Consider the following 57,671-nt stretch of genomic DNA (forward strand, 5'->3'; position numbering starts at 1 on the left):
GGCTCCCAGTAGACGACTGGGTTGATAGGCCGGATATGGAAGCCCTGTGAGGGGTGGAGTTGACCGGTACTAATAGGCCGAGGGCTTGTCCTCAGTTGCTCGCGTCCACTGTGTTGTTCTGAAACAACGACCCCCGCCATTGATGGCGGTGCGGCCGACAGTTTCATAGTGTTTCGGTGGTCATAGCGTGAGGGAAACGCCCGGTTACATTCCGAACCCGGAAGCTAAGCCTCACAGCGCCGATGGTACTGCAGGGGGGACCCTGTGGGAGAGTAGGACGCCGCCGAACAATTCTTCTGAGAAGCCCCTGCCGGGGAAACCGGCAGGGGCTTTTCGCGTTTCTGCCGCGCTTTCAGGAACCGGACGGGTAGAACTGGCGGGCCCAGTGCCGGTAGATGCCGACGGAATGGTCCCCGGCGGCGAGCCGCGGCACCGGCTCGTAGCGCTTGTGGTTCCAGATCGGCACGTCCTGCTGGATGACCCTGGCGGTCATCCGCAGCGTCGACCGGGCGACGAGCCTGGTCACCGCCGCCCGGGTCGCCGGCAGGCTCGGGCCGGGTACGCGGCGCGGGTCGGTGACCTCGCAGGCCGTCGCGACCCGCAGGACGGTCCGCCAGGGGCCGGTCGGGGTGGGCAGGCCCCAGAGGTGGACCGCGAGGCCGAAGCGCGGCAGTTCGAGTTGGGTCAGGGTGAAGCCCAGCCCCGCCATCAGCGTCGACTTCTCCCAGGAGAGCCCGCCGAAGAGGGGGATCCGGCCGGCGTGGGAGCGCAGGTTCGTCCGGAGGAACGGTCCGTCGGGCAAGGGCGGCGTCAGTTGACGCACGGCCAGGCGGTGGAGCGTGCCCAGGTGCCGGTAGTCGGCGACGTTCTCCATGACCTCCTGGGGGTGGGTGTCCACCTCCACGGCCCAGTGCGCCGTGGGCCGTACCTCCGGGCCGGGGACGGCGGGCAGCTCCCAGGACGGCGGGCCGGCGTCGGGGCCGTGCCAGACGTAGAGGAAGCCGTTGCGTTCGAGGACGGGGAAGTGGTCCAGCCGGGTGCGCAGCGGTACTCCGTCCGGATCGCTGACGCAGGCGCCGTCGGTGCCGAAGGCGAAGCGGTGGAAAGGGCAGACCAGGGTGTCGCCCTCGACGGTGCTCCCGTAGCCGAGGTGGGCCCCCATGTGGGGGCAGTAGGGGCGGGTGGCGCGGACGTCGCCGGTGCGGGTGCGGTAGAGGACGACGTCCTCGTCCGCGAACCTGCGAGTCAGTACGGCGCCCCGGGAGAGCTCGCGGGAGAGGGCGAGGCAGAACCAGCCGCTGGGCGTCGGGAGCGGGGCCGCCTCCCCGGCCGGCGCGGTCCGTGGAGATCGGGCGGTTCGGCGCGCGCCGGATGGGGGCGCGCCGTCTGTGGTTGTCATGGCCGATACGGTACGTAGACGACTTTCGCCCGCCGTGCAGACGCCGGTGCGACACCGGCGACGGTCACTCCTACGCCGAGGTCCCCGGCAGGTCAGAGGCGGCCGGCGGCCTTGAGGGCGAGGTAGGTGTCGGCCAGGGCGGGGGCGACCGAGGTGGGCGGGGCGTCGATGACGGTGACGCCGGCGCGGGTGAGGCGGTCGGCGGTGAGGCGGCGGTCGGCGCGGGTCTGTTCGGCGGCCGCGGCGCCGTAGACGGCCTCCACGGTGCCGCGCCCGGCCGCGAGTTCGTCCAGGTGGGGGTCGGAGACGGAGGCGAGGACGACCTCGTGCCGCTTGGTGAGCAGGGGGATCAGGGGGAGCAGGCCGTCCTCGACCGGGGCCGTGTCGAGGCCGGTGAGCAGGACGATCAGCGAGCGGTGCGGTGCCATCTTCAGCGCGGTGGCGACCAGCGAGCGCATGTCGGTCTCGTGGAGGGCGGGCTCCAGGACGGCCATCGCGTTGGTGAAGGCCGGGAGGATCTCGTTCGGGGAGCGGCCGGCCACCGAGACCCGCTTGCGCAGGTCGTGGGCGAGCAGGTCGACCCGGTCGCCGGCCCTGGTGGCGAGGGCGGTGAGCAGCAGCGCGGCGTCGAGGGAGGAGTCCAGGCGGGGGGCGTCGCCGACCCGGCCGGCCGAGGTGCGGCCGGTGTCCAGGACGACGAGGATGTGCCGGTCGCGCTCGGGGCGCCAGGTGCGGACGGCGACGGTGTTCCGGCGGGCGCTGGCCCGCCAGTCGATGGAGCGGACGTCGTCGCCGGGCAGGTACTCCCGCAGCGAGTCGAATTCGGTGCCCTGGCCGCGGGTCAGGACGGAGGTCCGGCCGTCGAGTTCGCGCAGCCGGGCGAGCCGGGAGGGCAGGTGCTTGCGGCTGGCGAACGGGGGCAGGGCGCGGACGGTCCAGGGGACGAGGTGCGAGCCCTGACGGCCGGCCAGGCCGAGCGGGCCGAGGGAACGGAGCGTCACCTTGTGGGCGTGGTGGTCGCCGCGCCGGGTCGGGGTGAGGACGGTGGTGACGCGGCGTCGCTCGTGGCCGGGCACCCGCAGGGGGTGCCGGGAGGCGGCGGTCTCGGTGCCGGGCCGCCAGGCGGACGGGGCCCAGGCGTCGCGGATCCGGGCGCGCAGGGGTCGTCCGGCGGGGTTGGTGACGGTCAGTTCGACGGCGGCGGGCTCGCCGAGCCGCACCGTGGTGTCGCCGCTCCGGGTGATCCGCAGGCTGCGGACGGGGGCGGCGAGCACCAGGTCGACGACGACGCCCAGCAGGACCGCGCCGGTGACGGCGCCGATCCCGGACCAGGAGGGCAGCAGCAGGCCCGTGACGAGGGCGCCGAGCGCGGCGAGCAGGGCGGTTCGCCCGGTGAGGGCCATGCGGTGCGTTCCTTCGTCGGGGCCGGGGGTGGGCCGGCCGGAGGGGCGAGCGGGCGGGGCCGGCTCAGCGCGGGGCGGGTGTCTGGGCGAGCACGGCCTGGATGACGGAGTCGGCGGTGACGCCCTCCATCTCGGCCTCCGCGCGCAGGGCGACGCGGTGCCGCAGGGTGGGCAGGGCGAGCGCCTTGACGTCGTCGGGGGTGACGTAGTCGCGGCCGGCCAGCCAGGCCCAGGCGCGGGAGGCGCCGAGCAGTGCGGTGGCGCCGCGCGGGGAGACGCCGATGGAGAGCGAGGGCGACTGCCGGGTGGCCCGGCAGAGGTCGACGATGTAGGCGAGGATCTCGGGGGAGACGGTCAGCCTGGCGATCTGCTCGCGGGCGGCCGCGATGTGCTCGGGGCCGGCGACCGGGCGGACGCCGGCGGCGGTGAGGTCGCGCGGGTCGAAGCCGGCGGCGTGCCGGGCGAGGACCTGGAACTCCTGGTCGCGGTCGGGCAGCGGGAGGATCAGCTTCAGCAGGAAGCGGTCGAGCTGGGCCTCGGGCAGCGGGTAGGTGCCCTCGTACTCGACGGGGTTCTGGGTCGCGGCGACCAGGAACGGCACCGGCAGGGCGCGCGGTTCGCCGTCGACGGTGACCTGCCGCTCCTCCATGGCCTCCAGCAGGGCGGCCTGGGTCTTCGGCGGGGTGCGGTTGATCTCGTCGGCCAGCAGCAGGTTGGTGAAGACCGGGCCGGGCTGGAAGGAGAACTCGGCGGTGCGGGCGTCGTAGACCAGCGAGCCGGTGACGTCGCCGGGCATCAGGTCGGGGGTGAACTGGATGCGCTTGGTCTCCAGGCTGAGCGCGGTGGAGAGGGTGCGGATCAGCAGGGTCTTGGCCACGCCGGGGACGCCTTCGAGCAGCACGTGGCCGCCGCAGAGCAGGGCGACGACCAGGCCGGTGACGGCGGCGTCCTGGCCGACGACGGCCTTGGCGATCTCGGCGCGCAGGGCGGTCAGCGCCTCGCGCGGGTCGCCGGAGGCGGCGGTGCCGGAGCCCGGGGCGGGGACGGTGGTGCCGGGGGTGGCGGGTGCCGTGCCGGGGGTGATGCGGAGCTGGGCGGTGGCCTTCTCGGTCACGGCTTCCGTACCTGCCTTTCGAGGGCGTCGAGGTCGTCGGCGAGCCGCAGCAGCGCGGCGTCGTCGGTCGGGGGCGGGCCGTACAGGAGGGCCCGTACGTCCCCGGCGGACCGCTCGGGGAGGCGGTCGGCGACGGCCGCGCAGAGCGCGGTGGGGTCGGGCGCGCCGGCCACGGGCGGGACGCCCAGGGCCGGGGCGAGGCGGTGCGCGGTGGCGCGGCGCAGGGCGTCGGCGGCGCGGCCGCGGGCCTTGGCGCGGCGGTAGAGGCGGGCGCGGCCCTCGGTGGTCTCGGAGGCGCGGACCACCACGGGCAGGTTCTCGCTGACCACCGGGCCGAGCCGGCGGGCGCGCCAGAGCGCGGCCAGCGCGACGGCGACGGCCAGCTGGTAGCCGGCCCAGGTCCAGCCCTCGGGGATGAAGTCCTGGAAGCTCTTCTGCCCGCCCTCGGCGACCGGGGCGGTGTAGTCGGGCAGGTGCCAGGTGATGTGCGGCTGGGCGCCGAGCAGGCCGAGCCCGAGGGCGGCGTTGCCGTCCTTCTTGAGCAGTTCGTTGCTGAGGAACTCGCCGCTGCCGAGGACCACGACGTCGGCGGCGCGCCCGGTGGCGGTGGTGGGGCCGGTCACCAGCGGGTAGCCGTGGCCGCGCTGGTAGCAGCCCTCGCCGCGGCTGCCGGCGGTGTAGAGCAGGCCGCCGACATGGGCGCTGCCGGCCCGGACGGCCTCCGGCAGGGAGCAGCCGGGGTCGGTGCTGCGGACGCGGGCGTAGGGGAGGCCGCCGTTCTCGTCGGACATCCGGATGCCGGGGGCGAGCGCGCTGAGCGCGGCGGGGCCGGGGGCGATCAGGACCAGCCGGGTGTGCCGGGCGGCGGCGACGGCGGTCAGCTGCTCGGGGGTGAGCAGGTCGGGTTCGGGCAGCACGAGGGTGTCGGCGCCGGTGGGGCGGCCGGTGGGGTCGGTGGTGAGGTCGACCTTGAGGCCCTCGCGCTGGAGGAGGGCGACCACGGCGTGGCTGCCGGTGGCCTCGTAGGAGCGCGGGTCCAGCGGGGGGTACTGGCGCTCGTCGTTGGCGGCGGCCAGCACGACGGCGGCGAGCAGGACGAGCACGGCGGTGAGCAGGTACCAGCGGGCGCGCCGCCACAGGCCGCGGCCGGTGGGGGCGAGGCTGGTGTCCGCCGGGGCGGGTGCTGGCGCGGGCGTGGGCGGGTGCGGGGCCGTCGGCGGGGCGGGGGTGGCGCTGGTCATGCGGCTCCTCCGGCGGCCGGGGCGAGGACCGGGCGGGCGCGTTCGAGGGTCCGGTCGAGGTCGCGCAGCAGCTGGTAGGCGGCCTGGTCGGCGGTGCGCTCGCCGTAGGCGATGTCGTCGAAGGCGCGGGCGGCGGCGGTGAGCGCGGCGGCGTGCTCGGGCAGCGCGCGGCCGGCCTCGGCGGCGGCCTCGTCGGCGGTGCGGCCGGGGCGGGGGTCGAGCAGGGTGCGTTCCTCCAGGCCGCGGACCAGGGCGCGCATCTGCTCGCGGACGGCCTCCGCCCACTGGCCGGCGGCGGCGTGCCGTTCGGCGTCGGCCCGGTGCTCGGCGGCGCTGCGCGGGCCGGTGCCGCCGAAGACGCCGAGGTCGGTGCGGGCGGCCCGCTTGGGTGCGCCGAGGCGCCACCACAGGGCGGCGCCGATCAGCAGGGCGACCACCAGGAAGAGGATCAGGCCGGTGGTGCCGCTGGTGCCGGCGCCGGCGAGCGCGCCGAGCGCGTCGTCGATCCGCTCCATGATCCAGTCGACGACCCGTTCCTGGATGCTCGGATCGTGGCGGTGGTAGTCGGCCTTGACCAGCTCGTCGCGGGCCGCGTCACGGGCCGGGTCGCGCGGGGTCGTGACCGGGGCGCCGCCCGCGAGCACGACGATCTCCCCCCAGGTCGGCATCGGGCTCAGAGCCTTGCCGGGCCGGGGCCGGCCTGGCCGCCCCAGCCGGTGCCGCCGTGCTCGGGCAGGCCGGCGGCGCGGGCGAGTTCGATGTCGAGGGCCTCGCGGCGGATCCGCTGGTCGACGTAGAGCAGCACGCCGATGGTGGCGGTGAAGGGGAGCGTGATCGTGGAGGAGAGGACGCCGCCGATCGCGACGGCGATCAGCATGGCGGCGGGCAGGGTGGCGGTGTCGCCGGCGTCGATCTGGCTGGTGAAGTCGTCCCAGCCGAGGACCATGCCGACGACCGTGAACGGGGTGCTGATCACGCTGGCGACGACCCAGGAGATGGCGATGCTGAGCAGGTTGATGCCGAAGATCCGCCACCAGGAGCGGCGGACCAGGCGGCGGGAGCGGGAGAGGGCGGCGATGACGCCCTGCTTCTCCAGCATCAGGGCGGGAGCGGACAGGCTGAGCTGGGTCCAGACCCAGGCGTAGACGGCCAGGGCGAGGGCGCCGCCGCCGAGGAAGAGCAGGACGGCGATCGCCTCGTCGTCGGCACCGGCCAGCAGGTAGCTGATCGCCGGGGTGAGGGCCAGCAGGACGAGGCCGCCGAGGATCAGGCCGGTCAGCAGGGTGAGGCCGACGACCTGCAGCAGCCGGGGCCGGGCGTCCCGCCAGGCCTCCCGGAGCGTGACGGTCTGCCCGAGGATGGCGCGGCTGACCACCATGGTCAGCAGGGCCGAGGCGATCACGGTGAGCAGCGCCGAGATCGGCAGGCTGATCAGGGAGGTCAGGGCCGGGGTGAGCTCGCCGGTGTCGCCCTGGACGGCGAGCTGGGCGCCGAGCGCGATGCCCTGCTGGATCACCGCGACGCCGAGGGAGAGGCCGAGGGCGACCCGCCAGTGCTTGCGCACGGTGGAGACGGCGCCGTCGAGGATCTCGCCGAGGCCGAGCGGGCGCAGCGGGATGACGCCGGGCTTGGGGCTGGGCGGCGCGCCCCAGCCGTACGGGGCGCCGGGCGGCCCGAAGGGGGGCTGCCCGCCGTACGGGGGCTGCGGTGCTCCGGGGGCGGTGCCCCAGGCGGGCGCGGCGGTGTGGGGCGGTGCCGACTGGCCGGGCACGGCGGCGGGCGCTTCGGCCGGGGGCCGGGCACCGTCGCGGGGCGGCTCGGACGAGCCGGGCGAGGCCCAGCCCGGGGTGTCGGTCATCACTGCTCCTCGGAGGGCGTCAGGGTTTCGCGGACCGGGTGGATCTTCACGCGGGCGCAGCGCCCATCGTGCCATGGTGCTCGGACGCGCCCCAGCGGGATCCGGTTGCTGAACGACAACGGCCGCCCCGTGGACGGTCGGTGGGTGTTCCCGGGGCCTGCGGGGGAGGATCGGCCAGGTTCTTTCGCCCGGTATGGCCGGAATTCGCCGGGCTGCCAGTTGGCCGTTCTGGAGCAATGGGACTGCTGTGCGGCAGGTCACAATCCGGTAATGAGAAGATGGACCCATGAAGGGACGCGTCCTCGTCGTTGATGACGACTCCGCACTGGCCGAGATGCTCGGCATCGTGCTGCGTGGTGAGGGTTTTGAGCCGTTTTTCGTCGCCGACGGGGACAAGGCGCTAGCCGCGTTCCGGGAGGCCAAGCCCGACCTGGTCCTGCTCGACCTGATGCTGCCGGGCCGTGACGGGATCGACGTCTGCCGGCAGATCCGGGCGGAGTCCGGGATCCCGATCGTCATGCTGACCGCCAAGACCGACACGGTGGACGTCGTGGTGGGTCTGGAGTCGGGTGCCGACGACTACGTCACCAAGCCGTTCAAGCCCAAGGAACTGGTGGCCCGGGTCCGTGCCCGGCTGCGCCGTGCCGAGGAGCCGACTCCGGAGCAGCTGACCATCGGCGATCTGGTGATCGACGTGGCCGGCCACTCGGTGAAGCGGGACGGGCGGGGCATCCCGCTGACCCCCCTGGAGTTCGACCTGCTGGTCGCGCTGGCCCGCAAGCCCTGGCAGGTGTTCACCCGCGAGGTGCTGCTGGAGCAGGTCTGGGGCTACCGGCACGCGGCGGACACCCGGTTGGTGAACGTCCATGTGCAGCGCCTGCGTTCCAAGATCGAGAAGGACCCGGAGCGCCCCGAGATCGTGGTGACCGTCCGCGGCGTCGGCTACAAGGCCGGGCCCAGCTGACGTGAGCGAGCAGTCCGACGAGACCCCGGCGGGTGCCGCGACCGACGGGGGCGGCGGCGCCGTGCGCGGGGACGTGCTGAGTTCGACCGTGCGCAGCCGCCGCCGGCACGGGCCGGCGGCGCTGTTCGCGCTGGTGAGCCGTCAGCTGCGCCGTCCCGTGCACCGGGTGGTGGCGCTGTACCGGCGCTCGATCCAGCTGCGGGTGGTGGCGGCGACGCTGCTGCTGTCGGTCCTGGTGGTGCTGGTGCTGGGTGTCGTCGTGGTGGCGCAGGTGCGCACCGGGCTGCTGGACACCAAGCGGGCTGCGGCGCGCGACCAGGCGGTCGCGGGCTTCCAGACCGAGCTCAAGAAGATCGACGAGGCGAAGGACCTGCGGGTGCGGACCGGCGCGGCCGCCGACCCGACCGCCGAGGAGCCCGGGACCTGGCTGCTGCGGCAGGTCGGCGAGCTGGCGGCCAGCGGGCAGAACGTCTTCTCGGTGATCGCGATGCTGCCGGGCACCGGCCAGGTGGTGCAGCCGGACCGGACCAGCTTCGGCCCGCGCTACTCGGGCGACATCTCGCCGGACAGCGTCCCGGGCGCGCTGAAGGCGCGGGTCGCCCAGGAGGCCGGCCAGACCTTCAGCCAGCCCACCCGGATCCAGCGCTCGGAGAGCGGGAAGACCGAGCCCGGTCTGGTCTTCGGCCAGCAGTTCATCGGTCCGGACGGCACCAGCTACCAGCTGTACTACGTCTTCTCCTTCGGACAGGAGACCAAGACCCTCAATCTGATCACCGGCACCCTGGCGACCGCCGGCGTGTTCGTGGTGATCATGATGGGCGGCATCGCCTGGCTGGTGGTGCGCCAGGTGGTGACCCCGGTCCGGATGGCCGCCGGGATCTCCGAGCGGCTGGCCGCCGGGCACCTCGAGGAGCGGATGAAGGTCACCGGCACGGACGACATCGCCCGGCTCGGCGAATCGTTCAACCGGATGGCCAACGCGCTGCAGGCGCAGATCCGCCAGCTGGAGGAGCTGTCCCGGGTGCAGCGGCGCTTCGTCTCGGACGTCTCGCACGAGCTGCGCACCCCGCTGACCACGGTCCGGATGGCCGCCGACCTGATCTACGACAGCCGCGAGGACCTGGACCCGATGGCGGCCCGGTCCGCCGAGCTGCTCCAGGGGCAGCTGGACCGCTTCGAGTCGCTGCTCGCCGACCTGCTGGAGATCAGCCGGTTCGACGCGGGCGCGGCCGTCCTGGACGCCGAGCCGGTGGACCTGCGCGACATCGTCGGCCGGGTGGTCGAGGCCGCCGACCCGCTGGCCCAGGCCAAGGGCAGCGCGGTGGTGATCCGCGGCGACGGCGAGCCGGTGGTGGCCGAGGTCGACTCCCGGCGGATCGAGCGCATCCTGCGCAACCTGGTCGTCAACGCGCTGGAGCACGGCGAGGGCCGGGACGTGGTGGTCCGGCTGGGCTCGCAGGACGGCGCGGTCGCGGTCGGCGTGCGCGACTACGGCATCGGCCTCAAGCCGGGCGAGGCGTCCCGGGTGTTCCACCGCTTCTGGCGGGCCGACCCGTCGCGGGTGCGGACCACCGGAGGCACCGGTCTGGGCCTGTCCATCGCGGTCGAGGACGCGCACCTGCACGGCGGCTGGCTCCAGGCCTGGGGCGAGCCGGGCGGCGGCTCGCACTTCCGGCTCACCCTGCCGCGCACCCGCGGCGGGGAGATCAGCCGGGCGCCGTTCCGGCTGGAGCCGGAGGACTCGCGCAACAACCGGGGTCTCGGCACGTACGGGACGCCGTACCGGCGGGCGATCCGCCCGGCCGGTTCGACCGCGCTGGCCGCGGCGGAGGAGACGGGCGTCCCGGAGGCCCCGGAGGCCTCCGGCGGCGGGTTCGGCAGCGGGCTCGGCGGCGTGCTGAGCATCGGTCCGGGTCTCGGCCGGCGGCAGCCGGACGGCCCGCGCGCCGACCCGTCGGACGTGCGTCCGGCCGGTGCCGGGTACGGTGCGACCGGCGCGCAGGTCATGGTGGACACGGCGCCGGGCCGGCCGTCGGTGGCGCAGCGGACCGCGGAGCCGGACGGGGCCGCCGGGGCGTACGGCACGGGTGGAACGGACACGGAGGGGTCGCAGGGTGCGAAGGACCAGCGGCAGGACTGAGCCGCGGCTGGCCGGGGTGGTCGGTGCCCTGCTGGGCAGCCTGCTGGCCGGCGGCTGCGCGGCGATGCCGGATTCCGGGGGCGTCACCAAGATCGAGCTGTCCAAGAGCTCGGCGGAGAAGAACCTGCAGGTCAGGGTCTTCCCGGTGGAGCCGTCCAAGGGAGCCCGGCCGCAGGAACTGCTGGCCGGGTTCCTGGACGCGCTGACCGCCGACGACGACTACGGGACGGCCCGCAAGTACCTGACGCCCGCCGCGGCGGCGCACTGGAACGCGGAGACGGGCGTCAAGGTGCTCGGCGGCAAGCCGACCCGGCCCGACGTGAACGTGACCGACGCCGACACCGACGTCTCCATCCCGCTCATCGGGCAGCTGGTGGCCGAGGTGGACGAGCGGCACTCGTTCCGGACCGAGGCGCCGCGCGACCTCCGTCTGGACTTCTCCTTCGTGCGGGAGAAGCCCGCCGGTGAGTGGCGGATCGACAAGCTGCCCGACGGGCTGATCCTCAACGAGGTCAACTTCCGCAACAGCTACCGCCAGGTCGACCGCTTCTTCTACGCGGCGCCGGACCCGTCCGCGCCCACCGTCGGGTCGGCGACCAGCCAGGACGTGCTGATCGCCGACCCGATCTACCTGCGGCGCCGAATAGACCCGCTGGGCTCGGCCGCCAACGCGCTGGTCGCCGGGCCCTCGAAGTGGCTCGCCCCGGTGGCCCGCTCCGCCTTCCCGGACGGGACGAAGGTGGAGACGGTGGCCCTGGACGAGAACCACGTCGGACACGTGACGGTCGCCGGGGTCGATCTGGGCAGTCTCACCGCCTGCCGGCGGATGGCCACCCAGCTGCTGTACACCCTCGCCGACCAGGGGACCGGGCAGGTGGAGCGGCTGGAGCTCAGGGGGTCGCACGGCGGCGGCCCCAGCTGTCAGGCGAGCCGCGGCGACGAGCCGGCGACCGGGCCCGGCTCGCTGGCCGGGCAGATGGCCACCCGGCAGTTCTACCAGCGCGAGGACGACGGCGTGCTGTACGAGACGCGCGGCACCGAGGACGACGGCTCGCCGGTGCACGGACCGCTGGGCCGCCCGCAGGCGTCCGGCCGGCGGCTGGGCGCGATCGCGGTGGCCCGGGACGGCGAGCACGCCGCGGCGATCAGTGCGGACGGCCACCAGCTCTACACCGTGCCGTTCCAGGAGAGCGCGGGCGCGATGCCGCCGCCGGTGCTGACCACGCCGTCGCGCCCGGGGGCGAAGACGGAGGACGGACTGACCTCGCCGACCTGGGACGGACGCGGCGACCTCTACGTGGTGGACCGCGACCCGCAGAGCCCGCGGGTGCTGCTGGTGCGCGAGAAGAAGGTCGTCGAGGTGCCGGTGGAGCGCCTGGACGGCCGGTCGGTGCAGGGCATCAAGGTCTCCTCGGACGGTGCGCGGGTGGCCCTGCTGCTCAAGGACGGCAAGGACGGCAAGGACGGCAAGGGGTACTCGCTCTGGCTGGGACTGCTCGTCCACGAGGGCACCAAGGACGCCCCGAGCGCGAAGATCACCGGTCTGCGGCTGGCCAACCCGGCCTTCGAGGAGGTGGTCTCGGTCTCCTGGGCGGAGGCGGACCAGCTGCTGGTGCTGGGCAAGGAGAAGGACAAGCTGCAGCAACTGCACTACGTCAGCACGGACGGTTCGCCGAACCCCGACGCGCGGCTGCCCGGCGGCGGGGAGATGACCACGGTCGCCGCGTCGGAGTACCGGGCGAACGGCGCCGGGAACAGCGGTGCGCCGCTGGTACCGCCGGTGCTGGCACTCCAGGGGGCGCAGGGCAAGCCGTACCGGCTGGTCAACAGCCAGTGGCGGGAGCAGGGGCTGCCGTACCAGGTCTCCTCGTTCATCTACCCGGGCTGATCACCCCGGACCGTTCCCCGGGTGCCGGTCCGCGCCGGCCGCCGCGACGGTGGCGGCCGCGCCGGGCGGCAGACCGGCGGCCGACAGCGCCCGGGCGGCCTCGGCGAGGCTCGCGCCGGTGGTCACCAGGTCGTCCACCAGGACCGGCCGGAGCCCGGCGGAGCGGCGGTGGCCGAGCGGGCGCACGGTGAGCGCGCCGTGCAGGTTGCGGTGGCGCTCGGCGGCGGGCAGCCCGGCCTGGTCGGCGACCGGCCGGGTGTGGCGCAACAGCGGTACGGCGCGGGCGTCCAGGCCCTCCCGGCGCAGGGCGCGGGCGGCGGCCTCCGCCAGCCGCAGGGTCGGGTCGTGGCCCCGGGCGCGGACGGCCGCGCGGGCCGAGGGCACCGGGACGAGCAGCAGCGGGCCCTGCCCGGGGCGCGGACCGCGTGCGGAGCGCACCGCCCGGGCGAGCGCCTCCCCGAGCGGGCCGGCCAGCCGGAGCGCGCCGCGTTCCTTGTGGGCGAGCAGCAGCCGGCGGACCGGACCGTCGTACGGCGCGGCGGCGTGCGCCCAGGGCAGGGCCGCGCAGGGCCCGGGCCGGGCGGTGGTGAGGAGGTGGCGGCAGCCCGGGCAGAGTTGGCCGCGGTCGGTGCCGCAGCCCGCGCAGCGCGCCGGGACCAGCACGTCGAGCAGCCCGGCCAGGGCGTGGGCGAACGGCCCGCGGGCGGACGGCGATCGGGGCGGTGCGGAGGTCGGCGGCACGGCTGCTCCTCCCGGCTCGGAACGGAGAGTGAGCAAAGAATGTGCCGTACGGGGGGTGTTGTCCAGGTATTTACCTGTGTTTCACTCGCAGGAGGGTAGACAGGGGGCAATGGCTTGACCGCCAAGTCCCATTGGTCCGTCATACCCGAACTCTCCGCTGGGGAGGCGAAAACTCCGTGTGAGGTGTTCGATGAGCCCCAGGGGGTTTCAACCGTCCCTGATGGGGAGGAAGTGAGGTGAGGGCCAGTCGTTCCCACCGTTGCCGGTGGGACGGAGGGCCGGCGGAAGGATTGGCTGGTCCGGCTGGTCTCAGTCCGGTCCGGTAGCACCCGGACCGGCGACAGAACGAGGGATCGGAGTTCTGCGTGGACATCGTTGTCAAGGGCCGTAAGACCGAGGTGCCCAAGAGGTTCCGGGATCACGTGGCCGAGAAGCTGGAGAAGGTCCAGAAGTTCGACACCAAGGCGATCAGCCTCGATGTCGAGGTGTCCAAGGAACACAACCCGCGGCAGGCCGACCGGTCCGACCGCGTGGAGATCACTCTCCGTACCCGTGGTCCGGTGATCCGGGCCGAGGCCGCCGCCGCCGACCCCTACGCGGCGCTCGACCTGGCCTCGGCGAAGCTCGACGCCCAGCTGCGCAAGTCCGCGGACCGGCGTCGGGTCCACAAGGGCGGCAACGGCCGCACCCCGATCAGCGTCGCCGAGGCGACCGCGGCCCTGGCCGCGCTGCCCGAGACGAAGCCGACGGAGAGCGCCGCCAACGGGGCCGTCCGCAAGACCATGATGGGATCCCTGGAAGTGGAGGGCGAAGGCCCGCTGGTGGTCCGGGAGAAGACGCACCCGGCCGCCCCGATGGCGCTCGACCAGGCGCTCTACGAGATGGAGCTGGTCGGTCACGACTTCTACCTCTTCGTGGAGAAGGACAGCGGCCTGCCGAGCGTCGTCTACCGCCGGCACGGTTACCACTACGGTGTGATCCACCTGAAGGCCGACGGTTCGACCGTCGAGGGTGGTGGCGCCGGTGGTGCGATCGGCGCGGGTGACGACGAGGACTGACCGTCCGAGCAGCATGGGAGGGTGACCCCGGTGGCCGGTGCCGCCGGGGTCACCGGCGTTCCGGGGCCGGTCGGGCGGGGTGCCGGGGTGCCGGACAGGTCACCCGATGCGGGGCGATCGGCGCCGGAGGGTGACCGAGGGGTGCTCCGGCCGTGGAATGATTGGCGGACGAGACCGGCGACGGGGGAGGAGCGGATGGGGGATCACTTCGGGCTGGGGCCCGCCACGGGGCCGGTCGCGGGGGTGTCGCCCGGCCCCGGGGCGGAGCCCGAGTACGCCCCGCGCGGGCGGGAGCCGATCCGCGTCCTGGTGGTGGACGACCACGCGCTGTTCCGCCGCGGCCTGGAGATCGTGCTGGCCGAGGAGGAGGACATCACGGTCGTCGGCGAGGCCGGGGACGGCGCCGAGGCGGTGCTCAAGGCCGCCGACCTGCTGCCGGACATCATCCTCATGGACGTCAGGATGCCGCGCCGCAGCGGGATCGAGGCCTGCACCGCGATCAAGGACGTGGCGCCCAGCACCAAGATCATCATGCTGACGATAAGCGACGAGGAGGCCGACCTCTACGAGGCGATCAAGGCGGGTGCCACCGGGTACCTGCTCAAGGAGATCTCCACCGACGAGGTCGCCACCGCGATCCGCGCGGTCGCCGACGGGCAGTCCCAGATCAGCCCGTCGATGGCGTCCAAGCTGCTCACCGAGTTCAAGTCGATGATCCAGCGCCGGTCCGACGAGCGGGAGTTGGTGCCCGCGCCGCGGCTGACCGACCGCGAGCTGGAGGTGCTGAAGCTGGTGGCCACCGGGATGAACAACCGGGAGATCGCCAAGGAGCTGTTCATCAGCGAGAACACCGTGAAGAACCATGTGCGCAACATCCTGGAGAAGCTCCAGCTGCACTCCCGGATGGAGGCCGTAGTGTACGCGATGCGGGAGAAGATCCTCGAAATAGGGTGAGCGCGGGGCCCGTCGGGCCCCCGCCACGCCCGGTGCCCCGCACTCAGCCGAGCAGCTTCTCCAGCGCCGGGCGCAGCGCCTCGTCGTGCAGCGTCTCCACCCGGACGGCGTCGCAGCCCACCCAGGAGGCCGCCTCGCGCAGCGCCCCGGCCAGCGCCTCCAGGTGCCGGGGGGAGTCCAGCGAGACCTGACGGGCCACCAGCGTCCGTCCCTCGCGGGCCGGATCGACCCGGCCGACCAGCCGCCCGCCGGCCAGCAGCGGCATCGCGAAGTAGCCGTGCACCCGCTTGTGCCTGGGCGTGTAGGCCTCCAGCCGGTGCAGCATGCCGAAGATCCGCTCGGTGCGCGGGCGGTCCCAGACCAGCGAGTCGAACGGCGAGAGCAGGGTGGTGCGGTGGCGCCCGCGCGGCGCCGCGGCGAGTGCCGCCGGATCGGCCCAGGCCGCGCCCGGGGAGCCGTCCGGGCCCCAGCCGGCCACCTCGACCGGGACCAGGCCGGAGTCGGGCAGCGCCGCGTCCAACTGGTCGGCGCGCAGCCGGTGGTAGTCGAGCAGGTCGGCCCGGGTGGCCACGCCGAGGGCCGCGCCGGACTGCGCGACCAGGGTGCGCAGGCACTCCTCGTCGGTCGGCTCGGCGGCGAACAGCTCGGCGGGGATCGCCTGTTCGGCCGGCGTGTAGAGGCGCTTCCAGCCCCGGCGCTCGGTGCAGACCACGTCACCGAAGGCCAGTGCCCGTTCCACCGCGATCTTGGTGTCGGACCAGTCCCACCAGTCGGCGGTCTTCTTGGCGCCGCCCAGCTCGGTGGAGGTCAGCGGGCCCTCGGCGCGCAGCTTGTCGAGCACGGTGCGGTACGTCGCCGCGTCGACCTGCTTGCCCCAGACGTGGGCCTTGGCGCGGTAGGCCCGGCGGCGGAAGGCGAACAGCGGCCACTCCTCGACCGGCAGTACGCAGGCCGCGTGCGACCAGTACTCGAAGCTCGCGCCGGAGCCCCAGTACGCCGTCTCGACCGCCGGGCGGCCGACCGCGCCGAGCCGGGCGTACGGGACCAGTTCGTGGGAGCGGGCCAGCACCGAGATGGTGTCGAGCTGGACGGCGCCGAGCCGGCGCAGCACCCCGCGCACCCCGCCGCGGCGGTCCGGGGCGCCGAGCAGGCCCTGGGCGCGCAGGGCGATCCGGCGGGCGTCGTCGGCGCCGAGGACGGTCACGGGGGCGGGGGTGGCGGCCGGGCGCGAGGTCGGGGCGGTCATGCCGGCGAGCCTAGACGGGGGCACCGACAACGGGCCCCGGGAGGCCGGGGCCCGTCGGGGGCGCGGGCGTTCAGCCGGGGAGGCCCTCGGAGGAGCCGTCGGCGAGGTCGTCGGGGAGGTCGTCGCCGAGGTCGTCGGTGAGGTCGTCGGCGAGCAGGGAGGCGATCCAGGTGTCGAGGAACCGCCCGCGCTGCTCGGAGTAGGAGCGCAGGGTGCCCTCGAAGCGGAAGCCGATCCGCTCGGCCACCGCGCGGGAGCCCTCGTTGCCCACGTAGGCGAGCCACTCCAGCCGGCGCAGGCCGAGGTCGCGCAGGCCGTAGCGGGCCACCGCGGCGGCGGCCTCCACGGTGTAGCCGCGGCCGCGGAACTCCTTGGCCGCCCACCAGCCGACCTCGGCGGTGCCCGGCCGGCCGGGGCAGGCCGTGAGCCCCTGGCTGCCGACCAGTGCGCCGGACTCCCGCTCGAACACGCACCAGACCAGGTTGTCGCCGGTCCGCCAGCCGTTGGCGGCGAGGTCGTGGACGAAGTACTCGGCGTCCTGGCGGCCGTACGGGACCGGGACGATGGTCCAGCGCTGGATCTCCTCGTCCTGGCAGGCGGCGAGGATCGCGTCGACGTCCTCCTCGCGCGGGGCGCGCAGGACCAGGCGGTCGGTGGTGAGGACGACGGGCTCCGCCGAGGTCGGCCCGTTCTGCTGCTTCGGCTGCTCTTCCATGGACGGATTATTCCGTGCAGAGAGAATTCGGAGCATCCGATTAACGGACCGGCGTGTTCAACTGTCCGGACGGCCGCCCGGTTTGCCCCGGTGCGAGGGACTATCGTCGGAAGTGCTCGCGCGGGTGACACGGGAATACCGTGCTGACGCACCTCCCGGGGCATTGGGCTCCTCGCATACGATGGCCCGTGCGGTGGGGTGGATCCGCCGTGCAGTCGTCCAGTGCCAATCCAGGCAAGGAGCCCGCTCACGTGTCCGTCTTCGACAAGATCCTGCGCGCCGGCGAAGGCAAGATCCTTCGCAAGCTGCAGCGGATTGCTGCCCAGGTCAACTCCATCGAAGAGGACTTCGTCAACCTCACCGACGCCGAGCTGCGCGCGCTGACCGACGAGTACAAGCAGCGTCTCGCCGACGGCGAGACCCTGGACGACATCCTCCCCGAGGCGTTCGCCACGGTCCGCGAGGCCGCCAAGCGCGTGCTCGGCCAGCGGCACTACGACGTCCAGATCATGGGCGGCGCCGCGCTGCACCTCGGCTACGTCGCCGAGATGCGCACCGGTGAGGGCAAGACCCTGGTCGGCACGCTGCCCACCTACCTCAACGCGCTCACCGGCAAGGGCGTGCACCTCATCACGGTCAACGACTACCTCGCCGAGCGCGACTCGGAGTGGATGGGCCGGGTGCACCGCTTCCTCGGCCTTGAGGTCGGCGTGATCCTCGGCAACATGACGCCCGCCGAGCGCAAGCGCCAGTACGGCATGGACATCACGTACGGCACCAACAACGAGTTCGGCTTCGACTACCTGCGCGACAACATGGCCTGGTCGAAGGACGAACTCGTCCAGCGCGGCCACAACTTCGCGGTCGTCGACGAGGTCGACTCGATCCTCATCGACGAGGCCCGCACCCCGCTGATCATCTCCGGCCCGGCGGACCAGGCGACCAAGTGGTACGCCGACTTCGCCAAGCTGGTGCTGCGTCTGAAGATCGACCGCGACTACGAGGTCGACGAGAAGAAGCGCACCGTCGGCATCCTGGAGGAGGGCGTCACCCGGGTCGAGGACTACCTCGGCATCGACAACCTCTACGAGTCGGTGAACACCCCGCTGGTCGGCTTCCTGAACAACGCCATCAAGGCGAAGGAGCTCTACAAGGCGGACAAGGACTACGTCGTCATGAACGGCGAAGTCATGATCGTCGACGAGCACACCGGCCGCATCCTGGCCGGCCGCCGCTACAACGAGGGCATGCACCAGGCGATCGAGGCCAAGGAAGGGGTGGAGGTCCAGAACGAGAACCAGACCCTGGCCACCATCACCCTCCAGAACTTCTTCCGCCTGTACGACAAGCTGGCCGGCATGACCGGTACCGGCACCACCGAGGCGGCCGAGTTCCACCAGATCTACAAGCTCGGCGTGGTGCCGATCCCGACCAACAAGACGCCGCTGCGCATCGACCAGCCCGACCTGATCTACAAGTCGGAGCCGGCCAAGTTCGCCGCCGTGGTCGAGGACATCGCCGAGAAGCACGAGAAGGGCCAGCCGGTGCTGGTCGGCACCGTGTCGGTCGAGAAGTCCGAGTACCTGTCGCAGGAGCTGCGCAAGCGCGGCATCCCGCACGAGGTGCTGAACGCCAAGCACCACGAGCGCGAGGCGCAGATCGTCGCCCAGGCCGGCCGCAAGGGCGCCGTCACCGTCGCCACCAACATGGCCGGCCGCGGCACCGACATCATGCTCGGCGGCAACGCCGACCACCTCGCGGCCGCCGAGCTGGCCCAGCGCGGGCTCTCCGCGGTGGACACCCCGGAGGAGTACGAGGCCGCGTTCCCGGCCGCCCTGGAGAAGGCCAAGGCCGCGGTCAAGGCGGAGCAGGACGAGGTCAAGGAGGCCGGCGGCCTCTACGTCCTCGGTACCGAGCGCCACGAGTCCCGCCGGATCGACAACCAGCTGCGCGGCCGTTCCGGCCGTCAGGGTGACCCGGGCGAGTCCCGCTTCTACCTGTCGCTGGGCGACGACCTGATGCGCCTGTTCAAGGCCGGCATGGTCGAGCGCGTGCTCTCGATGGCCAACGTGCCCGAGGACGTGCCGATCGAGTCGAAGATGGTCACCCGGGCCATCGCCTCCGCGCAGACCCAGGTCGAGCAGCAGAACTTCGAGATCCGCAAGAACGTCCTCAAGTACGACGAGGTGCTGAACCGCCAGCGCGAGGTCATCTACGGCGAGCGCCGCCGGGTGCTCGAGGGCGAGGACCTGCAGGAGCAGGTCGGCCACTTCATGGACGACACCGTCGAGGCGTACGTCCGGGCCGCCACCGGCGAGGGCTTCGAGGACGACTGGGACCTCGAGAAGCTCTGGACCGCGCTCAAGCAGCTCTACCCGCTCACCCTGGACCTGGAGGAGCTGGAGGAGGAGGCCGGCGGCACCGCGGGCCTCACCCCGGAGTTCCTCACCAAGGTCGTCCAGGAGGACATCCAGGCGCAGTACGGCGCCCGCGAGGACCAGCTCGGCAGCGAGATCATGCGTGAGCTGGAGCGCCGCGTCGTCCTGTCGGTGCTGGACCGCCGCTGGCGCGAGCACCTCTACGAGATGGACTACCTCCAGGAGGGCATCGGCCTGCGGGCCATGGCGCAGCGCGACCCGCTGGTCGAGTACCAGCGCGAGGGCTTCGACATGTTCACCGCGATGATGGAGGGCATCAAGGAGGAGTCCGTCGGCTACCTGTTCAACCTGGAGGTCCAGGTCGAGCAGCAGGTCGAGGAGGTCCCGGTCGAGGACGCCGAGGTGGTGCTCGACAAGCTGGAGAAGGACGCCGCCCGTCCGGAGATCAAGGCCAAGGGCCTGGAGGCCCCCAAGCCGCAGCGGCTGCACTACACGGCCCCCTCGGACGAGGTCGGCGGCGGTGTGGTCGAGGGCGACTTCGAGGACCTCGGGGCCGAGGACGAGGGCGACGGTCTGACCCGCGCCGAGCGCCGCAAGGCCGCCAAGTCGGCCAAGGGCCGCCGCCGCAAGGGCTGAGCCGGGGCCGGCGGCCGGTCCGCACGCCGGACCGGCCCGCCGCCGGGCAGGGCGCCGCTCCCGTACGGGGGCGGCGCCCCGCGCCGTTTCCGGGGCCGCTTTCGGGGCCGTGGCCGGCGGTGCGGGGGCGCGGGAGGCGGTCACCGGGCCTCCACGGCGGTGCACTGCCACTGGCCGGACGGGCCGCGCGGCTCCAGCCGGAACGCCACCATGTGGTGCCGGGCGCCGAGGTCGACCCGGACACAGGCCTCGACCGCGCCCGGTGAGGGCGAGCGGTCGTGCACCGGGCCGAGCCTCGGCCGCTCGCCGCCGTACCCCCGGCGCAGGGTCCCGGCCCGGACCAGGGCGGAGAGCTGGCCGTAGCAGTCCAGCGTGGTGTGGCGCAGCAGCTGGCCGGACGGCCGGGCGCCGGTGAGCACCTCCACCAGCCGGTGGGCGAACCGGGTGCTCAGCCCGCTGAGCGGTTCGCGGCCCGGACCGCCGGTGCAGGCGGCCCGGGGGTGGCGGGGCCGGCGCGGGGGCGCCGGGTGGTGCTCCCGGGCGGTGCCGCGCGGGCGGTAGGGGCGTGCGGAGAGCACGGCGGGCGGGGTGAGCGGCGGTGCGGCGCGGTTCGGGCACGCGGTCATGGGCCTTCCTCGGGGTGGTCCGGCTTGCCTCAGCTGGTGGTGCGGGTACGGACAGGTCCTTGCTAGCGGCCGTCCGCGCGGGGCGGCAACGGGATTCCGGCCGACTCCGGAACGGCCCCGAAGTTCACCTATCCGGGTGAGCCGGCCCATGCGGCGCCCGGCCCCCGGGCACCCCCGTGGGACCCGGGTTGACGCGCCGGGAAGGACGGGACGGCCCGAAAGGGGACGGTCCGTTCGCCAGGACGGACGTTGCGCCCCCGAGCGGTCCGCGCGCAGGATCGAAGGCCGGGCCGTGCGCCCCGCGGGGCGTCCGTCCGGCACCGCACCACCACCGCCCCGACGACGACAGGCGGCCGGTATGACGACATGGGTATCCGGGACACGTCCGGCACCGCCGGCGACCGGGGGAGCTCCCCGGCGCGGCCTGGTGCTGGGCGGCGGGGGCATGCTCGGCGCCGCCTGGACGGTCGGCGCGCTGCTGGCCGTCGAGGAGGCGACCGGGCGGCCGCCGGGCGACGCGGAGGTGCTGCTCGGCACCTCGGCGGGCGCCATCCTGGGCGCGCTGCTCGCGGGTGGGGCGGGCACCGGCCAGCTGCGCGACCACCAGCGGGGCCTGCCGATCACCTCCGGGCCGCTGGCCGGGATCGACTTCGACTACGACACGGCGGTCGGCGGCGCGCTGCCGCCGCGGCCCCGGGCGGGCATCGGCTCGCCGGGCCTGCTGCGGGACGCCGTCCGGCATCCGCGTACGTACCCGTGGCTCACCATGGTCTCGGCGATGGCGCCGCACGGCCGGGGCTCGCTGGCGTCGGTCGGCGCGCTGGTGGGCGGCCTGTTCGGGGACGGGGCGGCCGGGGCGGGCGGTCCGGTGGGCGAGGCCGGCCCCGGCGGTGCGGGCGGTCCGGTGGGCTGGCCGGCGGGCTCGGTGCTGCGGGTGGTCGCGGTGGACTACCGCAGCGGCCGCCGGGTGGTCTTCGGCGACCCCGGCGCACCCCCCGCCGGGCTCGACGAGGCGGTGATGGCCTCCTGCGCGATCCCCGGCTGGTTCGCGCCCGTCCCGGTCGGCGGCACCGAGTACGTGGACGGCGGCTGCTGGTCGGCCACCAACGCCGATCTGCTGCTGGGCCGGGGCCTCGACGAGGTCTTCGTGCTCGCCCCGATGGCGCTGCGGCCCGATCCGCCGGGGCGCCCGGAACCCGACGGCGGCGCGTCCGCCGCCACGCGCGCCCGGCGCGTGCGAGACCGCTTGCGCGCCCCGCGCGAGCGGGACCGTCCGAGCGGGGTGCTCGCCCAGCTGGTGGCCCGCTACCGCCGGACGGTGACCCGCCAGCTGCTGCGCGAGGCCCGGCTGCTGCGGGCCGACGGCGTGCGCGTCCACCTGCTCGCGCCGACCCCCGCCGACCTGGCCGTGATGGGCCCCAACATGATGGACCCGGCCCGCCGCGGACCCGTCCTGGAGAGCGCCCTGGACACCTGCCGCCGCTCCCTGGAGAGCGAGCGGACGGCGGCCCGGGAGGGCGGGGCGGCAGGTCCGGCGGTGCGCGGGTGATCACGGCCCGCCGTCCGGCGCTTATTCTTGGGGGCGCTGGAAGCTGTGCCGCTGGACGAACCGGAGAGTGCCACCGATGCGCGTGTACGTGCCCACCACCCTGACCGGCCTGGCGGCGGCGCACTCGGGCGGCGCGCTGGAGCAGTCCGCGGCGTACGCCGTGACGCCCGCGCTGCGCGAGTGGTACGTGAGCGACGACCTGGAGGAGCTGGAGTACGCGGCGCTGAACCGGGCCGCCCAGTCCTCGCTGCGCCTGCTGGCCGCCGAACCCGAGGCCCCGCGCCGCCGCGTCGTCGTGGCGCTCGACATCGCCGAGTCGGGGGTGAAGCCGTTCCCCGGCGACGAGTACCAGGACCAGGCCTCGCTGGGCCGGGTGGTGCTGGCCGGTCCGGTGAAGCTCGCCAAGGCGGCCGCGGTGCACGCGGACGTCGCCGACGCGGACGTGGTGGCCGATGTGACGGCGGCCGTCGAGGCGGTCACGGCCGCGGACGCGGGCGACCAGGACGCCCAGTTCACCGTGGACGGCGCCGAGGACCACGACCTGCTCTGGTTCGCCACCCAGGAGATCGCCGCCCTGCTCGCCTGAGCGGCGGTGCGCCGGGGGCCCGGGTGAGCCCCGTCCTACCGGTCCGGCGGCACCCGGCGCTACCGTTCATGCGTGCGCACTCATATCGTCTGGGACTGGAACGGGACGCTCTTCCACGACATGGAAGCGGTGCTCGGGGCGAGCAACGCCGCCTTCGCGACCATCGGCGTGGGCCCGATGACGCTGCAGGAGTACCGCGAGCAGTACGAGATCCCGATCCCCCGGTTCTACCAGCGGCTGCTCGGCCGGCTGCCCTCCGACGCCGAGTGGCTGCGCCTGGACGACGCGTTCCACGACCGCTACCGCGAGCTGAGCGCCGCCTGCGGCCTCACCGACGGCGCCCGCGAGCTGCTGGACGGCTGGCGGGCGGCCGGGTGCAGCCAGTCGCTGCTGTCCATGTACGAGCACGACCGGCTGCTGCCGGTGGTCGAGGGCTTCGGCTTGACCGGCCAGTTCCTGCGGGTGGACGGGCGCAGCGGCCCGGCCGGCGGGCAGAAGGCCGAGCACCTGGTCCGGCACCTGGCCGCGCTCGGTGAGTGGGTGGACCCGGCCCGCACGGTGCTGATCGGCGACGCGGCGGACGACGCGCTGGCCGCGCTGAGCGCGGGTGCGCACGCGGTGCTGTACACCGGCGGCTCGCACACCCGGGAGAAGCTGGAGCCGGTCGGCGTGCCGGTGGTGGACTCGCTGGCGGAGGCGGTGGAGCTGGCCGGCCGGCTCGCCGGGTAGCGGCGCGGCCCGGGAGCGTGGCGCGGACCACGTCCACCGTTGGCGTGTCCGGGCGGGCGAAGCGGCCCGCCGCTGGTCAGGCTGGACGGGTGCAGGGTCCGTCGTCGGAACGGGCCGGCCGCCGTGACGAGGAGCGGAGCCCGCCATGCCCATCGACGCAGTCACCCAGGTCCCGGTCCCGGGCAACGAGCCGGTGCTCGGCTACGCGCCCGGCAGCCCGGAGCGGGAGCGTCTGGTGCGCCGGCTGGACGAGCTGGCGGCCGAGCAGGTCCCGCTGCCGATGACCATCGGCGGCGAGCAGCGGTTCGGCGGCGGCGAGCGGATCGACGTCGTCCAGCCGCACCACCACGCGGCCAAGCTGGGCGTGCTCGGCAACGCCACCCGGGAGGACGCCCGGGCCGCGGTGGACGCCGCGCTGGCGGCCGGGCGCGAGTGGCGCGCGCTCTCCTTCGACGACCGGGCGGCGGTCTTCCTGCGCGCCGCCGACCTGCTGGCCGGGCCGTGGCGGGAGACGCTGAACGCGGCCACCATGCTGGGGCAGTCCAAGACGGCGCAGCAGGCGGAGATCGACTCGGCCTGCGAGCTGATCGACTTCTGGCGCTGGAACGTGCAGTTCGCCCGGGAGATCCTGGCCGACCAGCCGGTCTCCTCGCCGGGGGTGTGGAACCGCACCGACCACCGCCCGCTGGAGGGCTTCGTCTACGCGATCACCCCGTTCAACTTCACCGCGATCGCCGGCAACCTGCCGACCGCGCCCGCGCTGATGGGCAACACGGTGGTGTGGAAGCCGGCGCCGACCCAGACGCTGGCCGCGCACTACCTGATGCGGCTGCTGGAGGCGGCCGGTCTGCCGCCGGGGGTGGTCAACCTGGTCACCGGCGACGGGCAGCAGCTGTCCGCGGTGGCGCTCGCCGATCCCGCCCTGGCCGGGCTGCACTTCACCGGCTCCACCGCGACCTTCCGCTCGCTCTGGCAGACGATCGGCGCCAACATCGGCGGCTACCGGGCGTACCCGAGGATCGTCGGCGAGACCGGCGGCAAGGACTTCCTGCTGGCGCACCGCTCGGCCGACCCGGAGATCCTCAAGGCGGCCCTGATCCGCGGCGCCTTCGAGTACCAGGGCCAGAAGTGCTCGGCGCTCTCCCGCGCCTACCTGCCGCGCAGCCTCTGGCAGCGGATCAAGGACGACTTCCTCGCCGAGGTGGACGCGCTGACGGTCGGCGACGTCACCGACCTGTCGAACTTCATGGGCGCGCTGATCGACCGGCGCGCGTTCGAGAAGAACCGGGACGCCATCGAGCGGGCCAAGGCCGACTCGACGGTGGAGCTGGCGGCCGGCGGCCAGTACGACGACGCGATCGGCTGGTTCGTCCGCCCGACCGTGCTGGTCTCCTCGGACTTCCGCAACGAGATGTTCCGCACCGAGTACTTCGGCCCGATCCTGTCCGTCCACGTCTACGAGGACTCCCGCTGGGACGACGTGCTGGGCCGGGTCGACGCGGGCGCGCCGTACGGGCTGACCGGCTCGGTGGTCGCCCAGGACCGCTACGCCATCGCGCAGGCGGTGGAGGCGCTGCGGTTCGCCGCCGGCAACTTCTACATCAACGACAAGCCGACCGGCGCGGTGGTCGGCCAGCAGCCCTTCGGCGGCGGCCGGGCGTCCGGCACCAACGACAAGGCGGGCGCCGCGCAGAACCTGCTGCGCTGGACCTCGGCCCGGTCGATCAAGGAGACCTTCGTGCCGCCGACCTCGCACCTCCACCCGCACATGGGCTGAGGCCGGGCCCGTACGCGCGCCGGGCGGGCACGCTCCGCACACGGACCCCGCCAAGGCACTCCGCACGGACTTTCGGCTTTCGGCGCAAACCGTCAGGCTGATTGGACAAGCTGTCCAGGACGGCTCGATCTTCCTGCAGGTTTGCGCCTGGTTGTCCCCTGACACCTTTGATTGATCCCGTTAGGCTGGCTGGCGTCGTCGGGTGGCTCCGCAGAGGCCGAACGTCTCGTCCTACCCGCTGCAGAGGTGTTCCATGCGCGCCATGGGCCCCTTTCAGCAGGACGGTGCGGCAGGATTGCGGAAGACCCGGCGGTGCGAACCGAGACCACCACCGAGTCACGCAACGGCGCGCGACAGGAGCCAAGAAGTCATGCAGACCAAGCTGGACGCAGCCAAGGCCGAACTGCTCAGGAAGGCAGCAGCAGCCGCTGAGAACAGCCAGGTGGGGGGAGCGGCGCCGGGAGAGGGACTGAGCAACGGCGCTCTGTCCGCGTACCTGCACCACTACTACCTCCACACGGCGCCCGAGGACCTGGTCGACCGCGACCCGGTCGACGTCTACGGCGCGGCCGCCTCGCACTACCGCCTGGGCCTCAAGCGCCCGCAGGGCACCGCCGAGGTGCGGGTGCACACCCCCTCGGTCGAGGAGAACGGCTGGTCCTGCGGCCACACCGTGGTCGAGGTCGTCACCGACGACATGCCGTTCCTGGTCGACTCGGTCACCAACGAGCTGTCCCGCCAGGACCGCGCGATCCACGTGGTCATCCACCCCCAGCTGGTCGTCCGCCGCGACATCACCGGCAAGCTGCTGGAGATCCTCGACGTCGACGCCTGCGCCCGCAGCCAGGCCGCCGGCACCGAGTGGCCGGCCGACGCGACCGTCGAGTCGTGGATGCACATCGAGGTCGACCGCGAGACCGACCGCGACGACCTGCGCGAGATCGAGACCAACCTGCGCCGGGTGCTCGGCGACGTCCGCGAGGTCGTCGAGGACTGGGGCAAGATGCGCGACTCCGCGCTGCGCCTGGCCGACGAGCTCGCCGAGCAGCCCCCGGCCGGCCTGGCCGAGCAGGAGGTCGGCGAGGCCTGGGAGCTGATGCGCTGGCTCGCCGACGACCACTTCACCTTCCTCGGCTACCGCGAGTACGACCTCGTCCAGCACGAGGGCGAAGAGGTCCTGCGGGCCGTCGCCGGTACCGGCCTCGGCATCCTGCGCTCCGACCCGATCAGCCGCGACGAGCAGCACCACGCCGTCAGCGAGGCCTTCGGCCGGCTCTCCGCGCCGGTGCGCGCCAAGGCCCACGAGAAGAAGCTGCTGGTCCTCACCAAGGCCAACAGCCGGGCCACCGTGCACCGCCCCGCCTACCTCGACTACGTCGGCGTGAAGAAGTTCGACGCCAACGGCGAGGTCATCGGCGAGCGCCGCTTCCTCGGCCTGTTCTCGGCCGCCGCCTACACCGAGTCGGTCAGCCGCATCCCGGTGGTCCGCCGCAAGGTCCAGGACGTCATCGCCCAGTCCGGCTTCTCCACCGAGAGCCACGACGGCCGCGACCTGCTGCAGATCCTGGAGACCTTCCCCCGGGACGAGATCTTCCAGACCCAGGCCGACGAGCTGCTCCAGATCGCCACCAGCGTCCTCTACCTCCAGGAGCGCCGCCGGCTGCGGCTGTTCCTGCGCCAGGACGAGTACGGGCGCTACTTCTCCGCGCTGGTCTACCTGCCGCGCGACCGCTACACCACCCGCATCCGGCTGCGCCTCATGGACATCCTGATGCAGGAGCTCAACGGCGCCTCGATCGACTACACGGTCTGGTCGACGGAGTCGGTGCTGACCCGTCTGCACTTCGTCGTCCGGGTCACCCCCGGCAGCGAGCTGCCGCAGCTGACCGACGCCGAGGTCGAGCGGATCGAGGCCAAGCTGGCCGAGGCCGCCCGGTTCTGGATGGACGGCTTCAACGACCAGCTGCACGTCGAGCTGGGCGAGGAGCGGGCCGCCGAGCTGTCCCGCAAGTACGCCAACGCCTTCCCCGACGGCTACCGCGCCGACTTCACCGCGCGCACCGCCGTCGCCGACCTCAAGCAGATCGAGTCGCTGCACGGCGAGGGCGACTTCCGGCTCAACCTGTACCAGCCGGTCGGCGCCGGCGACGACGAGCGCCGCTTCAAGATCTACCGGGTGGGCGGCCCGATCTCGCTCACCGAGGTGCTGCCGGTCCTCCAGCGCCTGGGCGTCGAGGTGCTCGACGAGCACCCCTACGCGCTGACCCGCTCCGACCACACCACCGCCTGGGTCTACGACTTCGGCCTGCGGCTGCGCGAGGCCGTCGAGCTGACCGACGAGGCCCGCGAGCGCTTCCAGGAGACCTTCGCCGCCACCTGGACCGGCAAGGCCGAGAACGACGGCTTCAACGAGCTGGTCCTCACCGCCGGGCTGACCTGGCGCCAGGCGATGATGCTGCGCGCGTACGCCAAGTACCTGCGCCAGGCGGGCTCCACGTTCTCCCAGGACTACATGGAGGACGCGCTCCGCAACAACACCCACACCACCCGCCTGCTGGTGAACCTCTTCGAGGCCCGGCTGAGCCCCAGCCACCAGCAGGGCGCGCTGGAGCTGACCGAGGGCATCCTGGAGGAGCTGGCCGGCGCGCTGGACGAGGTCGTCTCGCTGGACGAGGACCGCATCCTGCGCTCCTTCCTGCACCTCATCAAGGCCACCCTGCGGACCAACTTCTTCCAGCACGACGGCTCGGGCGCGTGGCACCCGTACGTGTCGATGAAGTTCGACCCGAAGGCCATCCCGGACCTGCCGGCCCCGCGCCCGGCGTTCGAGATCTGGGTCTACTCGCCGCAGGTCGAGGGCGTGCACCTGCGCTTCGGCAAGGTCGCCCGCGGCGGTCTGCGCTGGTCCGACCGGCGTGAGGACTTCCGCACCGAGATCCTCGGCCTGGTCAAGGCGCAGATGGTGAAGAACACCGTCATCGTGCCGGTCGGCGCCAAGGGCGGCTTCGTCGCCAAGCAGCTGCCGGACCCGTCGGTCGACCGTGACGCCTGGCTGGCCGAGGGCGTCTCGTCCTACAAGACGTTCATCTCGGCGCTGCTGGACATCACCGACAACCTGGTGGCCGGCGAGGTCGTCCACCCGGCCGACGTGGTCCGCCACGACGAGGACGACACCTACCTGGTCGTCGCCGCCGACAAGGGCACCGCGACCTTCTCCGACATCGCCAACGGTGTCGCCGAGTCCTACGGCTTCTGGCTGGGCGACGCGTTCGCCTCCGGCGGCTCGGCCGGCTACGACCACAAGGGCATGGGCATCACCGCCCGCGGCGCCTGGGAGTCCGTCAAGCGCAACTTCCGCGAGCTGGGCCACGACACCCAGAGCGAGGACTTCACGGTCGTCGGCATCGGCGACATGTCCGGTGACGTCTTCGGCAACGGCATGCTGCTCAGCGAGCACATCCGGCTGGTCGCCGCGTTCGACCACCGCCACATCTTCCTGGACCCCAACCCGGACGCGGCGGTCTCCTACGCCGAGCGCCGCCGCCTCTTCGAGGTGCCCCGCAGCTCCTGGGACGACTACGACAAGTCGCTGATCTCGGCGGGCGGCGGCGTCTTCCCGCGCAGCGCCAAGTCGATCCAGCTGTCGCCGCAGGTCCGGGCCGTGCTGGGGGTCTCCGACGCCCGGCTCACCCCGGCCGAGCTGATGAAGGCCGTCCTGCAGGCGCCCGTCGACCTGTTCTGGAACGGCGGCATCGGCACCTACGTCAAGGCCTCCACCGAGACCAACGCCGAGGTCGGCGACAAGGCCAATGACGCCATCCGCGTCAACGGCGAGCAGGTCCGCGCCCGGGTGGTCGGCGAGGGCGGCAACCTCGGCTGCACCCAGCTCGGCCGCATCGAGTACGCGGCCCACGGCGGCCCCGAGGGCGTCGGCGGCTGGATCAACACCGACGCCATCGACAACTCGGCCGGCGTGGACACCTCGGACCACGAGGTCAACATCAAGATCCTGCTCAACCAGGTGGTCGCCGACGGCGACATGACGGTCAAGCAGCGCAACACCCTGCTCGCCGAGATGACCGACGAGGTCGGCCGCCTCGTGCTGCGCAACAACTACGCGCAGAACGTGGTGCTGGCCAACGCGGTCGCCCAGGCGCACAGCATGGTCAACGTCCACTCCCGGATGATCAACCGCCTGGAGGCGGAAGGCCGGCTCGACCGGGCCCTGGAGTTCCTGCCCACCGAGCGGCAGATCCGCGAGCGCCAGCAGAACGGCCGGGGCCTGTCCCAGCCCGAGATGTCGGTGCTGCTCGCCTACACCAAGATCACCCTGGCCGACGAGCTGCTCGCCACCGAGCTGCCCGACGACCCGTTCTTCCGCACCGCGCTGCACGACTACTTCCCGAGCGCGCTGCGGGCCCGGTTCGCCGAGCAGATCGACCGGCACCCGCTGCGCCGCGAGATCATCACCACGCTGATCGTCAACGACACGATCAACCGCGGCGGCTGCACCTTCGCCTTCCGCCTGAAGGAGGAGACCGGCGCCACCTACGAGGAGGTCGCCCGCACCCACACCGCCGCCCGGGCCGTCTTCGGCCTGGAGGAGATCTGGTCCGAGATCGAGGGCCTGGACAACAAGGTCCCCGCCCGCGCCCAGACCAAGATGCGGCTGCACGCGCGCCGTCTCGTCGAGCGCGCCACCCGGTGGATGCTCAACAACCGGCGCCAGCCGCTGGACATCGCCGGCACCATCGAGTTCTTCCACGACCGGGTCAACCAGGTCTGGGGCTCGCTGCCCAAGCCGCTGCGCGGCGAGGACCTGGTCTGGTTCGAGAAGGTCTACAACGAGCTCACCGGGGCCGGCGTGCCCGAGGAGCTCGCCACCCGGATCGCGGGCCTGTCCTCGACCTTCCCGACCCTGGACATCACCGAGGTCGCGGACCGCTCCGGCAAGGACGTCGCCCAGGTCGCCGAGCTCTACTACGACCTCGCCGACCGCCTCCAGATCACCCACCTGCTCGACCGCATCATCGAGCTGCCGCGCACCGACCGCTGGTCGTCGATGGCCCGCGCCGCCATCCGCGAGGACCTCTTCGCGGCCCACGCGGCCCTGACCGCCGACATCCTGGCCTGCGGCCCTGAGGACGCCGCCCCCGAGGACCGCTACACGGCCTGGGCGGACCTCAACGCCACCCTGCTGAACCGCGCCAAGAGCACCCTCGACGACATAAGGGGTTCGGACAACTACGAGCTGTCCAGCCTCTCCGTCGCGATGCGCGTCATCCGCACCCTGCTCCGCACGGGCTCGATGCGCTGACACGCGGCCGACCCCGACCGGCACAGTGAACGGCGGGCCCGCGTCCCTGGTGGACGCGGGCCCGCCGTTCCCGTTGCGGGCGGCCGTCTGGTCAGTCCGCCCGGGGCCGCCAGGCGGCCGCCTGCCCCGCCGCGACCCGGCCGCAGACCAGGGCGACGGCGGCGCCCGAGGCGGCGACCACGCCGAGCCCCAGCGCGAGAAGGGGGAGGGACATCGTCCCGCCCTTGCCGAGGTTGATCAGCAGTCGGCCGAGGAGTCCCGCCACCAAGGCGCCCGCCACGCCGACGGCGCCCAGCGGAAGGGCGAGGTTCCAGAACGCGATGCCGCTGTAGAAGCGCCGGTCGGTGCGGAACGCCGCCAGCGGACCGAGTGCCCTGGCCTGTTCGAGGAAGATCCCGGCGGCGCCCAGCGTCCCCGCCAAGGCCAGGGCCAGCAGCCCGAGGAGCGCGACATCGAGCAGCCAGCGGACCTGGGCGGCCTGCGCGGCGGTGCCGAGCATCCAGGACTGGCCGGGCCGGTAGGTCATCGGCCCGATGAGGTGGGCGTAGGCGGCCTGCTCGATCGCGGACACCCCCGCCTCCCCGTCGCGGTTGAGGACCAGGAATCCGTAGAGGGCCAGGTCGCCGCCAGCCGCGGAGGCGGCACAACCGCAGACGGTCGCCACCGGCGCGCTGACCATCTCATCGCCCAGCAGGATCTGGCGGCCGAGCGGCGTCAGGCTCTCGAAGGCATCCCTGGGCGGGACGGGGCTGGGCGGGCACGCCCTCAGCCGCCCCAGGTCGGCGAGGACTTCGCACTGGCCGGTGAGGCCGACGCGCGGAGTGCCGTCGTCCGCACCGGCCTGCGGCGAGTAGCGCAGGGTGCGCGACGCGCCCACCGCGGCGATGAACCCCTCGGCGGTGGCGGGGATGTTGCGGGAGCGGACCTGCACCAGGGAGGCGCCGGACTGCTCGAACCGCTGCCGGGCCTGCTCGGCGGGCCCGGTGAACTGGGTGGTCAGCACCTGGCCGATGGTGACCATACCGAGCCCCACCAGCAGGGCGGCGCTGAGCCGGGCGAGGGTGGCCGGCCGCGCGGCCAGCCATCGCCCCGCGATCAGCCGGCCGGCGTCGCCCTTCGCCGCACCCCGGTCGGCGAGCCTGCGGCCCAGCAGCCGGGAGAGTCGGGCGGCGGTGTGCGGAAGGGCGATCAGCGTCACCGCCGCGCCGACCACGAACCCGGTCCGGCCGTCGACGCCCCGGGTGTTCGAGCCCCAGGCGGCGACCGCGAGCCCGGCGGCGAACACCAGCGGGGCCCAGCGGGCCGGCTTGGCCGGTACCCGGCCTGGCCTGGTGCCGGTGCGCCTCGGGCGACGGATGCCTGAGGCCACGACGACCAGGAGCAGGAACGCGAACACGCCGAGCAGCGCGAACGGCAGGAGCGGAAGGCCGGACCGGAGGTCCTCCGACCAGACCGGGTAGCCGGTGAAGGGGAACGTCGGCGAGGTCAGGGAGATGCCGACGACCAGGGCGGCGCCGGCGCCGAGCCCGGCCAGGAGCGGCAGTGCGGCTTCCCCGGCGAGGACCAGGGCCCGGACGCCCGTCGGCGCCCCGAGCGCGTCCAGCATGGACAGGCGCCGGTCGCGGGACTCGGACTGGCTGCGGACCGCCACCAGGACCAGGGCGCCGCAGGGGAGCCCGGCCATCAGGAGCAGCAGGATGTGCAGTTCCGCGAGGCCCCGGTCGAACTGGTGGCTGTTGACGAAGAAGAACACCCGGTCGGGGTTGCCGAAGCCGCCGATGTAGGAGTTCTCCTCATGGACCTCGTCGAAGAAGTTCTCCCGAAGCGGGTTGACGTACGCGATCAACTCGGCGCCGTCGGCCAGGCCCTTGTGCGCCACTGTCCCGGCGAGCCTCCCGTAGCGGTCCGCCATGGCGGGGTCCGTGGCGAGCAGTGCGGGGGAGAGGTAGGCCTCGCCGGGCTCGGGCCAGCGGGGTAGGCCGGGTGGCGGCGCGGCGTCCCGGTGAAGCGGTCGGACGTGGATCACGGAGATGGCGCGGTCGGCGATGGTGTCCGGCCGCTCCCACCACCGGGCGACGGCCGAGGCACGGTCGGTCGCGCTCACCGGAGCCGGGTTCCTGGCGGTCATACGCAGCCCGCGCTCCTCGTGCACCGCGGCTGAGCCGACCACCGTCCACGCGGTGATCAGGGCGACGAGGGCCGCACAGAACAGAGAGGCCCGGTGCATGGTTCCGGATCGGCCGCCGCCGGCGCGGCGGCCGATCGTCAGGGCGAGGCGGATCCGACCGGGGGCATGGGCGGTGGGGGTCACCGGGCGGACTCCGAGCTGGCGCTCGGCGCCCGATCCGGCTGTTCGGCCGGGCGCAGGCGTCCGTCGGACATCACCATGATCTGATCGGCGCGTGCCGCGACCGCCGGGTTGTGCGTGACGACGACCAGAGCGCAGCCGTAGCGGGAGGGCAGCGAGAAGAGGAGATCCGCCACCGTGGTCGAAGCCTTGCCGTCCAGGGCTCCGGTTGGTTCGTCCGCGAGGACGACCTGCGGGCTTCCGATCAGCGCCCGGGCCACGGCGACGCGTTGGCGCTCACCGCCGGAGAGCGAGCCGGTGTCTGTGGCCACGGTGGCATCGATCCCGAGGCTGCCGAGCAGTTCGGTGCCGCGCGTGTAGGCTTCCTGCTTCGGCAGGCCCGCGAGCACCGCGGGCAGCACCGTGTTCTCCAGCGGGCTGAGCTCGGGGAGGAGTTCGCCGAACTGGTAGACCATGCCGATGCTTCGCAGGCGCAGCGCCGCACGCCGCCCGGCGGCGATGGCCGTCATGTCCTGTCCCGCGATCCGGATCGTGCCCCGCGTCGGTCGGAGCAACCCGGCGAGCAGGCTGAGCAAGGTGCTCTTGCCGCAACCGCTCGGCCCGGTTACCGCGACGCTCCGTCCGGCCTCGACTTTGAACTCCACCGCGCGCAGCAGCACCCGGTTCGCGACCTCGTAGTGGAGATCGCTCGTCTCGATCCCGCCGAACGCGGTTTCACTCGGACCCAATGTCCGCTCCCATTGATCGCAGCGTGCTCGCGACGTCGGGGGCGGCGCCCCTTGGCGCCGCCCCCGACGTCTACAGGTCAGTACCGGTACTCGAAGCCGGACCAGGAGTCCGGCACCCAGTCGCGGATCTGATGGGCCTGGTGACGGTACACCAGGTTCCCGTAGTCGCTGCCGCTGCTGGTGCAGTTGCCGCTGCCGCGCGACTCCTTGGCCGTCTGGTGCGAGCCGTTGTCGCGGTAGAAGTTGGTCTCGACCGCGTTACCGTCCGCGTCGCCGTCGCAGATCTGCGCGCCGGCCCAGCTGTTGATGGCAGAGGAACAACTGTTCGATGCGCAGACCTTGGCGGATGCGCTGGGGATGCCGATCAGGACTGTTCCGCCGAGCATCGCGGCGGCTACGATGGCTGCCCGCTTTCGCATGATTTTCTCCCTCGCAGGGTTGGCGTGCGGGAGCGTTCGGGTGCGGCGCGCCAACGCCGCACCCGGCCCCCCGGGTTTGATGACCCACCGGACGCTGACTACAGTGCGTAGCCTCTGTGTGCGATCCAGTGATGGGATGATCCTCTCACCCGGCTTAACGGTTTCGCAGGACCAATTCGGTTAACCGGGCGTGCTTTCAAGCCACTTGAAGGATCTGTGGAGATTGTCTACGTGGCAGGTCTGACGACGCGCGGTGTCGCGAGCGGACATCGGAGGGGTGCCGGTCCAGGCGTCGGCGGTGGGAACTCGCTGGGGTGCTGCGGACAGGTGGAGGTGTGGAACTGTCGCAGCGGGGACGGATACGGGATGGCGATCAGTGGGCGTTCGGGGAGCTGTTCGACGAGGCGGCGGGTGATCTGTACCGGTACGCGGTGCGGGCCACCGGGGACTGGGCGGTCGCGGAGGACGTCGTCCAGCTGACCTTCCTGGAGGCGTGGCGGCTGCGGCACAAGCTGCGGGACGACGGCGGGGCGGTGCGGCCCTGGCTGTTCGGGATCGCCGCCAACGTGCTGCGCAACACCGCCCGGGCCGCGCGCCGGCACCGGGCCGCGATGGATCGGCTGCCGGCCCGGGAGACGGTGCCGGACTTCGCCGACGAGCTGGTGGGGCGGCTGGACGACAGCGCCCAACTGGCCGCCGCCCGGCGGGCGCTCGGGCGGTTGCGGAAGGCCGAGCGGGAGGTGTTCGGGCTCTGCGTGTGGGCGGGGCTGGACTACGCGAGCGCGGCCGAGGCCCTGGGGGTGCCGATCGGCACGGTGCGGTCACGGCTCTCGCGCGCCCGCACCAAGCTGCGCGCGCTCGCCGAGGAGGAGCTGAAGAACGGGCGGGAACTCCGCCCGGCCCCCGGACAGGTACGGGGTGGCCGCGTCGAAGCGGCCCGGTCGATACGGGAGACGAACCGATGAACGAGGACGAACGCGCCGAGCTGGACCGGCTGGTGCCGGGGCCCGCGCGGCCCGAGCTCTCCGCCGACCGCCACCGGTTGTTGAGGGGACATCTGATGAGTGAGATCCGGGAGACGAAGCCCGCGTCGGCCCGTCGGGGCAAGCTCGGCTGGGTGGCGGTGCCCGCCCTGGCGGGCGGACTGGCGCTGGCGGTGGTGCTGAGCGGCGGTGGCGGCGAGGGCACGCCGGCGCCGCAGCAGCAGGCCGCGCAGCAGACCACCGGCACGCTGAACGCCGCCCCCGTGGGCGCCGTCCAGCTGCTGACCCAGGCCGCCGACACCGCGGCCGGCAAGCCCGATCCGAAGCCGGGCAAGAAGCAGTTCGTGTATGTGGACAGCCTGGTGGCGTTCTCCAGCGTCAACCTGGCCACCGGCGAGTCGAAGGTCGACCCCGCCCACCGCCGCCAGGCCTGGTTCTCGGTGGACGGCAGCCAGCGGGGCGTCCTCAAGGAGGAGCGGGGGGACGGCAAGGCCATCGCCCCGGAGAAGACCAAGCCCGGGGAGCCGGCGCCGCGCACCGACGGCGGTCACTGGCTCGACCCCAACACCAGGCCGTCCCTCAACGCCCCGACGTACGAGTACCTGGCCGCGCTGCCGACCGACCCGGACGCGCTGCTGAAGAAGATCTACGCCGAGACCAAGGGCCAGGGGCAGACACCCGACCAGGAGGCCTTCGCGACCATCGGCGACCTGCTGCGCGAGCAGCTCGCCCCGCCGGCCGTCAGCGCCGCGCTCTACCGTGCCGCCGCGAAGATCCCCGGCGTCACCGCGGTGGACGACTCGGTGGACGCCTCCGGCCGCCACGGCGCGGCCGTCGCGCACGTGAACGCCGGCACCCGCACCGAGTGGATCTTCGACCCGACGACCCACGAGTTCCTCGGCGAGCGCGAGGTGGTCGTCGGCGAGGGCAGCGAGATGGGCAAGCCGGGCACGGTGATCGGCCACTCCGCCGTCCTCGGCCGCGGAGTCGTCGACCAGCCGGGGGAGGAGCCCAAGCAGAAGAACGCCTGAGCCCGCGGGGCTCTCCGAGAGACAGGTGAAGCCGTGGGGCCCGGTGCAAGCGGGCCCCACGGCCGTTTCCGGACGCCTCCACCGTACGGCCTGCCGTGGTGTCAACCGGCGGTGATCACGCCATCGAAGACTGTTTTCCGGTCCGATGATCGATCCCCGGGGCGATCGCCTGCGGAGCCTTCGAGACGCATGCCAGAGTTGCTGCCATGCCATAGGTGAAATGTCATGTGTGGCATTTCTTGGAGGAGGAGTAGAGACGATGCGAACGAACCGACTCGCCCTGACGCTGGCCGGTGCCGCCGGTGCGGTGGCGATGCTGGCGGCGCCGACCCAGGCGAGCGCCGCCCCGGCCGGTGCGACGAACACGACCGCCACCACGGAGATCTGCAGCTCGACCAAGCTGCAGGCCGGGCTGGCGACCTGGCTCTGTGCCGAGGTGACCGGCAGTGATGTGCAGCTGGTGGGCTGGATCTACCTGGCCGGCCCGCCGAGCCCGGGCGGCCCGTACCCGCAGCCCGAGGATCTCGTGACCGTGCTCTCCGGCGAGGTCGTGGGCGGCGCCTCGCTCGGCACGGTCAACAAGTGGACGCGGTTCAACCTCACCCAGACCCCCGTGCGTGGCGTCGGCGGGACCGTGGCCTGCGGTTCCACCGTGCACGGCAGCTTCAGCGTCACCAAGCCCGGCTGGGGGTCCACGCCGGTCACTCTCGACGCCGTGGTGCCCTGCTGACCGGCAGGTAGCGGGGTAGGCGCGGCCCCGGGGTTCGGGGGACCCCGGGGCCGTTGTCAACAGCCGGGTGCCGTGGCGAGGCCGCGCTGCCCTCGGAGGGCCGCGCGGGCGGCCGGTCCGGGCGCGAGGCCGGGGTCGCGGAGGATCGCGACGGGCGAGTGCGGGGGTGCGGGCAGGCCGGGGAGCAGGGCATGGGCCAACTCCGCGGCGGTGCTGCCACGTTCGAGCCACTGGCCGACGATTGGTGCGAGCACCTGCGCCTCGGCGAGCCCGAGGCGCGGCCGCGGTTCGGGCCGGATCGCGCTCTGCTGGTCTCTCTCAGCGTTGGTCCCGGCCCCGTTCGGCGCCGGCCCGTGACGACCTCCGCCCCCGCCGGGGTCTCGGCGGGGGCGGAGGGTCGGTCACCTCTCTTCTTCCCTCCCCCGACGCCTCAGCGCGCCGCGGCGCGTTGCAGGGCGCTGGCGAGGAGGGCGAGGTCGGTGGGGCCGTTGCCGAGTTCGCGGACGGGGCGGCGGGCGGGTGGGGCGCCGAGGGTGTGGGGGTCGATGGCGACGACGGTGGGGCGCAGGGTGGCGGTGCGGGGGATGCGGCCGCTGATGCGGGCGGCCTGGAAGGCGGTGACGCCGCCGTCGGGGAGGCGGAGGTAGCCGCGGCCGGGGGTGGACTCGGGGAGGGCGGCGGCGTCGCCGAGGTGGATGAGGAGGTCGGAGTCGGCCGGGTCGTCGGTGCGCAGGGCGATCCGCAGCAGGGCGGCGTCGTCGACCTCGGTGCCGGTGGTCTCGTCGGGGCGCCCGGTGGTGACGGCGAGGTGGACGCCGAGCGGGCCGCCGCGGCGGGCGACGGCGGCGAGGGCGCGGACGAGCGGGCGGCCGACCGGGGAGGTGGGGGAGAGCAGGGCGTCGTAGTCGTCGACCACGACGACGAGGCGCGGCGGGCACGGCCCGGCGGAGGGGGCGGGCACCGGGGCGGCGGGGGAGTCGGGGCTGCGCGGGTGGATGACCCGGGGAGCGGCGGGGGCGCCGACGGTGACGGGGACCGGCACCGGCTCCCCGTCGAGGATCCGGGCGGCGTGCCAGGAGGCGAAGTCCAGGCCGTCGAAGAGCCGCTCGCGCAGCGCCAGCTCGTCCTCCAGCGCCTCGGCGGCGAGCAGCGCGGCCCGCGGGTCGGCGGCGGCGTTGACCCGGCCGGTGACGTGCGGCAGCTCGCTGCACCCGGCGAGGCCGTCCTCGGTGGCCCGCCCCTCGACGATGGTGACGGCGAGGCGTTCGGGCCGCTCGGAGACGGCCAGCGAGGCGACCAGGGTGCGCAGCAGCTCGGTCTTGCCGGAGCCGCGGGCGCCGCCGATCAGCAGGTGGGGGCCGCCGGGGTCGGGGGAGGGGAGGGCGAGTTCGGGGTCGGCGAGGTCGAGGACGCACAGCTCGTCGCGGGTGGTGCCGAGCAGGGCGGTGGCGGCGCCGATGCCGCCGGCGTGCGCGGCCCAGCGGGCGGAGAGCTTGGCCGGGGTGACGGTGTCCAGCTGGAGCAGGTCGAGCAGGCGCAGCGCGTCCGGCAGCGGTCCGCGGTTGGCGGGGGTGGCCTCGCGCAGCGGGGCGAGGACGCGGGCGAGCCGCTCGGCCCAGGCGTCCGAGACGGCGTCCAGCGAGACCTCGTGCAGGGTCTCCCGGCCGCGGGCGACCGGGCCCGGGCGGTCGATCGAGAGCTGGGTGCCGACCTCGCCGGTGATCAGCGCGGTGGCGCCGAGGCCGCGCGGCAGCAGTTCGGGCTGCTCGGCGAGGCAGACCGGGAAGATGCCGACGGCCGGGCCCTGGCGCAGCAGCAGGTCGAGCGCCAGCCGGGCGGACTCGGTGCCCGGGCGGCCGTCGACCACCACGACGGTGGCGGGGTGGCCGCCGAGCCCGACCGGGCCGCTGAGCCGGGTGGTGAGTTCGGTGAGCCGGGCGGTGGCCTGCTCGTCGTCGAGGCCGAGCAGCAGCCGGCAGTCCTGGCCGTCGGTGGGGCGCAGGTGCGGCAGCCACAGGGCCCAGGCCCAGGTGTCGGCGCGGTCCTGCGGGGTGCGGGCCGGGTCGGCGTCGACCACGACCAGGCTGAGCCCGGTCGGCGGGTGCAGGGCGGCGAGCTGGGCGACGACGGCGCGGGTGAGCGCGTCGAGCCGCTCGCGCGGGCCGCTGAGGCCGAGGCTGCCGGCGGTCTGCAGGTCGACGGTGACCGGGACGGCGGGCAGCACGGTGCCGGGGGAGGTGCCGGGGCCGCCGGGCCGGTCGGCGGTGCCGAGCCGCAGGGTGAGCGCGTCGGGGTGGCCGGGGCCGCGCTCCCAGAGCCGGGGGCCGGGGCCGAGCGCGTTGAGCAGCAGGGTGGCGAGGTCGGGCCAGCGTTCGCGCTGGGCGGCGGCCTGCCGGATGCGGACGGCGGCGTGGTGGCGCTCGGCGCTCTCCTCGGCCGGTTCGGCGGCGGAGCGGCCGAGCCGCAGCGAGAACAGGCCGCGGCCGCTCCGCGCGGGCGGCTCCGGGGCGGCCGGCGGTTCGGCGGCGGGCGGCGCGGGGCGGACCGGGGCCGGGGCGGCGAGCTGGAGGTGGCCGTGGCCGTCGGGCAGCGCGGCGCGCACGGGTGCCCCGGAGCCGTCCCGGGGATCCGGCGCGGCGATCCGCAGGGTGGTCTCGCCGATCCGCAGCAGGCCGGTGCCGTCGAGCGGGACGGCCTCCTCGGGCGGGCCGGGCGGGACGATCCGGCCGTCGACGGTGGTGCCGTTGGTGGAGCCGAGGTCGCGGACGGTCACCGTGCCGTCGTCGGCGAGGTGCAGGGCGAGGTGGAACCGGGAGACATCGGGGTCGTCGACCGGGACATCGGCCTCGCCGGAGCGCCCGACCCGGATCTCCCGGCCGTGCAGGCGGTGCACCCCGCCGGCGTCGGGGCCGCCGACGACCCGCAGCTCGGCGGCGGCCGGGGTGTCGTCCGGGTCGTCGGCGGTCGGGTCCGGCTCGTTGAGGGAGAGGACCGCGCCGTCGAGCAGCGGGGGGTGGCCGAGCAGCGTGTGCTCGTCCACCCGGTGCGCCCCGGCGTAGAGGTGCACATGGGTCGCGGCCCGTGGTCCGCGCACGCCGACGGCCCCCGCGAGGGCACCCGCGAGGGAGCCGAGCGCGGTGCCGACGGGCGCGGTGACCAGCACGTCCACATAGGGGATGGCGGAGCCGGCGGCTGCCGGGCCGCTGCGCGGTCGGAGGACGGTCAGCCGGATCTGCATCTCGCCCGCGGTCCCTTCTGCTGATGTGACGCCTTGTGCCGCTGCCTCGGGCCGCTGCGGGGTGAGCGGGGGTGGCCGCGACACCGCTTGGGCCACAAGAGTGGCGAGTGTCATCCTGCCATCCGTCACGGACAGTCCGCGCACCGTACCGGATTTGACGATCTTGCGATCATCGCCATGGTGGAGGCGACGGGGAATCAGGTCAACCGGCGCCCGGAAGGGCAGACCCCGCGACGCCCGTGGAACCGTCCGCGGACGCTCCGGGTCTTCCCGTAGGGGATGTCCCCCAACCCGGGCGAACGCCCCTGCCGGTCGCCTCAAAAACGTCAACCGACCCCGTTAGAGTGGCCGGAAACACGGGCCCGGCAGGCTCACCGCACCGGCGGAGGAGCGCCCCGCGCGGGCGGCACGACGAGGAGTGCGAGTGCGGCCAGTCGGCAGCAAGTATCTGCTGGAGGAGACCCTCGGGCGAGGGGCGACCGGCACCGTCTGGCGCGGCCGGGTCCGCGCCGACGTCGAGGTGCCCGGCAGCGCGCCCGGGCAGCTGGTGGCGATCAAGATCCTGCGCGAGGAGCTCGCCGCCGACCCGGACGTCGTGATGCGCTTCCTGCGGGAGCGCTCGGTGCTGCTGCGGCTGACCCACCCGAACATCGTCAAGGTCCGCGACCTGGTCGTCGAGGGCGAGCTGCTGGCCCTGGTGATGGACCTCGTCGACGGCCCGGACCTGTCCCGCTACCTGCGCGAGCAGGGCCCCTTCAGCCCGATCGCCGGCGCCCTGCTGATGGCCCAGGTCGCCGACGCGCTGGCCGCCAGCCACGCCGACGGCATCGTGCACCGCGACCTCAAGCCGGCCAACGTGCTGCTCGCCACCGCCGTCGTCGACGCCACCGAGCAGATGCACCCGATGCTGACCGACTTCGGCATCGCCCGGCTCGCCGACTCCCCGGGGATCACCCGCAGCCACGAGTTCGTCGGCACCCCCGCGTACGTCGCGCCGGAGTCCGCCGAGGGCCGGCCGCAGACCTCCGCGGTGGACGTCTACGGCGCCGGGATCATGCTGTACGAGCTGGTCACCGGCCGCCAGCCGTTCCAGGGGGACAACCCGCTGGCGATCCTGCAGGCGCACCTCGCCCAGGAGCCGCAGCGGCCGTCGACCATGCCGGAGCCGCTCTGGACGGTGATCGAGCGCTGCCTGCGCAAGGACCCGGCGCAGCGGCCGAGCGCGGTGTCGCTGGCGGACGCCCTGCGGGTGGTCGCGGCCGGGGTGGGCGTGCACGCCTCCCCGGCGGCGGTGGACGCGGCGCTCGCCGTCGGCGCGCTGCTCCTGCCGGACCTGCGGCCGGCCGCCGTACCGGGCGCCCCGGTGGGCGTGCCGGGCGGGCTGCCGGCGGACGCGCCGTTCGGCGCCGAGGACCGCACCCAGGTGCTCCCGGCCGGCCAGCAGCCCGGTCAGCCGGGCCAGCCGGGCCAGGGGTACGACCCGGCGGCCGCGACCCGGGTGATGGGCACCCAGCCGCCCCCGTTCGACCCGGCGGCCGCGACCCGGGTGATGCCGCCCGCCGCCGTGCCGCCGCCCCCGCCCGGCCCGCCGCAGGCCGAGACCCCGCACCCCTGGCAGACCCAGCTGCGGGCGGCCCGGGACCGCAACCAGCAGACCGAGATCGCCTACTTCGGACCCGAGGACTTCGACGCCCCGCCGGTCGCCCCGCCGCCCTACCAGGCCGGCCACGGCGGCCAGGGCGGACCGGGCGCCGCCCGCCCGCCGCAGGGGGCCCCGCAGGGCTACCAGCAGCCGGGCCAGCAGCCCCCGGGCGGCTACCGGCAGCAGCCGCCGCCCGGCTACGCCCAGCGCCCGCCGGTCGCCCCGCCGCCCTACCAGGCCGGCCAGGGCGGCCACGGCGGTCAGGCCGGACCGGGTGGCGGCCGCCCGCAGCCGCCCGGCGGCTACAACCAGCCCCCGCAGCCGGCCCCGCCGTACGGCCGCCCGCAGCGCGGGCAGCAGCAGGCGCCCGCCCCGCAGCACCCCGCCCCGGCCGCCCCGCCGCGCCGGGCCGAACCGCCCGCGCCGAAGCACCGCGAGCCCCCGCAGCGCCGCGCCGAGCCGCCCCGCGAGGCGCCCCGGGAGGCGCCGCGCCGCGAACCGCGCCCGCGCAGCCGCAACCGGATGTACATCCCGGGCCTGGGCTGCCTCAAGGGCTGCCTCATGGTGCTGCTGGTCCTGGCGCTGGCCGTGGTGGCGCTGTGGAACTTCACCCCGCTGCCGGAGTACTGGGCCGACGTCCAGGACTGGTTCACCAGCGCGAAGGACTGGGTGGCGGACGTCTTCGGCAGCGCGAAGAACTGACGCGGCCGACCGGAGGAGCGGGGGACGCCACCGGCCGGCGTGGTCCCACGGAGCGGCCGGCCGGTGGCATCCGCCCGTGCCGCACGACAGGATTGACGCTTTGTCGACAATTTCTGAGATTTCCCGCCGCTCAGGACCCGCCGGACGCCCTCAGGCGGCCCGCGGAGGGTGTCCGGGCGCGTAGGTTGGTCGCTGTTGTCCCGCCCCACCGAGCGCTCCGGACCCTCCCGGAGCGCTCCCGCCGCCCACGGAGCAGCATTGGCACGCAAGATCGGCAGCCGCTACACCGTCCACCAGGTGATCGGCCGGGGCTCGGCCGGGACGGTCTGGCTGGGCGAGGGCCCGGACGGTCCGGTCGCGGTCAAGCTGCTGCGCGAGGACCTGGCCGCCGACCAGGTGCTGGTCGGGCGCTTCGTCCAGGAACGCGCCGCGCTGACCAGCCTCGACCACCCCCGGGTGGTCGGCGTGCGCGACATGGTCGTCGACGGCAGTGACCTCGCCCTGGTGATGGAGCTGGTCCAGGGCACCGACCTGCGCTCCCGGCTGGAGCGCGACGGCGCGCTGCCCCCGCAGCTCGCCGCCTCGGTGATCGCCGACGTCGCCGACGGCCTGGCCGCCGCCCACGCGGCCGGCATCGTGCACCGGGACGTCAAGCCGGAGAACGTCCTGCTCGACCTCGCCGCGGCCCCCGGTCCCGGCGGCGCCCCGCGCGCCAAGCTCACCGACTTCGGGGTGGCCCGGCTGGTCGACGCCCCGCGCCGCACCCGCGCCACCCGGATCATCGGCACCCCCGACTACCTCGCCCCCGAGATCATCGAGGGCCTGGAGCCGCGCGCCGCCGTCGACATCTACGCCCTCGCCACCGTGCTGTACGAGCTGCTGGCCGGCTTCACCCCGTTCGGCGGCGGCCACACCGGCGCGGTGCTGCGCCGGCACGTCACCGAGCAGGTGCCGCCGATCCCCGGCCTGCCCGACGGCCTGTGGCGGATCATCGCCGAGTGCCTGGCCAAGGCCCCGGCCTCCCGGCTGCGCGCCGCCGAGCTGGCCGCCCGGCTGCGCGAGCAGCTGCCGGCCCTGGCCGGACTGCCGGTGCTGGCCGTCCCGCAGCAGGGCCGGGCGCCGGTCGAGGAGCAGCTGACCCCGGGCGAGGCGGTCTACGCCGAGGTGGACGCCGCCCCCGGCACCCACAAGCGCCGCCGCGGCCCGGCCGTCCCGCTGGTGCCCGGCGTCGCCCCGGACTCCACCCGGGACACCCACACCAGCCTGCGCCGCCCCTCCGCGCACGAGCTGGCCTCCTACGCGGCCGAGTCGCGGGCCCAGCGCACCGCCCCGGGCGCGGCCCACCGCCGGGACCGCCAGGCGCTGCTGCGCCGCCGCCGGGTGCTGGCCGTGCTGCTCGCGGTGGTGCTGCTGCTGGCCGGCGCCGCCGCGGCCTGGACCGCCTTCGCCGCCACCGCCCCGGACGCCGGAGCCGGACCGCGCCCGGCCACCGCCTCCACGGCGCCGCGGGCCCCGTAGCGGGCCCGTTCCGCGGGCCGGCGAGGGCTCGGAGGAGGCCCGCGGGGCCGCGGACGCACCCGGGGTCGTCATGAGCACCCCGGGAACCATTACCCTGGGGGGCGTGGCAGCCGTCGATCCTTCCGAAGAGCTCAAGAACCTCGAAACGACCATGGGGTCGATCGAGGCCGTCCTCGACCTGGACAAGATCCGGGCCGACATCGCGCGCCTGGAGGAGGAGGCAGCCGCCCCCGACCTGTGGGACGACCTGGCGAACGCGCAGAAGGTGACCAGCAGGCTCTCCTTCCTCCAGGGCGAACTGCGCAGGGTCGAGGGCCTCCGCGGCCGCATCGACGACCTGGGCGTCCTGTTCGAGCTGGCCGAGGCCGAGGACGACGCGGACACCCGCGCCGAGGCCGAGACCGAGCTGGTGGCCGTCGCCAAGGCGGTCGAGGAGCTGGAGGTCCGCACCCTCCTGTCGGGCGAGTACGACGCCCGCGAGGCGCTGATCAACATCCGCGCCGAGGCCGGTGGCGTGGACGCCGCCGACTTCGCCGAGCAGCTGATGCGCATGTACCTGCGCTGGGCCGAGCGGCACGGGTACCCGACCGAGGTCTACGACACCTCGTACGCGGAGGAGGCCGGCATCAAGTCCGCGACCTTCACCGTCAAGGCCCCGTACGCCTACGGCACCCTCTCGGTCGAGCAGGGCACCCACCGCCTGGTCCGCATCTCCCCGTTCGACAACCAGGGCCGCCGGCAGACCTCCTTCGCCGGTGTCGAGGTGCTCCCGGTCGTCGAGCAGTCCGACCACGTCGACATCGACGAGTCGGAGCTGCGCGTGGACGTCTACCGCGCCTCCGGCCCCGGCGGCCAGGGCGTCAACACCACCGACTCGGCGGTGCGCATCACGCACATCCCGACCGGCATCGTGGTGTCCTGCCAGAACGAGCGCTCGCAGATCCAGAACAAGGCGTCCGCGATGAACGTCCTCCAGGCCAAGCTGCTCGAGCGGCGCCGCCAGGAGGAGAAGGCCGCGATGGACGCGCTCAAGGACAGCGGCAGCTCCTGGGGCAACCAGATGCGCTCCTACGTGCTGCACCCGTACCAGATGGTCAAGGACGTCCGCACCGAGTTCGAGGTCGGCAACCCGCAGGGCGTGCTGGACGGCGACATCGACGGCTTCATCGAGGCCGGCATCCGCTGGCGCAAGCAGCGCGAGACCGCCGCGCAGTAACGCACGGTGAGCGGCACGGTCCGCACCGCGCCCCTTGCACAGCGGAACGAGCGAAGGCCCCCGACCGGTTCACCCCGGTCGGGGGCCTTCGCTCGTACGTCTCTCAGGCCAGCGCCTGCCGCGCGATCAGCGCCACCGCGAGCAGTCCGGCCAGCACGGCCAGCAGCATCGCGGGGGAGAGCGCGGCGAACGGACCCTGCTGCTCCTGCAGCCGGGCCCGGGTGGCACGGCACGCGGGGCAGCGGCCCTCGCTGACGCGGCCGTTGCAGTGGGCGCACACCAGATGGTCGCAGGTCATGCGATCTCCTCCTCGCTGCTACTGCAAACGCACCGGACCGGGCCTTGGTTCCTTCTCGTGCCCTGTGCGGCGGAGCGGTCGTGCCCGACCGCACCCTCCACTGTGCCAGGTTCCGGGCGTTCCGGCCCCCGGGCTGTGAGATGGCTCCCAATTTTCGGGGCATACCGGGGCATTCTCCCCCAGCTTTGGTCGGCTGTCCCGCTCCGAACCTGCGGGCCGGGCGCCCGTTCGCGTATGGTCCCAAGCCGGGAGCGGTCGTTCCGCTCCCCTCGCCCGCTCCGGGCCGGGCAGGCCGAGGGGCGGACCGACCCAGGACTGGCGCCGCCTAGGATGGCCTCCGTGATGCAGCCGTGATCAGATTCGACAACGTCTCCAAGACCTATCCCAAGCAGAACCGTCCCGCCCTGGACAACGTCTCGCTGGAGATCGAGAAGGGTGAGTTCGTCTTCCTGGTCGGCTCGTCCGGCTCGGGCAAGTCCACCTTCCTGCGCCTGTGCCTGCGCGAGGAGCGCCCCAGCAGCGGCGAGGTCCACGTCCTGGGCAAGGACCTGGGCAAGCTGTCCAACTGGAAGGTGCCGCACATGCGCCGCCAGCTGGGCACCGTCTTCCAGGACTTCCGCCTGCTGCCCAACAAGACGGTCGCGCAGAACGTCGCGTTCGCGCTGGAGGTCATCGGCAAGCCGAAGAGCGCCATCAACAAGGTGGTGCCCGAGGTGCTCGACCTGGTCGGCCTCGGCGGCAAGGAGGACCGCATGCCGGGCGAGCTGTCCGGCGGTGAGCAGCAGCGCGTGGCGATCGCCCGGGCGTTCGTCAACCGCCCGATGCTGCTGATCGCGGACGAGCCCACCGGTAACCTCGACCCGCAGAACTCGGTCGGCATCATGAAGCTGCTCGACCGGATCAACCGCACCGGCACCACCGTGCTGATGGCCACCCACGACCAGGCCATCGTCGACCAGATGCGCAAGCGCGTCATCGAACTCGACAAGGGGCTACTGGTCCGCGACCAGGCCCGCGGCGTCTACGGATACCAGCACTGACCACTCGGCGCTGACCCCGTGGGCCGCCCGCCCGCCTCGCCCGACCAGCAGTACCGACCCTGGAGTTGTTGAACGCATGCGCGCCCAGTTCGTCCTGTCGGAGATCGGTGTGGGTCTCCGCCGCAACCTGACGATGACCATCGCGGTCGTCGTCAGCGTCGCGCTCTCCCTCGCCCTCGCCGGTGCCTCCCTCCTGGTCCGCGACCAGGTCAACTCGATGAAGGGGTACTGGTACGACAAGGTCGAGGTGAGCATCTACTTCTGCACCAAGGCCGACGCCCGCAACTCGCCCCAGTGCGACAAGGGCGCGGCCACCGACCAGCAGATCGCCGACATCAAGACCCAGCTGGACAAGATGGACTCGGTGGTCCAGTCCTCGACCTTCGAGAACTCCGCCGAGGCGTACAAGCACTGGAAGGAGATGAACCCGGACAACCCGCTCATCTCCGTCCTCGGCCCGGAGGCCATCCCGCAGTCCTGGCGGGTCAAGCTCAAGGACCCGACCAAGTACGACGTCATCCAGAGCGCCTTCGCCGGCAAGCCCGGCGTCAAGTCGGTCGAGGACCAGCGGAAGATCCTGGAGAACCTCTTCGGCCTGCTGAACGGCCTCCAGACGGCGGCCTTCGTCATCATGGTGCTGATGCTCTTCGTCGCCCTGCTGCTGATCGTCAACACCGTCCGGGTGTCGGCGTACAGCAGGCGGCGCGAGACCGGCATCATGCGCCTGGTCGGCGCCTCGAACTTCTACGTGCAGATGCCGTTCATCGCGGAGGCCGCGTTCTCCGCGCTGCTCGGCGCGGTGATGGCCTCCGGCCTGCTGCTCGGCGGCCACTTCTTCGTCCAGAACTGGCTCGCCGAGCGGGTCCAGTTCATCCACTTCATCGGTCTGTCCTCGGTGCTGGCGGTCATTCCGCTGCTGGTCGTGGTGGGTATGGGCATGGCCGGCATCGCGGCCTTCTTCACCCTCCGCAAGTACCTCAAGGTCTAGGCCCGGGTGGCCCCGACGGCCCCGGACGGCACTGCGCCGTCCGGGGCCGTCGGCGTTCCGCCGCCGACCGGTGCGGGCCGCGGCGTCCCGGACACGCCCTAGACTCCGGTCCATGCCAGTCACTCCCCGCGCGGCGCGTCAGGTGGCCACCCTCAGCCTGGTGTTCGGCGTGGTCCTGCTGGCGGGAGCCGCCACCGGCGCCTGGGGCGAGCCCGGTACGACGCCGCGCCCGCCGTCGGTCGACACCGCCGCGGCCGCCGCCGCGACCATCGGCGCGGGCCAGGACCCGGCCGGCGCCGACCTCTCCGAGCAGCAGGCCGAGCACCTGATCGGCGCCACCGGCGACCGCTGGGGCGCGTACTACAGCGCCCAGGAGTACGCGGAGTTCAGCCAGGGACTGGACGGCCGCTACCTCGGCGTGGGGCTCTCCGTGGGCCGCGGCGAGGACGGCGTCACCACCGTCTCCCAGGTGCGCCCCGCCGGCCCGGCCGCCGCGGCCGGGATCGCGGCCGGCGACCGGCTGCTGCGGATCGGCGACGACCAGGCGGACCGGCTGCCGGTCACCGAGGTGGTCGCCCGGCTGCGCGGGCGCGAGGGCGCCGAGCGGCAGCCCGGCTCGGAGGTGGTCCTGGCGGTGCGGCGCGACGAGGGCGAGGAGCGCGAGGTCCGGCTGCGCCGGGCGCTGCTGGACAGCCAGCAGGTGACCGTGGAGCACCTGGCGGGCGGCGTGGTGCGGATCGCGGTGCGGGCCTTCACCTCCGGCGTGGCCGAGCAGGTGCGCGCCGCCGCGCGCGACGCGCGGGCCGGCGTGGTGCTCGATCTGCGCGGCAACTCCGGCGGGCTGGTCGACGAGGCCGCCGGCACCGCCGGGGTCTTCCTGGACGGCGGCCCGGTCGGCTCGTACCAGGACCGCGGCGGCACCCGGGAGCTGACCGCCCCGCCCGGCGGCGACCAGCGCACCCCGCTGGTGGTGCTGGTCGACGGCGGCACGATGAGCGCCGCCGAACTGCTCACCGGAGCCCTGCAGGACCGCGGCCGGGCCGTGGTGGTGGGCGGGCGCACCTTCGGCAAGGGCACCGTCCAGCAGCCCAGCCGGCTCGCCGACGGCGCGGTGCTGGAGCTGACCGTCGGCCGCTACTACACCCCGGCCGGCCGCTCCCCGGAGGGCACCGGACTGGCCCCGGACGTCCCGGCCGGCGCCTCCGAGGACGCCGCCGCGCTCGCCCTGCGGGTGCTGGGCGGTCTCGGCAGCCGCGCGTAAAGGGGCTGCTCCGCACCGGTCGGAGGTGCGAGAATGACCGCGCTATGGCAAAGGAAACCGGACACAAGCTGATCGCGCAGAACAAGAAGGCGCGACACGAGTACACCATCCTCGACACCTACGAGTGCGGTCTCGTGCTCACCGGCACGGAGGTGAAGTCACTGCGCGAGGGGCGGGCCAACCTGGTCGACGGCTACGCCTACATCCAGAACCACGAGGCGTGGATCGACAACGTCTTCATCCCCGAGTACACCCAGGGGACGTGGACCAACCACGCGGCCCGGCGCAAGCGCAAGCTGCTGCTGCACAAGCTGGAGATCCGCAAGATCGAGACGAAGGTCCGCGACGCCGGCCACACCCTCGTCCCGCTCTCGCTGTACTTCAAGGACGGCCGGGTGAAGCTCGAACTGGCGCTCGCCGTCGGCAAGAAGCTGTACGACAAGCGGCAGACCCTGCGGGAGAAGCAGGACACCCGCGAGACCGCGCGCGCGGTGGCGGCCGCCCGGCGACGCCAGCGTTAATCGGCTGGACCCTCGCTGGTCGCCTCGCGTACCATGGGGCCCAGCACCACGGACGGTCCTCCGTCCGCGCTGTTTCTCAACAAAACATGGGGATGATCGGTTTCGACAGGGGATGTTGAAACAGGGGAAGCGAGCCGAGGAACGCGGCAATGATCTCGTTAACCACGTGTCGCAAAAAAATAATCGCCAACTCTAAGCGCGATTCCCAGCAGTTCGCTCTCGCTGCCTAATAAGCACCGATAGCGCTTGGGTGTCAGACCGGGGGGTTCCCGACCCGGACCCTGGCATAATCTAGGGAACTCAACCGTCCGCCCGGGCTGCGAGGGCGGATGGGAAATCAAACAGCAGCTGGGCCTGTTGGCGGCTTGTCCGTGTGACCGCCAGGGCCGAGAAAAGCACAGCGGACTGCGCTCGGAGAAGCCCTCGATTGACTCCACTGGACCCGGGTTCGATTCCCGGCATCTCCACCACCCCATGTTCACAGTGAAGGCCGTCCACCGCGTTGCGGAGGGCGGCCTTCACGTTTCCCTCGGCCGGGGCGTAGGATCGTCCGTCCGCTCGTTTCCCGGAGCCGGATTCCGCCGCAACCACCGAGGCCATGCAGAGCAACACGGACACCAGCACCACGGACACCACCGCCGCCGACCACGAGACCGTGCGCGAGCGCGAGATCGCCGGTGAGCAGCGCCACCTCGACACGGTCTACCACCGGCTGGAGGAGAAGCTCGCCGAGGCCGAGTACATCCTGGAGGACGCCGCCAAGCGCGTGCACGTCGGCACCCCCGGCGCGCTCGCCGAGCGCGACGCCCAGGTGTACCGGGCCGGCGCCCACCTCCAGCGGCTCAACAACGAGTTCGAGGACTTCCTGTTCGGCCGCATCGACCTCCAGCGGCCCGACGCCCCGGAGGAGCACGGCATCCCCTCCAACACCCCGCTCGATCCGGCCGACCCGGCCGTCGCCGAGACCCTGCACATCGGCCGGCTCGGGGTGCTGGACGCGGAGTACGGCCCGCTGGTGATCGACTGGCGGGCGCCGGCCGCCGCGCCGTTCTACCGCTCCACCCCGCTGGAGCCCGGCCGGGTCATCCGGCGCCGGGTGATCCGCTCCAAGGGCCGCCGGGTGATCGGCGTCGAGGACGACCTGCTGCGCCCCGACCTCACCCCCACCCTGGACGGCGAGGAGCTGGCGGTGGTCGGCGACGGCGCGCTGATGGCCTCGCTCGGCCGCGCCCGCAGCCACTCGATGCGCGACATCGTCTCCTCCATCCAGAAGGAGCAGGACGAGGTGATCCGCGCCGCCGCGGCCGGCGCCACCCTGGTCACCGGCGGCCCCGGCACCGGCAAGACCGCCGTCGCGCTGCACCGGGCGGCCTTCCTGCTCTACCAGGACCGCCGCCGGTACGCCGGGGGCATCCTGGTGGTCTCGCCGACCCCGCTGCTGGTCTCCTACACCGAGGGCGTGCTGCCCTCGCTCGGGGAGGAGGGCCAGGTCGCCATCCGCGCGGTCGGCTCGCTGGTCGACGGCATCGAGGCCGGCACCTACGACACCCCGGAGACGGCCCGGATCAAGGGCTCGGCCCGGATGGTCCAGCTGCTGCGCCGGGCCGCCCGGGCGGCGCTGGAGCTGGGCGCGCCGCAGGAACTGAAGGCGGTCGCCCGCGGCGAGGTGCTGAAGCTGGACGCGAACCGGCTCAAGGCGGTGCGCGGCAACGTCATCGGCTCCGGCGGCACCCCGCTCAACCTGCTGCGCCCGCGCGCCCGCCGGCTGCTGCTGGACGCGCTCTGGCAGCAGGCCACCCGCCACCTGCCCCGGCCCGCCGACCACTACGCCCGCGAGCAGCGCCAGGAGGAGAAGGAGTCCTTCGACGAGTACGTCTCGGACGAGGCGCCGTTCCTGGACTTCCTGGACGCCTGGTGGCCCGCGGTCACCCCGCGCCGGGTGCTCGGCACGCTGAAGCAGGCCCGGCACATCAACCGGATCGCCCGCCGCGCGGTCACCCCGGAGGAGGCGAAGCTGCTGGCCGCGTCCTGGCGGCGGCTGTCGGAGCGCGGCGAGGGCGCGCTGTCGGCGCACGACGTGGCGCTGGTGGACGAGCTGCAGGTGCTGCTCGGCGAGCCGGCCCGCCCGAAGGTCCGCGAGGTGGACGCGGTGGACCTGCTGAGCGGCCTGGAGGAGGTCACCACCTTCGCCGACCGGTCCGCCCGGCAGCGTGAGCGGGTGCCCGTCGAGCGGGTCGAGTACGCGCACGTGATCGTCGACGAGGCGCAGGACCTCACCCCGATGCAGTGGCGGATGATCGGCCGCCGGTCCCGGATGGCCACCTGGACCATCGTCGGCGACCCGGCGCAGTCCTCCTGGCCGTTCCCCCAGGAGGCCCAGGCCGCGCTGGACGAGGTGCTGTCCGGCAAGCCGCGCCGCCGCTTCACGCTGACCGTGAACTACCGCAACCCCGCCGAGATCGCCGAGGTGGCGGCCAAGGTGCTGGCGCTGGCCGCGCCGGGCACGCCGTCGCCGAGCGCGGTGCGGCGGGTGGGCGTCGAGCCGCGCTTCGCGGCCGTCACCGACCCGTCGGCGGAGGCCTTCGGCGCGGCCGCCCGGGCCGAGCTGGAGCGGCTGCTGGGCGAGGTGGACGGCACGGTGGCCGTGGTGGTGCCGATGGACCGGCGGGCCGAGGCGGCGGGCTGGGCCGAGGGGCTGGGCGAGCGCGTGGTGGCGCTGGGCAGCCTGGAGGCCAAGGGCCTGGAGTACGACGCGACCGTGGTGGCCGACCCGACCGGGATCGCCGGCGAGTCGGAGGCGGGCCTGCGGGTGCTCTACGTGGCGCTGACCCGGGCGACCCAGCGGCTGACCGTGCTGTCCGGTCCGGACGACCTGCCGGACGCGGCCGGCGTCCCCGCGCTGCTGCGCGGCTGACGGTCCGTACGGCCGGCCCCGCCCAGGGCCGGCCGTACGCCGTCACGGTCCGCGACCACGGCGAAGGCCCCCCACCCGGCGGGTGAGGGGCCTTCAGAAGCTACGACACCGACCCGCCATGCTCGCCTCGCGGCAAGTGGTCCCTCGAAGGGACGAAGGTTGGGCCCGGGGGCTTGGATCGAGCCGGTGTCCCGTCCAATGTAACGCATCGGGCGGCGGAGGCAAGAAGTTGTCGGGTCCGCACACTCTATTAACGTTATTTCTGGCTTCGCCCCGGTAGGTGCGACCATCGATGTCTAGCATGCGCAAGCGAGGGACCTCGACAAACTGTTGACCTCGCGGACGGACGGACGGAAGAAGGAACGTCGATGGCGACGGTGCCCAGTGTCTCGAACTCGATCACGGTGCGGCTGGAGGTGCCGGCCAGAGGCAACGCCGTCAGCGCGATCACCACGGCGGTGGAGTCCTCCGGCGGCTCGGTGACCGGCCTCGACGTGACCGCCTCCGGCCTGGAGGCGCTGCGGATCGACGTCACGGTGGCCGCCTCCTCGGTGACGCACGGCGAGGAGATCGTCGAGAAGCTCCGGGCGATCGACGGCGTCTCCATCGGCAAGGTCTCGGACCGCACCTTCCTGATGCACCTCGGCGGCAAGATCGAGATGTCCTCGAAGCTGCCGATCCGCAACCGTGACGACCTCTCGATGATCTACACCCCGGGTGTCGCCCGGGTCTGCATGGCGATCGCCGAGAACCCCGAGGACGCCCGCCGCCTCACCATCAAGCGCAACAGCGTCGCGGTGGTCACCGACGGCTCCGCCGTGCTGGGCCTGGGCAACATCGGCCCGGCCGCCGCGCTGCCGGTCATGGAGGGCAAGGCGGCCCTGTTCAAGCGCTTCGCCGGGATCGACGCCTGGCCGATCTGCCTGGACACCCAGGACACCGACGAGATCGTGGCCATCGTCAAGGCGATCGCCCCGGGCTTCGCCGGCATCAACCTGGAGGACATCTCCGCGCCGCGCTGCTTCGAGATCGAGGCCCGGCTGCGCGAGGCCCTGGACATCCCGGTCTTCCACGACGACCAGCACGGCACCGCGATCGTGGTGCTGGCGGCGCTGATGAACGCGCTCAAGGTGGTCGGCAAGGAGATCGCCGACATCCGGGTGGTGATGTCGGGCGCCGGCGCCGCCGGCACCGCGATCCTCAAGCTGCTGATGGCGGCCGGCGTCGAGCACGCCACCGTGGCGGACGTGAAGGGCGTGGTCCACGAGGGCCGCGACGACCTCAACGACAGCCTGCGCTGGATCGCCCAGCACACCAACCGCTCGGGCCGCACCGGCAGCCTCAAGGAGGCCGTGGCCGGCGCCGACGTCTTCATCGGCGTCTCCGCCCCGAACGTGCTGGACGGCGAGGACCTGGCCACCATGGCCGAGGACGCCATCGTCTTCGCGCTGGCCAACCCGGACCCGGAGGTCGACCCGGCGGTGGCCCGGCAGACCGCCGCGGTGGTCGCCACCGGCCGCAGCGACTTCCCGAACCAGATCAACAACGTGCTGGTCTTCCCGGGCGTCTTCCGCGGCCTGCTGGACGCCCAGAGCCGCACCGTCAACACCGAGATGATGATCGCCGCCGCGCGGGCCCTGGCGGCCACCGTCGGCGACGACGAGCGCAACCCGAACTACATCATCCCCAGCGTGTTCCACAAGGACGTCGCCAAGACCGTCGCCGCCGCCGTCCGGGAGGCCGCCCTGGCCGCCGCCTCGGAGGCCCCCGCGCCGTCCCGTCCGACCCCGGGCATCGTCGGCACGCTCGACACCGCCTCCTTCCCCGCTGTGAAGCTCTGACGCCAGGTCCCCGCGCCGGGCCGAAGGGCGCGCCGCTGCCGGAGCGACGAGCGACCAGCGAGGTACGTGCGCCGGAGCGAGGAGTGTCGGCAGCGGGTCGGAGCGCCCGGCGGCCCCGAAGGGGGGAAGCCCGGCAGGAGTCTCCGCGGCGACCGGTCACGATGTGTCGGGGATCGGTCAAATGTCCGATTGGCGGTCGTACCCGCCCCTTCCCGCCCCGAACCCTTGCGACACAAGGGCGAGGGGCGTGTTTGGGCTTGTCGGACCTAGGGCGTACGGTAGCCCTGCACGGGGCAGGCGTGTCCGACAAGTACGGAACGTCCCCCTGGTCTTCCGGCGTGTCTTCCTTGACCGCCGCCCGCGCCCGGTCCGCCGGAGCCGACGGAGCGTCACACCTCCGGCGGGCGGGCGTTGTTCGGGTCGTGCCGCCGGGGCCCGATTGGCATTCTCGGGGCCGGTCGGGGCAGGATTCGTATCCGGGCAGGCAGGCGGGCCTTCGAAGGCGCGGCGCGCGGCACTGGGTGCGGACCCGGCTCGCGACCACGCATTGCCTGCATGAGCACAGTGTGCGGACCTGCGGCCCATCCGGGTGCTCCCCGGTGGGAGCACCGATGGGCCCCCGTACACCGCAAGCGAACAGACCACAGGAGTACACATGAACCGCAGTGAGCTGGTGGCCGCGCTGTCCGAGCGCGCCGAGGTGACCCGCAAGGACGCCGACGCCGTTCTGGCCGCCTTCGCCGAGATCGTCGGCGAGGTCGTCGCCAAGGGCGACGAGAAGGTCACCATCCCCGGTTTCCTGACCTTCGAGCGCACCCACCGTGCCGCTCGCACCGCCCGCAACCCGCAGACCGGCGAGCCGATCCAGATCCCCGAGGGCTACAGCGCCAAGGTCAGCGCCGGCTCCAAGCTGAAGGAAGCCGCCAAGGGCGCCTGAACCACCCCTTGAACGCCCGAGAGGCCGGGTCCCCGCGAAGGGGGCCCGGCCTCTCGCCGTGGCGGGGGGCGCCGGTCAGGCGTCGACCAGCTCCTCGCCGGCGTGCTCGCTCGGCAGCTCGACGTGGGCGCCGAGGTCGCGCAGCTTCTCCATGAAGTTCTCGTAGCCGCGGTTGATCAGGTCGATGCCGTGCACGGTCGAGGTGCCCTCGGCCGCCAGCGCCGCGATCAGGTACGAGAACCCGCCGCGCAGGTCCGGGATGACCAGCTCGGAGCCGATCAGCTTGGACGGGCCGGAGACCACCGCGGAGTGCAGGAAGTTGCGGGCGCCGAAGCGGCAAGGGGTGGCGCCCAGGCACTCGCGGTAGAGCTGGATGTGCGCGCCCATCTGGTTCAGCGCGCCGGTGAAGCCCAGCCGCGACTCGTACACCGTCTCGTGCACGATGGACAGGCCGGTCGCCTGGGTCAGCGCGACCACCAGCGGCTGCTGCCAGTCGGTCTGGAAGCCGGGGTGCACGTCGGTCTCCAGGGCGATCGCCTTGAGCTCGCCGCCCGGGTGCCAGAACCGGATGCCCTCGTCGTCCACCTCGAAGGCACCGCCGACCTTCCGGAAGGTGTTGAGGAAGGTCATCATCTCCAGCTGGCGGGCGCCGCGGACGTAGATGTCGCCCTTGGTGGCCAGCGCCGCGCAGGCCCAGGAGGCGGACTCCAGGCGGTCCGGCAGCGCGCGGTGGTTGTAGCCGTTCAGCTCGTCGACACCGGTGATCAGGATGGTGCGGTCGGTGCCCAGGGTGATGATCGCGCCCATCTTCTGCAGCACGCAGATGAGGTCGACGATCTCCGGCTCGATGGCCGCGTTGCGCAGCTCGGTGACGCCCTCGGCGAGCACCGCGGTGAGCAGCACCTGCTCGGTCGCGCCGACCGAGGGGTAGGGCAGCTCGATCTTGGTGCCGCGCAGGCGCTGCTGGGCGACCAGGTAGGTGCCCTGCGGGTGCTTCTCGATGGTGGCGCCGAACTGGCGGAGCACCTCGAAGTGGAAGTCGACCGGGCGGCCGCCGATGTCGCAGCCGCCCAGGCCCGGGATGAAGGCGTGGCCGAGGCGGTGCAGCAGCGGGCCGCAGAACAGGATCGGGATGCGCGAGGAGCCGGCGTGCGCGTCGATGTCGGCGACGTTGGCGCTCTCCACGTGCGAGGGGTCGAGGATCAGCTCGCCGTCCTCGTCGCCGGTGCGCACGGTCACGCCGTGCAGCTGGAGCAGCCCGCGGACCACCTTGACGTCGCGGATGTCCGGGACGTTGCGCAGTCTGCTGGGACCCTGGCCGAGCAGGGCGGCGACCATGGCCTTGGGGACCAGGTTCTTCGCACCGCGGACGCGGATCTCGCCTTCCAGCGGGTTTCCGCCGTGGACCAGCAGGACGTCGTCGGTCATCGTTCTCGCAATCCGGGGTGCCAGAGGAGTGGGTGGGGCTCGGCGACGAGCCATGCGGTGGAACGGTTGCACGGGCGCGTCGGGCCCCCGGCGTGACCGAATCGGCACCGTGGACGGGCGTCCACCATCAGTAGATGGTAGTGGTCGTCCGGACGGTTCCCGTGAGCCTCTCCCGTGATGGTGCTCTCCCCGGGCCCCGCGGCGCGCGCCGGTACGGCCGTACGGGTGTTCGTGGCACCGCCGGTCGTCGGGTGTCCGCCGCCGGGGGTTCTGCGGGATCATGTGGGCATGACGGCGGCCCATTCGCACGGAGGCCGGTCCCACACCGGCCGTCTGCTCGTCGCGACGCCCGTGCTCACCGATCCGAACTTCGCCCGGGCGGTGGTGCTCCTCCTCGACCACGACGCCGAGGGGGCGCTCGGCGTGGTGCTGAACCGGCCGACCCCGGTGGAGGTCGGCAGCGTGCTGGACGGCTGGGGCGTGCTGGTCGGCCGCCCGGCGGTGGTGTTCCAGGGTGGGCCGGTGGCCCTGGACTCGGCGCTCGGCCTGGCGGTGGCACCGGGGGAGCCGGGCACCGGGGAGCCGCTCGGCTGGCGGCGGGTGCACGGCGCGATCGGCCTGGTGGACCTGGAGGCGCCGCCCGAGGTGCTGGCCGGCGAGCTCGGCGCGCTGCGGATCTTCGCCGGGTACGCGGGCTGGGCGCCGGGGCAGCTGGAGGCGGAGATCTCCAGCGGCGCCTGGTACCTGGTGGAGTGCGAGCCGGGGGACATCTCCAGCCCGGAGCCGGAGCGGCTCTGGCGGGCGGTGCTGCGCCGCCAGCGCGGCCCGCTGGCCCTGCTGGCGAGCTATCCGGACGATCCGACCCTCAACTGAGGGGTGCCGGGACCCGGCGGACCCGGCTGTGACATGTGCAGGGCGGCGTGACACTGGCCCGGTCTCGCGGGGCGCCCATAGACTTGGCACCCATGAGCACTCTTGAGCCCGAGCGCGGCCTCGGCACCGGCACCCTGGTCGAGCCCGTCCCGCAGGTGTCCCACGGGGACGGCGACCACGAGCGCTTCGCGCACTACGTCCAGAAGGACAAGATCATGGAGAGCGCCCTCTCCGGATCCCCCGTGGTGGCGCTCTGCGGCAAGGTGTGGGTGCCCGGGCGCGACCCGAAGAAGTACCCGGTCTGCCCGATGTGCAAGGAGATCTACGACGGCATCGGCAAGCCGCAGGGCGGCGACGGCGACAACGGCAAGTAGGGCGGGGGCGGGTACGGCGACGGCACGCGGGTAGCCCGTTCCGTTTTCCGCACCGCCGTTTTGCATAGCACCGCGATTGCCGGGTGGTCTATGCCAGTCGTCCGGTCGGGGGGAGGATGGCGCAATGGACCTCATTCCCGCGCCCGTGAGTTCCGTCCGCCTCCCGGACCAGGACTTCCCGCTCGACCGGACGACCACCCTGACCGCGCCGCCGGAGCTGGCCGGGGCCGAACGGTGGCTGCGCTCCTCGCTGACCGCCGCCACCGGCCTGCCGCTCGCCCCCGGGCGGCCCGGCGAGGGTGTCGAACTGGTCCACGACTCCGCGCTGGCCGCCGAGGCGTACCGGCTCTCGGTGCGCCCCG

Annotated in this window: 44 protein-coding genes, 2 rRNA genes and 1 other RNA gene (1 of these 47 running past the window's edge); 30 read left to right on the forward strand and 17 right to left on the reverse strand. The window is 73.5% G+C overall.

What is annotated here, in order from left to right; translation table 11 throughout:
* Positions 1 to 93 (forward strand): 23S ribosomal RNA (locus ABTX81_RS14695); the annotation flags it as partial.
* 79 nt (positions 94 to 172) lie between these two features.
* Positions 173 to 289, forward strand: a 5S ribosomal RNA gene (gene rrf / locus ABTX81_RS14700).
* Between the two features lie 63 nt (positions 290 to 352).
* Here rrf and ABTX81_RS14705 read toward each other — a convergent pair.
* From ABTX81_RS14705 to ABTX81_RS14730, 6 genes are all read right to left on the reverse strand, one after another.
* Positions 353 to 1,399: a Rieske 2Fe-2S domain-containing protein gene (locus tag ABTX81_RS14705; RefSeq protein WP_350544604.1), complete on the reverse strand. Its 1,047-nt coding sequence runs from the start codon at positions 1,397 to 1,399 to the stop codon at positions 353 to 355.
* Between the two features lie 92 nt (positions 1,400 to 1,491).
* Positions 1,492 to 2,802 carry a DUF58 domain-containing protein gene (locus ABTX81_RS14710; RefSeq protein WP_350544606.1) on the reverse strand — a complete coding sequence of 437 codons (1,311 nt, stop codon included), beginning with the start codon at positions 2,800 to 2,802 and terminating at the stop codon, positions 1,492 to 1,494.
* Between the two features lie 64 nt (positions 2,803 to 2,866).
* The gene (locus tag ABTX81_RS14715; RefSeq protein WP_350545028.1) at positions 2,867 to 3,796 is read right to left on the reverse strand and encodes an AAA family ATPase; all 930 of its coding nucleotides are present in this window, start codon (positions 3,794 to 3,796) and stop codon (positions 2,867 to 2,869) included.
* 116 nt (positions 3,797 to 3,912) lie between these two features.
* Positions 3,913 to 5,157, reverse strand: coding sequence for a DUF4350 domain-containing protein (locus ABTX81_RS14720; protein ID WP_350544609.1), 1,245 nt, complete (start codon positions 5,155 to 5,157; stop codon positions 3,913 to 3,915).
* Positions 5,154 to 5,825 carry a DUF4129 domain-containing protein gene (locus ABTX81_RS14725; protein ID WP_350544611.1) on the reverse strand — a complete coding sequence of 224 codons (672 nt, stop codon included), beginning with the start codon at positions 5,823 to 5,825 and terminating at the stop codon, positions 5,154 to 5,156. Before ABTX81_RS14725 ends, ABTX81_RS14720 begins: the two co-directional genes overlap by 4 nt.
* 5 nt (positions 5,826 to 5,830) lie before the next feature.
* Positions 5,831 to 7,015, reverse strand: a complete 1,185-nt coding sequence (locus tag ABTX81_RS14730; protein WP_350544614.1) for a DUF7847 domain-containing protein — start codon at positions 7,013 to 7,015, stop codon at positions 5,831 to 5,833.
* Between the two features lie 286 nt (positions 7,016 to 7,301).
* Between ABTX81_RS14730 and mtrA the strand changes: the two genes are divergently transcribed.
* Genes mtrA through ABTX81_RS14745 form a run of 3 tightly spaced genes read left to right on the forward strand, consistent with a single transcriptional unit; the run spans position 7,302 to position 12,007 of the window.
* Positions 7,302 to 7,979 carry an MtrAB system response regulator MtrA gene (gene mtrA / locus ABTX81_RS14735; RefSeq protein WP_350544616.1) on the forward strand — a complete coding sequence of 226 codons (678 nt, stop codon included), beginning with the start codon at positions 7,302 to 7,304 and terminating at the stop codon, positions 7,977 to 7,979.
* Between the two features lies 1 nt (position 7,980).
* A complete protein-coding gene (gene mtrB / locus ABTX81_RS14740) occupies positions 7,981 to 10,119 on the forward strand; it encodes an MtrAB system histidine kinase MtrB (RefSeq protein WP_502892778.1) in 2,139 nt (712 codons plus the stop codon).
* Positions 10,094 to 12,007 carry an LpqB family beta-propeller domain-containing protein gene (locus ABTX81_RS14745; RefSeq protein ID WP_350544619.1) on the forward strand — a complete coding sequence of 638 codons (1,914 nt, stop codon included), beginning with the start codon at positions 10,094 to 10,096 and terminating at the stop codon, positions 12,005 to 12,007. The genes mtrB and ABTX81_RS14745 overlap by 26 nt, the downstream gene beginning before the upstream one ends.
* Here ABTX81_RS14745 and ABTX81_RS14750 read toward each other — a convergent pair whose 3' ends face one another.
* Positions 12,008 to 12,748 (reverse strand): ComF family protein, encoded by a 741-nt coding sequence (locus ABTX81_RS14750; RefSeq protein WP_350544621.1) that lies wholly within the window; start codon positions 12,746 to 12,748, stop codon positions 12,008 to 12,010.
* A 365-nt stretch (positions 12,749 to 13,113) separates the two neighbouring features.
* Between ABTX81_RS14750 and hpf the strand changes: the two genes are divergently transcribed.
* Together hpf and ABTX81_RS14760 are read left to right on the forward strand one after the other, a co-directional pair.
* Positions 13,114 to 13,806 (forward strand): ribosome hibernation-promoting factor, HPF/YfiA family, encoded by a 693-nt coding sequence (gene hpf, locus ABTX81_RS14755; protein WP_350544624.1) that lies wholly within the window; start codon positions 13,114 to 13,116, stop codon positions 13,804 to 13,806.
* A gap of 195 nt (positions 13,807 to 14,001) precedes the next feature.
* On the forward strand, positions 14,002 to 14,760 hold the full coding sequence (locus tag ABTX81_RS14760) for a response regulator (RefSeq protein ID WP_350544627.1): 759 nt from the start codon (positions 14,002 to 14,004) through the stop codon (positions 14,758 to 14,760).
* A 43-nt stretch (positions 14,761 to 14,803) separates the two neighbouring features.
* Here ABTX81_RS14760 and ABTX81_RS14765 read toward each other — a convergent pair whose 3' ends face one another.
* Positions 14,804 to 16,006: a winged helix-turn-helix domain-containing protein gene (locus ABTX81_RS14765; protein ID WP_350544629.1), complete on the reverse strand. Its 1,203-nt coding sequence runs from the start codon at positions 16,004 to 16,006 to the stop codon at positions 14,804 to 14,806.
* A 70-nt stretch (positions 16,007 to 16,076) separates the two neighbouring features.
* The gene (locus ABTX81_RS14770; RefSeq protein WP_350544632.1) at positions 16,077 to 16,721 is read right to left on the reverse strand and encodes a GNAT family N-acetyltransferase; all 645 of its coding nucleotides are present in this window, start codon (positions 16,719 to 16,721) and stop codon (positions 16,077 to 16,079) included.
* Positions 16,722 to 16,972: 251 nt separating this feature from the next.
* Between ABTX81_RS14770 and secA the strand changes: the two genes are divergently transcribed.
* On the forward strand, positions 16,973 to 19,735 hold the full coding sequence (gene secA, locus ABTX81_RS14775) for a preprotein translocase subunit SecA (protein WP_350544635.1): 2,763 nt from the start codon (positions 16,973 to 16,975) through the stop codon (positions 19,733 to 19,735).
* 140 nt (positions 19,736 to 19,875) lie between these two features.
* Here the strand turns inward: secA and ABTX81_RS14780 are convergent, their stop codons facing one another.
* Positions 19,876 to 20,361 carry an Rv3235 family protein gene (locus tag ABTX81_RS14780; protein ID WP_350544638.1) on the reverse strand — a complete coding sequence of 162 codons (486 nt, stop codon included), beginning with the start codon at positions 20,359 to 20,361 and terminating at the stop codon, positions 19,876 to 19,878.
* 358 nt (positions 20,362 to 20,719) lie between these two features.
* Here ABTX81_RS14780 and ABTX81_RS14785 point away from each other — a divergent pair, with 358 nt between their 5' ends.
* The 5 genes from ABTX81_RS14785 to ABTX81_RS14805 all read left to right on the forward strand — a co-directional run bounded on the left by ABTX81_RS14785 (position 20,720) and on the right by ABTX81_RS14805 (position 30,319).
* Positions 20,720 to 21,910 (forward strand): patatin-like phospholipase family protein, encoded by a 1,191-nt coding sequence (locus ABTX81_RS14785; RefSeq protein WP_350544641.1) that lies wholly within the window; start codon positions 20,720 to 20,722, stop codon positions 21,908 to 21,910.
* A gap of 76 nt (positions 21,911 to 21,986) precedes the next feature.
* Positions 21,987 to 22,496: a DUF6912 family protein gene (locus tag ABTX81_RS14790; protein ID WP_350544644.1), complete on the forward strand. Its 510-nt coding sequence runs from the start codon at positions 21,987 to 21,989 to the stop codon at positions 22,494 to 22,496.
* 72 nt (positions 22,497 to 22,568) lie between these two features.
* On the forward strand, positions 22,569 to 23,225 hold the full coding sequence (locus ABTX81_RS14795) for an HAD family hydrolase (RefSeq protein WP_350544647.1): 657 nt from the start codon (positions 22,569 to 22,571) through the stop codon (positions 23,223 to 23,225).
* A 151-nt stretch (positions 23,226 to 23,376) separates the two neighbouring features.
* Positions 23,377 to 25,002: an L-glutamate gamma-semialdehyde dehydrogenase gene (pruA, locus tag ABTX81_RS14800; RefSeq protein WP_350545034.1), complete on the forward strand. Its 1,626-nt coding sequence runs from the start codon at positions 23,377 to 23,379 to the stop codon at positions 25,000 to 25,002.
* A 370-nt stretch (positions 25,003 to 25,372) separates the two neighbouring features.
* Complete coding sequence (locus ABTX81_RS14805; protein WP_350544650.1) at positions 25,373 to 30,319, forward strand: NAD-glutamate dehydrogenase; 4,947 nt, start codon at positions 25,373 to 25,375, stop codon at positions 30,317 to 30,319.
* Positions 30,320 to 30,410: 91 nt separating this feature from the next.
* On the opposite strand, the gene ABTX81_RS14810 is transcribed toward ABTX81_RS14805, so the two are convergent.
* From ABTX81_RS14810 to ABTX81_RS14820, 3 genes are all read right to left on the reverse strand, one after another.
* Positions 30,411 to 32,546, reverse strand: a complete 2,136-nt coding sequence (locus ABTX81_RS14810) for a hypothetical protein (RefSeq protein WP_350544653.1) — start codon at positions 32,544 to 32,546, stop codon at positions 30,411 to 30,413.
* Positions 32,547 to 32,626: 80 nt separating this feature from the next.
* Positions 32,627 to 33,355, reverse strand: coding sequence for an ABC transporter ATP-binding protein (locus ABTX81_RS14815; RefSeq protein WP_350544655.1), 729 nt, complete (start codon positions 33,353 to 33,355; stop codon positions 32,627 to 32,629).
* A 77-nt stretch (positions 33,356 to 33,432) separates the two neighbouring features.
* Entirely contained in the window at positions 33,433 to 33,774 is a 342-nt protein-coding gene (locus ABTX81_RS14820; RefSeq protein WP_350544658.1) for a hypothetical protein, read from the reverse strand.
* A gap of 335 nt (positions 33,775 to 34,109) precedes the next feature.
* Between ABTX81_RS14820 and ABTX81_RS14825 the strand changes: the two genes are divergently transcribed.
* From ABTX81_RS14825 to ABTX81_RS14835, 3 genes are all read left to right on the forward strand, one after another.
* Entirely contained in the window at positions 34,110 to 34,739 is a 630-nt protein-coding gene (locus ABTX81_RS14825; protein ID WP_350544660.1) for an RNA polymerase sigma factor, read from the forward strand.
* Entirely contained in the window at positions 34,736 to 35,788 is a 1,053-nt protein-coding gene (locus ABTX81_RS14830; RefSeq protein ID WP_350544662.1) for a CU044_5270 family protein, read from the forward strand. The genes ABTX81_RS14825 and ABTX81_RS14830 overlap by 4 nt, the downstream gene beginning before the upstream one ends.
* Before the next feature lie 259 nt (positions 35,789 to 36,047).
* On the forward strand, positions 36,048 to 36,518 hold the full coding sequence (locus ABTX81_RS14835; protein ID WP_350544664.1) for a hypothetical protein: 471 nt from the start codon (positions 36,048 to 36,050) through the stop codon (positions 36,516 to 36,518).
* Between the two features lie 56 nt (positions 36,519 to 36,574).
* Here the strand turns inward: ABTX81_RS14835 and ABTX81_RS14840 are convergent, their stop codons facing one another.
* Positions 36,575 to 36,772, reverse strand: a complete 198-nt coding sequence (locus tag ABTX81_RS14840) for a hypothetical protein (protein ID WP_350544666.1) — start codon at positions 36,770 to 36,772, stop codon at positions 36,575 to 36,577.
* Between the two features lie 176 nt (positions 36,773 to 36,948).
* Positions 36,949 to 39,756 carry an FtsK/SpoIIIE domain-containing protein gene (locus ABTX81_RS14845; protein WP_350544668.1) on the reverse strand — a complete coding sequence of 936 codons (2,808 nt, stop codon included), beginning with the start codon at positions 39,754 to 39,756 and terminating at the stop codon, positions 36,949 to 36,951.
* 424 nt (positions 39,757 to 40,180) lie between these two features.
* On the opposite strand from ABTX81_RS14845, the gene ABTX81_RS14850 reads away from it, so the two are divergent.
* The 3 genes from ABTX81_RS14850 to prfB all read left to right on the forward strand — a co-directional run bounded on the left by ABTX81_RS14850 (position 40,181) and on the right by prfB (position 44,834).
* Positions 40,181 to 42,100, forward strand: a complete 1,920-nt coding sequence (locus ABTX81_RS14850) for a serine/threonine-protein kinase (RefSeq protein ID WP_350544671.1) — start codon at positions 40,181 to 40,183, stop codon at positions 42,098 to 42,100.
* Positions 42,101 to 42,358: 258 nt separating this feature from the next.
* Positions 42,359 to 43,618, forward strand: a complete 1,260-nt coding sequence (locus ABTX81_RS14855; RefSeq protein WP_350544674.1) for a serine/threonine-protein kinase — start codon at positions 42,359 to 42,361, stop codon at positions 43,616 to 43,618.
* A gap of 103 nt (positions 43,619 to 43,721) precedes the next feature.
* Complete coding sequence (gene prfB, locus ABTX81_RS14860; protein ID WP_350544676.1) at positions 43,722 to 44,834, forward strand: peptide chain release factor 2; 1,113 nt, start codon at positions 43,722 to 43,724, stop codon at positions 44,832 to 44,834.
* A 103-nt stretch (positions 44,835 to 44,937) separates the two neighbouring features.
* Here the strand turns inward: prfB and ABTX81_RS14865 are convergent, their stop codons facing one another.
* On the reverse strand, positions 44,938 to 45,132 hold the full coding sequence (locus tag ABTX81_RS14865) for a hypothetical protein (RefSeq protein WP_344325125.1): 195 nt from the start codon (positions 45,130 to 45,132) through the stop codon (positions 44,938 to 44,940).
* Between the two features lie 350 nt (positions 45,133 to 45,482).
* On the opposite strand from ABTX81_RS14865, the gene ftsE reads away from it, so the two are divergent.
* The 8 genes from ftsE to ABTX81_RS14905 all read left to right on the forward strand — a co-directional run bounded on the left by ftsE (position 45,483) and on the right by ABTX81_RS14905 (position 54,634).
* Positions 45,483 to 46,172, forward strand: coding sequence for a cell division ATP-binding protein FtsE (gene ftsE / locus ABTX81_RS14870; protein WP_350544679.1), 690 nt, complete (start codon positions 45,483 to 45,485; stop codon positions 46,170 to 46,172).
* A gap of 76 nt (positions 46,173 to 46,248) precedes the next feature.
* A complete protein-coding gene (gene ftsX / locus ABTX81_RS14875; RefSeq protein WP_344325131.1) occupies positions 46,249 to 47,160 on the forward strand; it encodes a permease-like cell division protein FtsX in 912 nt (303 codons plus the stop codon).
* A 112-nt stretch (positions 47,161 to 47,272) separates the two neighbouring features.
* Positions 47,273 to 48,421 (forward strand): S41 family peptidase, encoded by a 1,149-nt coding sequence (locus tag ABTX81_RS14880; protein ID WP_350544681.1) that lies wholly within the window; start codon positions 47,273 to 47,275, stop codon positions 48,419 to 48,421.
* 44 nt (positions 48,422 to 48,465) lie between these two features.
* Positions 48,466 to 48,942 carry an SsrA-binding protein SmpB gene (gene smpB / locus ABTX81_RS14885; protein WP_350544683.1) on the forward strand — a complete coding sequence of 159 codons (477 nt, stop codon included), beginning with the start codon at positions 48,466 to 48,468 and terminating at the stop codon, positions 48,940 to 48,942.
* 88 nt (positions 48,943 to 49,030) lie between these two features.
* Positions 49,031 to 49,412, forward strand: a transfer-messenger RNA (tmRNA) gene (gene ssrA, locus ABTX81_RS14890).
* A 128-nt stretch (positions 49,413 to 49,540) separates the two neighbouring features.
* A complete protein-coding gene (locus ABTX81_RS14895; RefSeq protein ID WP_350544684.1) occupies positions 49,541 to 51,856 on the forward strand; it encodes a HelD family protein in 2,316 nt (771 codons plus the stop codon).
* A 368-nt stretch (positions 51,857 to 52,224) separates the two neighbouring features.
* Positions 52,225 to 53,697 (forward strand): NAD-dependent malic enzyme, encoded by a 1,473-nt coding sequence (locus tag ABTX81_RS14900; protein WP_350544685.1) that lies wholly within the window; start codon positions 52,225 to 52,227, stop codon positions 53,695 to 53,697.
* 655 nt (positions 53,698 to 54,352) lie between these two features.
* On the forward strand, positions 54,353 to 54,634 hold the full coding sequence (locus ABTX81_RS14905) for an HU family DNA-binding protein (RefSeq protein ID WP_030308200.1): 282 nt from the start codon (positions 54,353 to 54,355) through the stop codon (positions 54,632 to 54,634).
* A gap of 75 nt (positions 54,635 to 54,709) precedes the next feature.
* Here ABTX81_RS14905 and murA read toward each other — a convergent pair whose 3' ends face one another.
* Entirely contained in the window at positions 54,710 to 56,062 is a 1,353-nt protein-coding gene (murA, locus tag ABTX81_RS14910) for a UDP-N-acetylglucosamine 1-carboxyvinyltransferase (RefSeq protein ID WP_350544686.1), read from the reverse strand.
* A 288-nt stretch (positions 56,063 to 56,350) separates the two neighbouring features.
* Here murA and ABTX81_RS14915 point away from each other — a divergent pair, with 288 nt between their 5' ends.
* The 3 genes from ABTX81_RS14915 to ABTX81_RS14925 form a co-directional block, all read left to right on the forward strand.
* Positions 56,351 to 56,935, forward strand: coding sequence for a YqgE/AlgH family protein (locus ABTX81_RS14915; RefSeq protein WP_350544688.1), 585 nt, complete (start codon positions 56,351 to 56,353; stop codon positions 56,933 to 56,935).
* Positions 56,936 to 57,027: 92 nt separating this feature from the next.
* A complete protein-coding gene (locus tag ABTX81_RS14920) occupies positions 57,028 to 57,309 on the forward strand; it encodes a DUF3039 domain-containing protein (protein ID WP_350544690.1) in 282 nt (93 codons plus the stop codon).
* 124 nt (positions 57,310 to 57,433) lie between these two features.
* Positions 57,434 to 57,671, forward strand: the 5' end (the start) of a protein-coding gene (locus tag ABTX81_RS14925; RefSeq protein WP_350544692.1) for a beta-N-acetylhexosaminidase. The gene runs 1,370 nt beyond the window's last position; only the first 238 of its 1,608 coding nucleotides appear in the window; it begins with the start codon at positions 57,434 to 57,436; its stop codon lies off the right edge, out of view.

Origin of the sequence: Kitasatospora sp. NPDC097605 (assembly GCF_040302725.1) — a bacterium.
Classification (GTDB): Bacteria; Actinomycetota; Actinomycetes; order Streptomycetales; family Streptomycetaceae; genus Kitasatospora.

Coding starts and splice junctions, on each gene's coding strand:
- ABTX81_RS14705 (WP_350544604.1), bottom strand. CDS start 1,399: ATGACAACCACAGACGGCGCGCCCCCATCCGGCGCGCGCCGAACCGCC.
- ABTX81_RS14710 (WP_350544606.1), bottom strand. CDS start 2,802: ATGGCCCTCACCGGGCGAACCGCCCTGCTCGCCGCGCTCGGCGCCCTC.
- ABTX81_RS14720 (WP_350544609.1), bottom strand. CDS start 5,157: ATGACCAGCGCCACCCCCGCCCCGCCGACGGCCCCGCACCCGCCCACG.
- ABTX81_RS14725 (WP_350544611.1), bottom strand. CDS start 5,825: ATGCCGACCTGGGGGGAGATCGTCGTGCTCGCGGGCGGCGCCCCGGTC.
- ABTX81_RS14730 (WP_350544614.1), bottom strand. CDS start 7,015: ATGACCGACACCCCGGGCTGGGCCTCGCCCGGCTCGTCCGAGCCGCCC.
- mtrA (WP_350544616.1), top strand. CDS start 7,302: ATGAAGGGACGCGTCCTCGTCGTTGATGACGACTCCGCACTGGCCGAG.
- ABTX81_RS14760 (WP_350544627.1), top strand. CDS start 14,002: ATGGGGGATCACTTCGGGCTGGGGCCCGCCACGGGGCCGGTCGCGGGG.
- ABTX81_RS14765 (WP_350544629.1), bottom strand. CDS start 16,006: ATGACCGCCCCGACCTCGCGCCCGGCCGCCACCCCCGCCCCCGTGACC.
- ABTX81_RS14770 (WP_350544632.1), bottom strand. CDS start 16,721: ATGGAAGAGCAGCCGAAGCAGCAGAACGGGCCGACCTCGGCGGAGCCC.
- ABTX81_RS14780 (WP_350544638.1), bottom strand. CDS start 20,361: ATGACCGCGTGCCCGAACCGCGCCGCACCGCCGCTCACCCCGCCCGCC.
- ABTX81_RS14785 (WP_350544641.1), top strand. CDS start 20,720: ATGACGACATGGGTATCCGGGACACGTCCGGCACCGCCGGCGACCGGG.
- ABTX81_RS14790 (WP_350544644.1), top strand. CDS start 21,987: ATGCGCGTGTACGTGCCCACCACCCTGACCGGCCTGGCGGCGGCGCAC.
- ABTX81_RS14805 (WP_350544650.1), top strand. CDS start 25,373: ATGCAGACCAAGCTGGACGCAGCCAAGGCCGAACTGCTCAGGAAGGCA.
- ABTX81_RS14810 (WP_350544653.1), bottom strand. CDS start 32,546: ATGCACCGGGCCTCTCTGTTCTGTGCGGCCCTCGTCGCCCTGATCACC.
- ABTX81_RS14820 (WP_350544658.1), bottom strand. CDS start 33,774: ATGCGAAAGCGGGCAGCCATCGTAGCCGCCGCGATGCTCGGCGGAACA.
- ABTX81_RS14830 (WP_350544662.1), top strand. CDS start 34,736: ATGAACGAGGACGAACGCGCCGAGCTGGACCGGCTGGTGCCGGGGCCC.
- ABTX81_RS14835 (WP_350544664.1), top strand. CDS start 36,048: ATGCGAACGAACCGACTCGCCCTGACGCTGGCCGGTGCCGCCGGTGCG.
- ABTX81_RS14845 (WP_350544668.1), bottom strand. CDS start 39,756: ATGCAGATCCGGCTGACCGTCCTCCGACCGCGCAGCGGCCCGGCAGCC.
- ABTX81_RS14865 (WP_344325125.1), bottom strand. CDS start 45,132: ATGACCTGCGACCATCTGGTGTGCGCCCACTGCAACGGCCGCGTCAGC.
- ftsX (WP_344325131.1), top strand. CDS start 46,249: ATGCGCGCCCAGTTCGTCCTGTCGGAGATCGGTGTGGGTCTCCGCCGC.
- ABTX81_RS14880 (WP_350544681.1), top strand. CDS start 47,273: ATGCCAGTCACTCCCCGCGCGGCGCGTCAGGTGGCCACCCTCAGCCTG.
- smpB (WP_350544683.1), top strand. CDS start 48,466: ATGGCAAAGGAAACCGGACACAAGCTGATCGCGCAGAACAAGAAGGCG.
- ABTX81_RS14895 (WP_350544684.1), top strand. CDS start 49,541: ATGCAGAGCAACACGGACACCAGCACCACGGACACCACCGCCGCCGAC.
- ABTX81_RS14900 (WP_350544685.1), top strand. CDS start 52,225: ATGGCGACGGTGCCCAGTGTCTCGAACTCGATCACGGTGCGGCTGGAG.
- ABTX81_RS14905 (WP_030308200.1), top strand. CDS start 54,353: ATGAACCGCAGTGAGCTGGTGGCCGCGCTGTCCGAGCGCGCCGAGGTG.
- murA (WP_350544686.1), bottom strand. CDS start 56,062: ATGACCGACGACGTCCTGCTGGTCCACGGCGGAAACCCGCTGGAAGGC.
- ABTX81_RS14915 (WP_350544688.1), top strand. CDS start 56,351: ATGACGGCGGCCCATTCGCACGGAGGCCGGTCCCACACCGGCCGTCTG.
- ABTX81_RS14920 (WP_350544690.1), top strand. CDS start 57,028: ATGAGCACTCTTGAGCCCGAGCGCGGCCTCGGCACCGGCACCCTGGTC.